This window comes from Streptomyces sp. Root1304 (assembly GCF_001426405.1).
In the GTDB taxonomy this organism is placed as follows: Bacteria; Actinomycetota; Actinomycetes; order Streptomycetales; family Streptomycetaceae; genus Streptomyces.
This window is the reverse complement of sequence record NZ_LMEP01000025.1, coordinates 512,015-568,872: the sequence shown is the minus strand read 5'-3', so window position 1 is coordinate 568,872 and position 56,858 is coordinate 512,015. Positions and strand designations below refer to the sequence as shown.

Below are 56,858 nucleotides of genomic sequence, written 5' to 3'. Positions count from 1 at the left end.
GGGTGAACGGCAGTTGAACGGAGCCGGTTCCGCCTCGGGCGGATGGCAGGCTGAGCTGCATGGACGGTCGTGGACTGGTGCGTTCGATCAAGGTGTTCGGTTCGGTGGGGGGCTTGCGCACGGTGCGGGTGGCGTGGCGGCAGCGCCGTACGGACGCGTGGGGGCTGCCGGCGAGGGGTCCGGAGCGGGCCCGGGTGCCGGGGCTCGCGACGGGGGCGGAGGCCGCTCCGGGCGGGGGGACCGTCAGCTTCGCGCGGTCCTCGCTGCGGGTGTCCGTGTCGGCGGGCGGGACCGTCTTCTGGGGGTGGGACGGTGCCGAGCCGCTTCCCTCGTACGCCTTGGCCGGCGAGGCGCCCGATCCGGACCCCCGGGCCTCCCTGGAGCCGGACACGGACGGCGGCTGGCGGATCGTGTCGGAGCGGGTGACGGTGGCGGTCTCCCGCCACGGCGCGGTGGAGATCCGGACGCCGGGCGGGGTGATGCTGCGCAGGGACCTGCCGCCCCGGTGGTGGGAGCCGGTGGCCGGGGAGCCCGCGGACGGGGCGCGCTGGGTGCAGCGCAGCGAGGTGCCGGCGGACGCGCGGTTCTTCGGGCTGGGCGGGCGGTCCGCCGGGCCGCGGCTGCGGGACGGCACGTACCGGCTGTGGAACACCGACCCGAAGGGGAGTTTCGGCCCCGGGGACGACCCGCTCTCCCTCACCATGCCGGTGCAGTTCGTCGTCTCGGACGCCGGGACGCATCTGGTCTTCCACGACAACTCCTGGGACGGCCGGGTCACCCTGGCCGAGGGGGAGGAGGGCGCGGGTTCCGGGCACGACCGGCCGGGGACCAGCGAGGTGCGGACGGACGGCGGGCCGCTGCGCTGCTGGGTGGTGGTGGGCACCCCCGCGCGCGTGCTCCACGGCTGGGCGGCGCTGACCGGGGCGCCCGCGCTGCCGCCGGACTGGGCGCTCGGGCCGCAGCACGCGCGCTGGGGCTTCGGCAGCGCCCGGGAGGTGCGGCGGGTGGTGGCCGGGTACCGGGAACGGGGTCTCGCGCTGTCCGCCGTGCACCTGGACATCGACCACTACGACGGGCACCGGGTGTTCACGGTCGACCGCGAGCGGTTCCCCGACCTGCCGGGTCTCGCGGCGGAGCTGGCGGAGCAGGGCGTGCGGCTGGTCTCGATCGTGGACCCGGCGGTCAAGGCCGAACCGGGGAACGCGGTCTACGACAGCGGGCGCGCGGCGGACGCCTTCGTGCGGGACGCCCGTGGCCGGGAGGTCCACGGGGTGGTGTGGCCGGGCGAGTGCGCCTACCCGGACTTCACCGATCCGGCCGTGCGGGAGTGGTGGGGCGGCCTGTACGAGGAGCGGCTCCGGCAGGGTTTCGCCGGGGTGTGGCACGACATGAACGAGCCGGTGTCCTTCGCCGCCTTCGGCGACACGACGCTGCCGCGTTCGGCGCGGCACGCGCTCGACGGGCGCGGCGGCGACCACCGCGAGGCACACAACGTGTACGGCCTCACGATGGCGCGCGCCGGGTACGAGGGGCTGCGCCGGCTGCGGCCCGACGAGCGGCCCTTCCTCTTCTCGCGGTCCGGCTGGGCCGGGATGCAGCGGTACGGCGGCACCTGGTCGGGCGACGTGTCCACGGGGTGGCCGGGGCTGCGGGCCTCGCTCGCCCTGGTCCTGGGGCTCGGGCTCTGCGGGGTGCCGTACTCGGGTCCCGATGTCGGCGGCTTCGACGGCAGCCCGACGCCGGAGCTGTTCCTGCGCTGGTACCAGCTGGGCGCGTGGCTGCCGCTGTTCCGGACCCACGCGGCGATCGACGCGGGGCGGCGCGAGCCCTGGGAGTTCGGGCCGGAGGTCCTGGAGCACGCGCGCGTGGCGCTGGCCGAGCGGGAGCGGCTGCGGCCGTACTTCACCACACTGGCCCGGCTCGCCCGGATGACCGGCGCGCCGTACGTCCGGCCGGTGTGGTGGGGGACGCCCGAGGACCGGGTGCTGCGGGACTGCGAGGACGCGTTCCTGCTGGGTGACGCGCTGCTGGTGGCACCGGTCCTGACCCGGGGCGCGGACCGGCGGGCGGTACGGCTGCCGCGCGGGCGCTGGTACGACACGGCTACGGGCCAGGCGTACGAGGGGCCCGGACAGGTGCTGCTCGACGCGCCGCTCTCCCGGGTGCCGGTCCTGGCACGGGCCGGGGCGGTGCTCCCGGTGCGGGGCGAGGACGGCGCGCCGGCCCTGGAGGTGTGGGCGCCCGCAGCCGGGCGGACGGGCGGCGGACTCGTCGTGCGGGACACGGGGGACGGCTGGGAGCCGGCCGAGATCGAGCGGTACCAGTCACGGCTCGTGGACGGCCGGGTGGTCGTGGAGCGGGTGACGGACGACGGGGTGTCGGAGGTGGAGCTGCCGGTGCGGGTGCGGGGGCTCTGAGGGGGCACACGCGCGCGTGGCCGGTGTTTACGGGCACGCGCGCGTGGCCGGTGTTTACGGGCGGCGCGCCCGCCCCGGCCGCGCGCCTCAGCCGTACTCCCCCGCGAACCACTTCCGTACCGCCTCCGTGTGGAGCGGGAAGGCCAGTTCCTCCGGCGCGTGGAGCACGTGGTGGCCGCTCGTCTCGTCCGTCGGGGTGGACGGCGGGAGTTCGGCCGCCGGGCGGGGCGGGAGGAGGCCGAAGAGGAGGAGGTGGCCGGCCGGGGAGCTCAGCGCGTCGGCGAGGCGGACCTCGTCGGCGGAGGCCCGGATGCCGGTCTCCTCGCGCAGTTCGCGGGCGACGGCGGCGCGCCAGTCCTCGCCGTGGTCGATGAAGCCGCCCGGCAGGGCCACCCCGCCCCGCGCGGGTTCGATGGTGCGGGTGATGACGACGAGGCCCGTTCCGGAACCGTCGCCCGTTCCCGTCCCGTCCCCCGTTCCCGTCCCGTCCGTGACGGGGAGCAGGGCCACGGCGACGGGCAGCGGGTTCCTGTAGGCGGTCGCGCCGCAGGCCCGGCAGATGCGGGGCCAGCCGGCGTCGGCCGGATACGCGGCGCCGCAGGACGAACAGTGGGAGTCGCGGGTGTCGCGGGTTTCCTTCACGGGCCGACCGTATGCGATCACCCTTTCCCGGCGCTGCCGGAACTGATAGACGGTGCGCATGACAGGACTTGCTTCCGCCTTCCGTACCCTCGCCATCACCGCCGCGGCCGGACTGCTCGCCGCCACGGGCACCCTCGCCGCCCCCGCTCCCCCGGCGTCGGCCGCACCCGAGCCGAAGGCGCCACGGGAGTTCGTGGCCCTGAGCGCGGTCGACCGGACGATCATCCAGGAGATGCGCTACACGACGGAGCACAACTTCGTGGGCGCACCGGTCGACGGCTACCGGCAGCCGCTCTGCATCCTGACCCGGCCCGCCGCCGAGGCGCTGCACCGCGCCCAGGTGCGGCTGCTCGCCCGGGGATACACGCTCAAGGTCTACGACTGCTACCGGCCGCAGCGCGCCGTGGACCACTTCGTGCGCTGGGCCGAGGACCTGGAGGACGAGCGGATGCGGGAGGAGTTCTATCCACTCGTCGACAAGTCGAGGCTGTTCGCGGACGGATACATCGCGGAGAAGTCGGGGCACAGCCGGGGATCGACGGTGGACCTGACCGTCGTACGGCTGCCGGCCGCCCCCACGCGCGCGTACGTGCCCGGTGAGCGTCTTGTGGAGTGCTACGCCCCGCAGGCGGAACGGTTCCCCGACAACTCCGTGGACATGGGGACCGGGTACGACTGCTTCGACACGCGCTCGCACACCGACGACCCGCGCATCCAGGGCGAGCAGCGGGCCAACCGGCAGCTGCTGAAGGGGGCGCTCGGGGAGCAGGGGTTCGTGAACCTGCCGGAGGAGTGGTGGCACTTCACGTTCAAGCCGGAGCCGTTCCCGAGCACGTTCTTCGACTTCCCGGTGGCCCGGCGGTCGGTGGCCGGTCACTGAGCCTTCCGCGTCCGGGGGCTCCCGTGGCACACTCCTGACGGTTCGTCAGTTCTTTGTGAGCGGTGGCACGGGAGGCCTCGATGGCACGGACGCGCAGACCGGTGGTGGCCGGCTGGTTCACCGACGACACCGTGCCGGAGGCGGAGTTCCGGCTGCTCGGCACCCGGTGCACGGCCTGCACGTCGGTGTTCTTCCCGCGCGAGGACAACGCCTGCCGCAATCCGCTCTGCGCGGGTGGCGGCGAACTCGCCGAGGTCCCGCTCTCCCCGCGCGGGCGGGTCTGGTCGTACACCGACGGGCGCTACCGGCCGCCCGCCCCCTACGTGTCCGACCCCGACGCGCCCTGGGAGCCGTACACCCTCGTCGCCGTCGAGCTGGCGGCGGAGGCGATGGTGGTGCTCGGGCAGGCCGCACCGGGCGTCACGACGGCCGAACTCGAGGTCGGGGCGGAGGTCGAGCTGGTGCCCGGCGTCCTGAACGAGGACGACCTGCACATCTGGACCACCTGGAACTGGCGACCGGTCCCGCGGCCGGAGCGGACCGACGCACAGCCGGAACGGACCGACGCACGGTCGGAGCGGGAGGAGCGGTCGTGAACGACATCGCCGTGCTCGGGGCGGGAATGCACCCCTGGGGCAAGTGGGGCCGCGGCTTCGTCACCTACGGGACGGCCGCCGCCCGCGCCGCGCTCGCCGACGCGGGGCTCGACTGGACCGACGTCGGGTCGGTCGTCGGCGCCGACACCATGCGGTGCGGCTACCCGGGATACGTCGCCGGGGCGACGTTCGCCCAGGCCCTGGGGTGGCAGGGGGCGCGGGTCACCAGCGTCTACGCGGCCTGCGCGTCGGGCGCCCAGGCGATCGGGACCGCGCGGGCCCAGATCCTGGCCGGCCTCGCGGACGTGGTCCTGGTGGTCGGTGCGGACTCCACCCCCAAGGGCTTCTTCGCACCGGCCGGCGGCGAGCGCCCCGACGACCCCGACTGGCTGCGGTTCCGGGTGCTCGGGGCCACCAACCCCGCGTACTTCGCCATGTACGCGCGCCGCAGGATGGCCCTGTACGGGGACACTCCCGAGGACTTCGCCCAGGTCAAGGTGAAGAACGCCGCGGCCGGGGCGCTCAATCCCCGGGCACGCTACCGGGCCCGGGTGACCGCCGAGGAGGTCGCGGCCTCCGCCGTCGTCGCCGATCCCCTGCGGCTGCTCGACATCTGCGCCACCTCGGACGGGGGCGCCGCCCTCGTCCTGTCCAGCATGGAGTTCGCACGCCGTCACGGACACCCCGACCCCGTCAGGGTCAGGGCCGTGTCGACGGTCTCCCCCACGTACCCCAAGGCCGTGCTCGACCTCCCCGACATCGCGACGGACTCGGCGGTGGCCGTCGCCCCCGCCGCGCACGGCTTCCGCTCCTCCATCGCGCGCGCCGCGTACGAGGAGGCCGGGATCGGGCCCGAGGACCTGTCGCTCGCGGAGGTGTACGACCTGTCCACGGCCCTGGAGCTGGAGTGGTACGAGGACATCGGCCTCTGCGCGGCGGGCGAGGGCGCGAAGCTGCTCAGGGACGGGGCCACGGCCCTCGGCGGGCGGCTGCCCGTCAACACCAGCGGTGGCCTCGCCTCGTTCGGGGAGGCGGTGCCCGCGCAGGCCATCGCGCAGGTCTGCGAGCTGACCTGGCAGCTGCGGGGCACGGCGGGCGACCGGCAGGTGCCGGGGGCGCGGGTCGGCATCACGGTGAACCAGGGCCTGTTCGGGCACGGGTCGGCGGTGGTGGCGGTCCGCTGAGAACCCCTAGGGGGCGGGTGGTATCCGCCGCTGAGAACCCGTACAGGGCGGGCGGGTGGTGGTCGCCCCCGGGATCCCCTACGGGCCGGGGGCATCGCACCCGGCCCGTACAGCGGGACGCCACGCCCTCGGCCTGCGGCCGTCGCGCCCCTCAGGTCACGCCGCTCAGGTCGCCGCCGCCGCGTGGCTCTTGTCCGCGAGGACGAGCGCGTGCTCGACGACCGCCACCAGGACGTTCTTCACGGACTCGCGGTCGCGCGCGTCGCACATCAGCAGCTCGACCTCCGGGTCCAGGTCGAGCGCCCCGCGCACGCTCTCGGCGGGGAACCGCCGGGCGCCCTCGAAGCAGTTGACGGCCACCGTGAAGGGGATGCCGCGCCGCTCGAAGTAGTCGATGGCCGCGAAGCTCTCCTCCAGGCGGCGGGTGTCCGCCAGGACGACCGCGCCGAGCGCGCCCTGCGCCAGCTCGTCCCACAGGAACCAGAAGCGGTCCTGGCCGGGGGTGCCGAACAGGTACAGGACGAGGTCCTCGCGGAGGGTGATCCGGCCGAAGTCCATGGCGACCGTGGTGGTCGTCTTGGCCTCGACCCCGTGCAGGTCGTCGACGGGCCGCCCCGCCTCGCTGAGGATCTCCTCGGTCCGCAGGGGCCGGATCTCGCTGACCGCGCCGACCATCGTCGTCTTGCCGACCCCGAACCCGCCCGCGACGAGGATCTTCAGGGTCACCGGCTCGACGTACGACTGCTTGCGGCTAGAGCGCCCGAAGGCCATTGATCACCTCGCGGAGAATGCTCACGTCCGGCAGCTCGGCCGGCGGAACGGGGCGGGTCACATGGACGAGTTCGTCCTCGACGAGATCACCGACGAGGACCCGGACCACCCCTACGGGGAGGTCGAGTCCGGCGGCGAGCTCGGCGATCGACTGGGGCTGCTCGGAGCAGCGTTCGACGATCTCCACGTGTTCCGGGGAGAGCGACTGGTCCCGGCCGGGGTCGTCCGCGGCGGGTTCGGGGACCACCACCGCGATCAGGTCGAGTCGGTGACGGGTGGCGGCGCTCGTCCGTCCGCGGGTCATCGCGTACGGACGGACCACCGGCCCGGCCTCGTCGTCGAACCAGTGGTGGTGGCCGGGGGTGTGGCCCTGGTTCAGCTGGTTCCGCTCGGCTGCGTCAGTCATACCGTCCCGCTCACCCTCCCGAGGGCAGACCGGACCGGGGGGCCGTCGTGAGGTGGGCCCCGACCCGCTTCACCATCAGCGTCATCTCGTAGGCGACCTGGCCGACGTCGGAGTCGGCGTCCGCGAGCACGGCCAGGCAGCTGCCGTCACCGGCCGCCGTCACGAACAGGAAGGCGTCCTCCAGCTCGACGACCGTCTGCCGCACCTTGCCGGCCTCGAAGTGGCGGCCGACGCCCTTGGCGAGGCTGTGGAAGCCGGAGGCCACGGCGGCCAGGTGCTCGCCGTCCTCGCGGGTCAGGTCCTGGGAGGCACCGGTGGGGAGGCCGTCGCTGGAGAGCACCAGGGCCTTCCGGATGGAGCCGACGCGCTGGACGAGCTCGTCCAGGAGCCAGTTCAGCTCGCCGTTCCCCTGTGCGTGGCCGGACGTGGTGCTGGGTGCTGCGGCGTTCGGTGCGGTCATCGACCGTCCCCCTCGGGTGTCGTTCCTGGTGCTGTCGGTTCGTCCGGAGCGGCGTTGTGCCGGCGGCCGCGCTGCCAGCCGCGCTGCATGGCGGCCATGCGCGCGCGTACCTCCTCGGCGTCGCGTTCGAAGGAGTCGGGGTCCGCGTCGCCGCTCGTACGGGCGTCGGCGCGGGTACCCGTACCGCCGTCGCCCGGGCCGTCGGAGGCGCGCAGCTGCGGTGCCAGGCTGGCCTGCCGGACGCGGCGGGGCAGCCCGCCGAACGGCTCGGGGCCCTCCGGGAGCACGGCGCTCCCGGACGTCGGCCGGACTTCCGGGGACCGCGGGGTCTCCGGCGGCAGCGAGGCCTCCGGCGGTACGGGCACCAGGGTGGGTCCGGTGCTCCTGGGGGTCACGGGCCCGTCGGTGAGCCGGCCCGGGGCGGGATGCGCCCGGCCGCCGGGGGGCTGGTCCCGGTCGGGGAGGTGGTGGTCGCGGTCCCGGTCCGGGAGGTGGTGGTCCCGGTCGGGAAGGTGGTGGTCGCGGTCCGGCTCGTCGACGCGACGGCCGTGGTCCACGACGAGCGTCGGGGTGCGGCGGCGCGGCAGCGGCACGGGACCGAGGACCCCGCCGTCGGCGGAGGTCTCGTCCTCGCCCGGGCCGTCCGTCCGCTCCCTGACCCGGTCCCGCTGCTCCTCGGCGGGCGCGAGTCCGGAACGGCGCCGGCTCCGGGGCCGGAAGAGGCCGCCGCGCTCGCTGTCGCTGTCGAGGAGGTCCGCGGAGCGGTCGAGGAGCACGTCGAAGTCCTCGGTGTCGACCGGCCCTTCGAGTTCGACGGGACCGTCGAGCGGACCGGGTGTCCGGGTGACGTCGGGGACCCGGGCGAGCGCGGGGCGCCGGCTGGGCAGCACACCGGTGTCGGCCGCGTCGTCACCGGCCGGGCCGGTGCGCTCCAGGGTCTTGCGGTCCAGGCGGAATCCGGCGCCCTGGGTCTCGGGCGCGTCGGTGAGCAGGGCGGCCGGGATGAAGACGACCGCGGTGGTCCCCCCGTACGGCGAGGTCTGGAGCGAGACCCGGACGTTCTGGCGCTGGGCGAGCCGGCTGACCACGAAGAGGCCGAGGCGGTCGGTGTCCGAGAGCTCGAACTCGGGTGTCTCGGCGAGCCGGAGGTTGGCGTCGAGCAGGGCGTCGGGGTTCATGCCGAGGCCGCGGTCGTGGATCTCCAGGGTGAAGCCGTTGGCGACCCGCTCGCCGAGGACCTGGACGGCGGTGTGCGGGGGCGAGAACACCGTGGCGTTCTCGAGGAGTTCCGCGATGAGGTGGGTGAGGTCCGCGACGGCGGGGCCGCCGACACCCAGGCGCGGGAGCCTGCGCACCTCGATCCGTTCGTAGTCCTCTACCTCGGCGACGGCGGCCCGGACCACGTCCATGAGCTGGACCGGCTTGCGCCACTGGCGGGACGGGGCGGCGCCGGAGAGGATGACGAGTCCCTCGGCGTGGCGGCGCATGCGGGTGGTGAGGTGGTCGAGCCGGAAGAGGTCGGCCAGCTCGTCGGTGTCCTCCGTGCGCCGTTCCATGGTGTCGAGCAGGGTGAGCTGGCGGTGGAGCAGGACCTGGTTGCGGCGGGCGAGGTTGACGAACACCTCGGAGACTCCGCGGCGCAGTTCGGACTGCTTGACGGCGGCCTCGACGGCGGCGCGCTGGAGGGTGTTGAGGGCCTGGCCGACCTGGCCGACCTCGTCCTCCCCGTACGCCAGGTGGGGCACCTCGGTGCCGACGTCGACCTGTTCGCCGGCGGCGAGCCTGCGCATCACGCTGGGCAGGCGGACGCCGGAGACCTCCTGGGCCTCCTTCTGGAGGCGCCGCAGGTCGCGGACGAGGACGCGGCCGATGCGCATGGAGATCACGATCGAGGCGAGCAGGGCGAGGAAGCCGAGGACGCCGGCGACGCCGACCTTCAGGAGGACGCTGTACGCGGCGGGCTGGACCCGGTCCTGGTAGCGGTCGCCCGCGGCGGTGTTCTCCCGGGCGAGGTCGTCGAGAACGGGCCCCGCCTGGTCCTGCCAGTAAGCGGCGGTGACGGCGTTCGGGCTGTCGGTGGGCCCCTCTTCGATGATCGCGCTCTCGGCGGTGCGCAGAGCCAGGGTGTCGGGGCTGCGCCAGTACTTCTCGAAGTGGTCGCGCTCGCTGGAGGGCAGGAGTTCGAGGTTGACCTCGTAGAACTGGGTGCGGTTGGCGACCAGGTCGGAGATCGCGCGGATCTCCTGACGGGTCACGCGGCCCGCGACGAGCGCGGAGAGGACGAGGGCGTCCTCCCGGGAGAGCAGCTCACGCGCGCGGGTGATGCCGACGAGGGCGCGGCCCTGCTTGTCCATCTCCACGTTCTCGAGGGCGTGGAGGGTGATGAGGAAGCTGTAGCAGGGGTCGACGAGACGGTTGTAGAAGTCGAGGGCCTGCATCCGGCCGATGTCGCGCTTCTCCACGGAGCGGCGCAGCGAGGCCAGGCCGTCGAGCGCTTCGAGGAGGGAGGCCAGTCGTTGGGCGGTGACGGGCCGCATCTCCTCGCGTACGCCGGGGTCGGTGGCGTTGGCGCGGATGCGGGCGATCTGCCGGTCGGTGGCCTCGCGGGTCTCGTGGAGGGAGTCCAGGGCCTCGGAACCCCGCGGGTCGGCGAGGTAGATGAGGGACTGGCGGCGTTCGAGCTGGATGACCCGGGCGGTGTCCTCCAGGGGGTAGCCGACCTTCTCGACGATGTAGCGGACGTCGAGGAGCTGGTCGGCCTCGCGGCCGGTGAGGACCGTGGCGAACCCCCACAGTCCGGTGAGGGAGACGAGCGGTACGAGCAGCAACGCCACGATCTTCCGGCGGATGGACTTCCCGCGAAAGCGCATGGCCTCCCCCAGCTCGGCCCCCGTGCGCCACGGGGGTCCTTCACGTTCGTGACGTCCGGCGTCAACACGCGGCGTCAACCTTGAGTTTCAACAAACGGCGGCGCGAGCCTACTACTGCATCAAGGCCATCTCGAAGGCGTGTCCGGGCTATTTTCAGCCTGTCGAGTGAGTCTTGATCATGAGATGTCCTGGTATTCGGGGAGTTGGGATCGGCCAGTGTGGCGCAGGACACCTGATGGTGTGCCATTTCTCCCACCTGGGCGAGATGGCTGGAACTATTTGTTCCGGTCGGCTCCGTACCCGTTCACCCGGGGGCGGGCGAAACCTTTTCCCTCCGTCGTGCGTCAATAAGTACGGGGAGGGCTCTGTCCGCGTATACGCGCTCAAGACGGGCAGCCACCCCTGGAGTCGTTCAGCGGTGGGGAGTGACAGGACAATGGAACACGAGGCGCGGTCCACCCGGCAGTTGTGGGTGGAGGACGAGCGGGGCACCCAGCGGATGCCCGACCCCGTGCGCAACGCCGCGGTGCGCGCGGTGATCATCACATCGGTGACGCTGATCCAGGCCGTGGTGGCCTTCTTCAGCAGTGTCGCCGGCTCCTGGCTGGCGTTCCCGATCACCGTCACGGCGGTCGCCTCGACCGTCGTGGCCACCTGGAGCGTCCTCGACGTGTGGATCACCCGTCAGGTGTGGCGTCAGCGCAACGGCGTCGTGTCCGAGCCGAGCAGCACCGCACGTCAGCCGCTGCGCGCCAAGCGCGGGGCGGACCGGACGGAGACGGCACCGCTGTCCGAGGCGGCCTGAGGCAGCGCCGGCCGAAACGGCGGTGGCGGCAGCGGGATCAGGAGCAAGAAGCAGCAAGGAAACAGCGAGCGGCCCGGCACCCTTCACGGGGGCCGGGCCGCTCGCCTTTGACAGCGCTCGCCGTCCCGCTAGCGGGAGTCCCCCGGCGCCTGCGCCGACACCGGCTCGTCGGACGCGTGGCGGCGGAACATCCGCGTCGCCGTGATCTCGCCGTGGATCGCCTCGCCCTCGCCGCCGGACTGCGGCAGACCCGGACGCAGGTGCTCCTCCACGCTGATGTACTTCAGGCCGGCCCGCAGGTCCGCGTCGTTCCGGAGCCGGATCACCAGCGGGAACTCGGCCAGCGCCGTCGTGTCGAACAGGCCGGTCGTGTACAGCAGCTGGACGCCCAGCGCGTCCGACACGGCCCGCTGGAGCTCCAGGAGGTACGTGGCGTTGGCGCGGCCGATCGGGTTGTCGAGGAACAACGTGCCCGCGTGCCGGTGCTTGTCGCGGCCCCGGTCGTTGGAGCGCAGCGCCGCCATCGTGCAGTACAGGGCGATGGCCGCGGTGAGCAGCTGGCCGCCGGAGAAGACGTCGCCCATCTGCCCGACGGGAACCCGCTCGGCGCGCAGCACCGCGTCCGGCTTGAGGATCTCCACGGAGACGCCCTTGGGTTCGAGCGCCGCCTGCACACCGCGCAGCAGCAGGGACATGCCGTCGCGGCGCAGGTCGGAGTTCTTCTTGACGGCCGCGCGGGTGGCCTCGTCGACGACCTCGCCGAGCCGCTCGGCGAGGGTGGCCTGATCGGGCTCCTCGAAGCGGATCCGCAGGAACTCCTGTCCGGACCACTCGCCGAGGCCCTCGGGGAGCCGGGAGAGCCGCTGGGCGGAGCGGAGCGTGGCGAGCGAGGACTCCACGAGACCGCGCAGCCGGTCCACGATCGAGTCCCGGTTGCGTTCCAGTTGTTCCAGCTCGTCGGTGAGGACCCGCAGCCGGGGTGCGAAGGCCTCGGCCCACTTGGCGGCGTTCTCGGGCAGCGCGGACGCCGGGAGTTCGCGGATCTGCTGGCGGGCCGGGGTGCGCACCTGCTCGTAGCGGGTGGAGTTGGCGTGCCGTACGAGGATGTCGCTGGCCTCGCGCACGGCGGCGTCGGCGGAGGACAGCTCGGCCGTGCAGCCGCGCAGTGTGCGGCGGGTCTCGGAGGCCGTCGTACGGGCCTCCTCCAGCGTCCCGGGGTAGGCCTCGGTCTCCTCCCGCTCCTCGTCCGTGTGGTCGCGGAGCAGGTCGCGCAGGAGGGCGGCCGTCTCGTCGAAGCCGCCGGCGGCGTCCTCGGCGGCCCGGTGGTCCCGCAGGAGTCCGGCGTGGGCGGCGCGGGCCGCCTCCAGGGCGTCGGTGCGGGCGGCGAGTGCGGTGGTGGCGGTACGGAGCAGGGCCTGCGCGCGCTCGGCGTCGGCGGGGACCTGGTCCTCGGGCAGTTCGGTGTGCGCCCCGCCGTCCTCGGGTGCGAGCCGTTCGGCCTCGCCGCGCAGCCGGCCGAGCTTCTCGCTCGCCTCGGACGCGCGGGTCTCCAGCATCTGGACCAGGGCCTCGGCGCGGGCCGCCGCCGCCTGCCGGGACGGGCCGTCGGCGCCGTCGGTGGACTCCAGGAGCTGTTCGGCGCGGGTGCGGACCTTGTTGGTGAGCCGGTCCAGCTCGGCCACGGCGGCGGACTCGTCGCTCTCGGCGCGGGCCTGCTCGGCGCGCAGGTCGGCGCCGACGCCGACCTTCTCGTACAGCTGGGACGCGGCCCGGTAGGCCTCGCGCAGGGTGGGGAGCGCGGCGCGCGGGGCTGCGGCGTCCTCCTCCGGGAGGGTGTCGGGGGCGCCGGCGATCTCGGCCCGCTCGGCCCGCAGGGCGCGGGCGGTGCGGTGGGCGTCGTCGGCGGAGCGCTGGGTCGCGCGGCGGTCCTCGTCGGCGGCACGCGCGCGTTCCAGACAGGTCTGGGCGCGGGCCTCGGCCTCGGTGGCGTCGTCCGCGAGTTCACGGAGCTTGGCCTGCCAGGCGGACCGCTCGCGCAGCCGGAACGCCAGGCCCGCGAGGGCGTCGGCGACCCGGCGGGCACGCTGGGCGGCCTCCTGGCGCTCGTCCCGTACCTGGGCGGCTTCGGCGGCGGCCTCGTCGGCCTCCGTACGTGCCGAGCGGGCTTCGTCCAGGGTCGCGGCGGCGGCCTCCGCGGTCTCGCGGGCGGTCGTGGCGACGGCGGCGAGCTCGGCGAGCATGCCCGGCGGGCAGTCGGCGCGCCAGGCGCCGATGCGGGAGGCGAGGGATCGGTCTCCGGCGAGCCGGGCGGCGAGGGAGCGGATCTCCTCGTCGCGGGCGGTGGCACGCGCGCGCAGGGCGTGGCGTTCCTCGTCGGCGGCGTGCTCGTCGTGCATGGCCGGGTTCGGCGGGACGAGGAAGACGCCGGTGTCGTCCGCCGGGTCCTGCGGGGGCACGGGCGCGAGGAGCGCGGCGGCGGTGCCGACGGCGACGGCGGAGCGGGGCAGCAGGGCGGCGCCGCCGAGGACCTCGCGGGCGCGCCCGTACGAGACGGGGTCGGTGATCACGACGCCGTCGACGAGCTCGGGGCGCGCGGCGAGGACGCGGGCGTGGTCGGCCGGGTCCACGGCCTGCGCGAGGTAGCGCCAGCCGGGGAGGGCCGGGATGCCGTGCTCGCCGAGGTACTCGACGGTGGCGAGGACGTCGGGGCCCGGCGGCAGCAGGCCGCCGTCGCCGAGGGCGCCGAGGATGCGGGAGTCGTCGGCGGCGGCCGTGCGCAGTTCGAAGAGCTGGCGCTCGGCGGAGGTGACGGCCTGGTCGAGCATGCCGCGCAGGTCGTCGGCGTACCGGTCGAACTCGGTGACGGTGAGCGGGCCCTGGGCGGCGGAGCCAGGCCCCGCGTCCTCCTCGGGCGCGTCCTCGGCGTCGGACTCGGCACCCGGGGCGGCGGCCGCGCGCTGCCCGGGGAGGGGCGAGCCGCCGGCCGGGAGGCTCAGGAGTTCGGCGAGCCGTTCCTCGCCGGCGAGGAACTCGGCGGCCCTGCGCTCCGCGTCGTAGGCGTTCCCCGCGGCCTCGGCCGCGTCCGCGGCGCGGGCGGCCGCGAGTTCGGCGCGGGACTCGGCGCCCGCGGCCTCACGCGCCCGGTCCGCGGCCGCTCGGGCGGCGTCGCGGGCGGTGTCCCAGGCGGCGACCGCGGTCTTCTCGGCGTCGCTCGCCGCGAGGGCGGCGCGGGCCGGGTCGGCGTCGGGCGCGGTGTCGTCGAGCCAGCCCGCCCGTACCGCCTCGGCGGTCTCCTGCTCGACCTCGGCGAGCCGCTGGCGCAGGTGCCCGGCCTCGCTGCGGGCCCGCTGGGCCTCGGTCGCGGCGGCCGTGGCGTCCCGGTGGGCGGTCTCGCCGACCTCCTGGAGGGCGGTGGAGCGCTCCTCCTCCTCGGCGGCGTGGCGCTCGCCCTCCTCGGCGGCCGCGGCCAGGGCCCGTACGAGATCGGCGGCGGCCTCGGCGCGGGCGGCGAGGGCCGGTGCGGCGTCCCGCTCGGCCTCGCGGATGGCGGCGGCCACGCGCGCGGAGCGGTCGCCGGCGGCGCGGTGCCGGAGCACGACCTCGGCGGCCTGCCAGGCGGAGTGCATCGTGCGGGCGTCGGTGAGTTCGCGGCGCTGGGAGGCGGCGCCCTTCTCGGCGACGGCCAGGGCCAGGGAGGCGTGCCGGTAGGCGAGTTCGGCGGCGATGAGGGCGCCGCGCCCGCGCGCGGTCTCGGCCTCGGCGACGGCGTGGGCGGCGGAGGTGACCTGCTGGGCGAGTTCGGCCCCGCGCGCCCGCTCCACGGCGGCGCGGGCGGAGAGCCGGCGAGCCAGGGTACGGGTGCGGCGCTCGGCCGCCGTGTGGATCTCGCGTGCCTGGGAGCGAGTCCCGGCCGCCTCGACGATCCGGTTGAGCAGGTCGACCGAACCGGCAGTGAACTCGCGCTCGGCGGTCAGCTCGGCGCGGCGGCCCAGCTTGTTGCCGAAGCCGCCGACGAGGTCGGCGAGGCCGTCGGTGTCCCGGGTGTCGGTGACCGCGCGCAGCAGCAGGTCGGTGAAGTCGGAGTCCTTCTTGACCGCGAAGAGGCCGGCGGCCTCGCCCTCGTCGGCGTTCATCTCGCGCTGGTAGCGGAAGAGTTCGGGGTCGAGGCCCAGCTCGCCGAGGTGCTCGTTCCAGCGGTCGTGGATCTCCTCCCAGTAGACCTCCAGGTGCGGGTACGCCTTGCCGGCCTCCGTGATCGCGTCACGGAAGCCCTTCATGGTGCGGCGTCGGCCGGTCGCCCCGGAGGCGCCCTCCACGGGCGGGCGTACGGAGGTCGCCTCGGCGACGGGGAGGTTGTCCAGGCTCAGTCCGGGGCCGGGGCGGAAGGAGTACCAGGCCTCGGCGAACTTCCGCGGGTCGGAGGAGACCTGCCGGCCGCGCCACTCGCTGGCCTTGCCGACGACGACGAGCTCGCCGGTGAGGGTGTGCTGCCACTCCAGGGCGACGTGTCCGCAGTCGTCCGCGAGGAGGAACTTGCGGAGCACGCCGGAGCTGGCGCCGCCGAGGGTGTTGCGGTGGCCGGGGAGCATGACCGAGAAGATCAGCTTGAGGAGAACGGACTTGCCGCCGCCGTTCTCCAGGAAGAGCACGCCCGCGGGGGCGGGGCGGCGCGGCGGGCCGACCGGCTCCTCCTCGAAGAACTCCGCCTGGGTGGGGGCGGGGTGGGGCACGGGCGCGCCGACCCCGCGCAGGTCCAGGACGGTGTCGGCGTAGCGCGCACCGGCGGGACCGATGGAGTAGAGGCGGACCCGGGACAGCTCGTACATGCGGCGGACTCTCGTCGTCTCGTTCGGGTGGTGCGCGGGTGTTACGGGTGGAAGGGCAGGCCGGCGTCGGCCGCGAGTTCCAGGTCGTCGCCCTCGGGCGGCGGAAGGAGGGTCGCGGAGCCGTCGCTGACGGGGACGACGCCGAGTTCGAGCAGTTCGGCCATGGCGGCGGAGCCGGCCATGTCACGGACCTGGAGCTGGTAGCGGGCGGTGGTGCGGTAGGAGCCGCCGCCCTCGTCGCCGGTGCGCTGGAGGAAGCCGGAGTCGGTGAGGAAGGCGGCCGCCTTGCCGACGATGCCGGTCGTCGACCCGGCGAGGCGGCGGGCGTCCTTGGTGGCGCCGGTCGCGCTGCGGCGGGCGTAGATCCGCCAGGCGGCCTCCAGGCCGGGGGCGTCGGAGGCGGGGTCGGTGTTCTCACCCTGCTCCTCCGCGCGCTGTTCGAGCCGCAGACAGGCCTGGCGTACGAACGCGTCGACGCCGTTGACGGTGAGGCGCCCGATGTACGCGTCGTCCGCGAGGTCCTCGGGGCGGGGGAACGCCATGGCCGCGACGGCCAGGTGGGCCAGGCCGTGCAGGAACCGGTCGGCGGAGTCGGTGGACGCACGGCGCGCGTAGTCGCCCATCCGGACGGCGAAGACGGAGTCCTCGCCCGCCGTCACGGCCATCCCCGCGCGCGGGGAGACCTCCAGGACCACCAGGCCGAGCCCGGTGGCGACGGCGTCGGCCAGGCGCGCGAAGGCGGGGTCCTCGCGGTAGCGGCGGAGCAGTTCGCCGTACTCGGCGTCGCGGGCCGGGAGCAGCTTGGGCTGGAGCCCGAAGGAGACGAGCCGGGCGGCGTCGGACGCGTCGGCGGGGGTCACGGCGGGCGCGGTGGAGGTGCCGCTCGGGGAGGCGGCCGGGGGCTCCGGCTCGCCCCACGCGTCGGTGTACTCGGCGTGGGTTTCGCTCACGGCTGGGGCTCCTCGGTACGGCTCTCGGTCGGTGACGGGGTCGGGGGTGACGCGGGTTTCGGGGGTGACGTGGGGGCCGGTACGGGGCCGTGGACGGGCAGCGGGACCGGGGTGACGGTCGTCGGCGCGGGGCGCTCGACGGGCTCCGCCGGTCCGTCCGTGAGACGCACGGCGCGGACGGACGGGAGGCCGCGCCGCCGGGCGGGCACCGCGCGGGCCGGCCCGGGCACGGCCACGACGCCGAACCGCGGCGGACCACCGGGCACGGCAGGCCGGGGCAGGACGTCGCCGGTGGCGGCCGGGGCGGGGGGGTCGACGAGGACCGGGTGGAGACGGGGGCCGGGGGTGGGGGCGGAGGTCTCGGCCCCGGACGTCGGTACCGGGGTGGGCGGGGGCGCCTGCGTCGGTACGGGGGTGGGCGCGGGCTCCTGTGCGAGCACGGGGGTCGCCTCGGGCCCGGCCTCCGGCGTCACCGGCGCTTCGGGGGTCGGTACGGGCGCGTGGTCCGACACTCGCTCGGGCTCGGGCTCGGGCTCGGGCTCGGGCTCGGGCTCGGGCTCGGGCTCGGGCATCGGTGCACGCGTGCGCGTGGGCCTGGGGACGGTCACGCGCTGCGGTTCGGGCGCGGGGCTCTCCTCGGCTGACGGCGTCTGCCCAGGTGCCGGGGGCTCCGCAGCGGACGGCGACGGTTCGGGGTGCGGGTCCGCCGTGGTGCGGGGGGCCGGGGCGGCCGTGGTCGCGCGTGGGCCGGCTTCCGTCGGGTCCGCCGCCACGGTCGTCGGGACGAGGGTCACGAGGCCTCCGTGCGGTCCGCGGCCATGCCCACCGCGTCGAGCAGGGCCGTACCGACGATGAGGTCGGCGCCGCCGAACTCGGGGTCGTCGAGCGGGGTGCCGTCGTCGACGGCGAACAGCAGGCGCTCCTCGCCCTGCCGGTAGGCCGTGCCGACCGGCGGGCTCGCCGCGTGGACGGCGAGCAGGGCGACGAGGTACGGCAGGTCGGCGTCGAGGCCGCGGGCCTCCGCGAGGAGTCCGGAGAGGCGGCGCGGGGCGTCGTGCTCCAGGTCGAGCAGGCGCAGGGCGCTCGCGAGCTGCTCCTCGCTGAAGCGGGAGTCGTCGGGGGTCGCGATGAGGTCGGGCTCGGGCATCTCGGCGCCGAGGTGCTCGCGCTCCACGGGCGGGGTGAGGAGCAGGTCGACGAGGTCGCCGAGGCGGACGGAGGCGGGGGTGCGCAGTCCGGTGCCCTTGGCGAAGAAGGCGTCGGTGACCCGGGCGGCCTGCTCCACGGGGAGCGGCAGGGTCGGCGCGACGAGCTGCCCGTACAGGTCGAGTCCCGTGTACGTGGTGGGCGCGGCGAACGCCTGCCGGTCCTGCTCGGCGCGGAACAGGGGTCCGGCGTCCAGCAGGCGGGACTGGAGCTGGGTGTGGCGCCGGATGCAGTCCTTCACTATGTCGACGAGCTCGGCGGCACGCCGCTTGTGCTCGGCCGTCTTCGCGTCGGACGCGGCCTCGGCCTCGTCACGGGCCCGGCGGATGTTGGTGAGGATGGCGTTCTCGTGCCGGTAGCGGTCGGCGACGTGGTCGAGCGCCTCGGCGATCATGTCGGGCACGGAGTTCAGCCAGTCCACCGCGCGCACGTTGCGCCGGGTGGCCTCCAGGGTCTTGCGGAGCGTCTCGGCGTACTGCACGGTCCGGTACCTGGCCTGCTCGGCGGCGAGCTGCGCGTCGGCGAGGCGGCCCCGGTTGATGAGGACCTCCAGCTTCACCTCGGCGGCGATCTGGGCGCTGGTCACGTCGGTGTCGAGGGCGCCGACGAGGACGTTGACCGCTTCGTCGGTCGTCCGGAGGTACACCCCGCCGCCGTACCCCGGGACCTCCTCGATGAGCTTGAAGTCGTAGTCCCTGCGGACGTACACGCCGTCGGTCCCGAAGGTGCCGTAGACGGCGCGGAAGCCCCGGTCGACGCTGCCGACGTTGATCAGGTTCTCCAGGACCCAGCGGGCCACGCGCTCGTGCTCGGCGGCGGGGCGGGTGGGGGCCTGGGCGGCGACGCGGGGCAGCAGGCGGGCGACGATCTGCTCGTGGTCGGCGCCGGTGTCGAAGTCCATGTTCAGCGTGATCAGGTCGATCGCGGAGAGGGCCACCTCGGCCATCGCGTAGACCGTGTACTCGCCGGCCAGGTTCGCCTTGCGGGCGTCGAGGTCGTGGAGCGGGGCGGTGCACGCGAGCGCGCGGAGGCGCCGCGCGAGCCCTTCGTCGGCGGCCGGACCCTGCGCGGGCCGCGGCCCCGCGCTGAGCTGGGGCGGAGCGAGGTCCGTCGAGGCAGGCGAAGTCACGGTGCACAGATTAGGTCCTCGAACTGACAACGGTCGAAACGGCGCAGATGCGACCGGACTCCAGGAGGGGGCACGGAGGGTGTCGGGAGCAGGTCCGGACGCGGTCCGGCACGGGTCCGGAGGGGCCCGACGGAGACCCGTCGGAGACCCCGGCGAGGTCCCCGGCCGTGACCCGGAGCGCTGCCCGAGGGCGACTCGGGCGAGGCCCTCCGGGTCAGCCCGCCCGGCCCGCCGGTTTGTCGACCGCCCCGGCGTACGCGGCGGCGACGCCGGTGCGGGAGTCGTCGAGGTAGCGGGCGAGGAGGCGTTCGGCGGTGGTCCGTTCGCCGGCGCGCAGCGCGTCCAGGATCTCGCGGTTGCGGGCGAGGTAGGGCTCGTGGAGCACGCGCGGGTCGCCGACGACGTGGAAGGCGAGGCGGAGCTCGGCGAGGACGCCCCGCATCAGTTCGTCGGTGCGGGCGCTGCCGGCGAGCGCGACGAGTTCGCGGTGGAAGTGGATGTTGGCCGTGGAAACCCTCCGCCACGCGCCCGCGTGGGCGGCGGTCTCGCCGGCCAGGACGGCGGCGGCGAGACGGTCGAGGGGGTACGGCGGCTGCCCGAGGCCGCGCACGACGGCGCACTCGACGAGCCTCCGCGTGCGGTAGATGTCGTCCACGTCGTCGGCGGTCAGGACCCGGACGAAGACCCCCCGGTTGAGTTCGTGGACGAGCAGCCGTTCATGGGTGAGGAGCCGGAACGCCTCGCGCAGGGTGTTGCGGGAGACGCCGAGGGCGCCGCCGATGCTGTCCTCGGAGAGCCGGGTGCCGGGCGGGAAGTACCCCTCCGCGACCCGGGTCCGCAGGATGTCCGCGACCCGCTCCGCGGTGCTGGTGCGTCCGAGCAGCGCACGGTCCTCGGCCAGGTCCCCGGCCTCGCTCGATGCCACGGCTCTCCCTCTCGTATTCGTCCCGCACGGCGCCCGTGACGGCGGCTCCCGTCCCCACGACGTGCGCGGCGAGTCAACCGCACGGCCCGGAGCCTGACAACCGCCGTCTTGTCGGATCGTTCAACGATCCTCTACGTTGACGGCACCGTACGGTCCCCGTGCCGCCCCGGCACTCCCTCCTCCCCCTGCGAGGTGCAGATGCTGCGCACGCCCCCCGCCGCGAGCCCGGACACCGTCGGGCAAGGGGTCCCGGTCGACCTCAACGCCGATCTCGGTGAGGGCTTCGGCCGTTGGACGCTCACCGACGACGAGCAGCTCCTGTCCGTCGTGACCAGCGCCAATGTGGCCTGCGGCTTCCACGCCGGGGACGCGGCCACCATGCGGCGCGTGTGCGAACTCGCGGCCGAGCGGGGGGTCCGCATCGGGGCCCAGGTCTCGTACCGCGACCTGGCGGGCTTCGGGCGGCGTTCCATGGACGTCCCGGCGGCGGAACTCGCGGCCGAGGTGGCGTACCAGATCGGCGCCCTGGAGGTGTTCGCCCGCGCGGCGGGCGCGCGCGTGGCGTACGTGAAGCCGCACGGCGCGCTCTACAACCGGGTGGTCCGCGACGAGGAGCAGGCCGCGGCCGTTGTCGAGGGCGTCCTGCTCGCGGACCGGACCCTGCCCGTCCTGGGGCTGCCGGGTTCGCGGCTGCACGAGGCGGCGACGGCCGCCGGGCTTCCGGTCGTGCCCGAGGCCTTCGGCGACCGGGCCTACCGCGCGGACGGCTCCCTGCTGCCGCGCGGGGAACCCGGCGCGGTCGTCAGCGACCCCGAGGCGGTCGTGGAGCGGTCGGTGGCCATGGCCCGGTTCGGGGTGGTCACGGCCCACTGCGGGAGCTCCGTCGCCGTCCGGGCCCGGTCGCTGTGCCTGCACGGCGACACCCCGGGAGCGGTGGACCTCGCCCGCCGGGTGCGGGAGCGCCTGGAGGCCTCCGGGGTACGGGTGGAGGCCTTCGCGTGACGGCCCCCGCCGTGCGCGTGCTGCGGGTGGGCGAGCGGGCGCTGCTGGTGGAGCTGAGCGGTGGCGAGGAGGCGGAGGCGTTCCACGCCGAGCTGCTGCGGCGCCGGGCCGACGGCACCCTGCCCGCCGTACGGGAGATCGTGCCGGCGGCGCGGACGGTCCTGCTCGACGGGGTGGCGGACCCGGAACGGCTCGCGGCGGAGATCGCCGGCTGGGAGCCGGGGCCGCCGCACGCGCGCGTGGGCGAGGCCGTCGGGATACCGGTCCGCTACGACGGCCCGGACCTGCCGGGGGTGGCCGCGCGGTGGGGGGTGTCCGTCGAGGCGGCGGTACGCATCCACACGGCGGCCGAGTTCCGCGTCGCCTTCTGTGGCTTCGCCCCGGGCTTCGGCTATCTGACGGGCCTCGACGCGCGGTACGAGGTGCCGCGCCGGGCCACTCCGCGCACCGCGGTCCCGGCCGGATCGGTCGCTCTGGCGGGGCCGTACACAGGCGTGTACCCGCGTTCCTCCCCCGGTGGCTGGCAGCTGATCGGCACCACGGACGCGGTGCTGTGGGACACCGGCCGGGAACCGGCCGCGCTCCTCTCCCCCGGCACCCGCGTCCGGTTCACGGACGCGGATCTCCCGGGGCGGGGGCGACCTGTCCCGGATTCCGGGGCGGAGGGCGGGCGATGAGCGACCGGGCCGTCGCCGTCGTGCGGGCCGGAGCGCTGACCACGGTCCAGGACCTGGGGCGCGGCGGGTACGCACACCTCGGCGTGCCCCGTTCCGGGGCCCTCGACCCGGCGGCCGTTCGGCTCGTCAACCGGCTGGTCGGCAATCCCGGGACGGCGGCCGTCCTGGAGACCACGGTCGACGGCTGTGCCCTGCGGCCGCGCTGTGCGGTGACGGTGGCGGTGGGCGGGGCGCCCTGTCCGGTCCGGGTCGACGGGCGCCCGGCCGCCTGGGGCGCCTCGGTCCGGGTGGGTGCCGGGTCGGTCCTGGACATCGGCGCGGCGGTACGCGGCCTGCGCGCGTACGTGGCGTTCGGCGGGGGGATCGACGTCGAGCCGGTGCTCGGCAGCCGTTCCACCGACCTGTTGTCCGGCCTGGGTCCGGCGCCGCTGGTGTCGGAGGCGGTGCTGCCGTTGGGGCCGGTTCCTGCCGGGCCGCCGCCGGTCGACGTGCCGCCCTGGCCGGGGCCGCCGGACGCGCTCGTCCTCCGGGTGCGGTTCGGGCCCCGTGACGACTGGTTCACCGGCGCGGCGCTCCGCACCTTCGCCACGCGCGCGTACCGGGTGTCCCCGGCGAGCAACCGCATCGGGCTGCGCCTTGAGGGACCCGCCCTCGAGCGGGCCGTTCCGGGAGAACTGGCGAGCGAGGGCATGGTCCTCGGCGCGGTCCAGGTGCCGCCGGACGGGCGCCCGCTGGTGTTCCTCGCGGACCATCCGACGACGGGCGGCTATCCGGTGATCGGGGTGGTGCGTGAATCCGATCTGGGGACGGTGGCGCAGGCGGTGCCGGGGACGCCGGTCCGGTTCACTCCGGTGCGCTGACGTCCTCCGGAGTCGGCGGGCCGTAGCCTCCGCCGCCGGGGGTGCGCAGGACGAGGACGTCGTCGGGGCCCACCTCGGTGGTGGCGGAGCCGCCGAGGTGTTCCACCGTGCCGTCGGCGCGTTCCACCAGGTTCTCGCCGAGGGCGCCGGGTTCGCCGCCCGCCATGCCGTACGGGGGGACCCTGCGGTGTCCGGTGAGGAGGGCCACGGTCATGGGTTCCAGGAAGCGGATGCGGCGCTCCACCCCGTGTCCGCCGTGCCAGCGCCCGTGCCCGCCGCCGTCCTCCCGTACCGCGAAGGAGTCGACCCGCACCGGGTGGCGCCATTCCAGGATCTCGGGGTCGGTGAGCCGGGAGTTGGTCATGTGGGTCTGGACGGCGTCGGCGCCGTCGAAGCCGTCCCCCGCGCCCGAGCCGCTGGCGACGGTCTCGTAGTACTGCACGCGCGCGTTGCCGAAGGTGACGTTGTTCATGGTGCCGGAGCCCTCGGCCTGGACGCCGAGGGCGGCGTAGAGGGCCCCGGTGACGGCCTGGGAGGTCTCGACGTTCCCGGCGACGGTGGCGGCGGGGTGCTCGGGCGCGAGCATGGAGCCGGGCGGGACGCGGATCTCCAGCGGTTCCAGGCAGCCGCTGTTGAGCGGGATGTCCTCGTCGACGAGGGTGCGGAAGACGTACAGGACGGCGGCCGTGACGACGGCCGTGGGCGCGTTGGCGTTGCCGGGGAGCTGGGGCGAGGTGCCGGTGAAGTCGAGGACGGCGGAGCGCCGTTCTCGGTCGACGCGGACGGCGACCCGGACGACCGCGCCGCCGTCGGTCTCGTAGCGGTAGGCGCCGTCGTCCAGGCGGGCGACGAGCCGGCGTACGGACTCCTCGGCGTTGGCGCGGACGTGCCGCATGTAGGCCCGGACGACGTCGAGCCCGAACTCGTCCACGGTCCGGCGCAGTTCCTCGATGCCCTTCTCGTTGGCGGCGATCTGGGCGCGCAGGTCGGCGAGGTTCGTGTCGGGGGCGCGGGAGGGGTGCCGGGCGCCGGTGAGCAGGGCGCGGGTCTCGGCCTCGCGCAGTCGGCCGTCCCGTACGAGGAGCCAGTTGTCGAAGAGGACGCCTTCCTCGTCGACGGTGCGGCTGAAGGCGGGCATGGAGCCGGGGGTGATCCCGCCGATCTCGGCGTGGTGGCCGCGTGAGGCGACCAGGAAGCGGAGTTCGTCCCCGGTGTCGTCGAACACCGGGGTCACGACGGTGACATCGGGCAGATGGGTGCCGCCGTGGTAGGGGTCGTTGATCGCGTAGACGTCGCCGGGACGCAGGTCGGCGCCGCGCCGGCGCAGTACCTCCTTGATGGATTCGCCCATGGAGCCGAGGTGGACGGGGATGTGGGGCGCGTTGGCGATGAGGTTGCCCTCGGCGTCGAAGAGCGCGCAGGAGAAGTCGAGGCGTTCCTTGATGTTGACGGACTGGGCGGTGTTCTCCAGGCGGACGCCCATCTGCTCGGCGATGGCCATGAAGAGGTTGTTGAAGACCTCAAGGAGGACCGGGTCCACGTCCGTTCCGGCCGCGACGCGCGCGGGGCGGGGGGTGACACGGCGCAGGAGGAGGTGTCCGGTGTCGCTGGCGGTGGCCCGCCAGCCGCTGTCGACGACGGTGGTGGCGTCGGCCTCGGTGAGGAGGGCGGGCCCGTCCACGGTGTCACCGGGCCGCAGGTCGTCCCGGCGGTGGAGGGGGGCGTCGTGGGGCGTGCCGGCACTGTGCATCCGGACGGTGGCGCGGGGCGGTCGTGGGCCGCGGGGCGGTCCTGAGCCGTAGGGCGGCCGTCCGTCCGGTGCCGTCGGCTCGATGTGGACGGGGCCGTGCGGGCCGGCGCGGCCGACGGCTTCCATGGTGACGGCCTCGACGACGAGCGGCCGGTCCAGGGTGAACGCGTACCGCGCACGATGTGCGGCTGTGAACTCGGTTTTCAGTTGTTTCGTGGGAGCGAGGTCGATCGGCAGGCTCGCGTCCGTTCCGGCGTAACGCAGGAGTACGCGCGCGTGCGTGGTGATCGCCCGGTCCGGCAGACCGTCGGCGCGCAGCTCCTCGCGTGTCCGCTCGGCGAGTTCCTCGCACAGGGCCGTCACGCGCGCGTGGGTGCCGGGCTCGTCGAGTTCGGCCTCGACGGACCGCTCCCGCATCGCGGTGGCGTCGGCGAGCCCGATGCCGTACGCGGAGAGGACACCGGCCAGCGGCGGTACGAGCACGGTGTCGACGCCCAGGGCGTCGGCCACGGCACAGGCGTGCTGCCCGCCGGCGCCGCCGAAGCTGGTGAGGGCGTACCGGGTGACGTCGTGTCCGCGCTGGACGGAGATCTTCCTGACAGCGTTGGCCATGTTGAGGACGGCGATCTCCAGGAACCCCGCGGCGACCTCCTCGGGGGTGCGGTCGCCCCCGACCTCCTCGGCGAGGGCCGTGAACCGTTCCCGTACGACGGCGGCGTCCAGGGGCAAGTCGCCGTCCTCGCCGAACACGGCGGGGAAATGGGCGGGCTGGACGCGGCCGAGCATGACGTTGGCGTCGGTGACGGTGAGCGGTCCGCTCCGGCGGTAACAGGCGGGCCCGGGAACGGCGCCCGCCGAGTCGGGGCCCACCCGGTAGCGGCGCCCGTCGTAGTGGAGGACCGATCCGCCGCCCGCCGCGACGGTGTGGATGCTCATCATCGGCGCCCGCATCCGCACCCCGGCGACCTGGGTGCCGAGTTCCCGCTCGAAGACCCCGGCGTAGTGCGACACGTCGGTCGAGGTGCCTCCCATGTCGAAGCCGATGACCCGGTCGTGCCCCGCCTGCGCGGAGGTGCGCACCATGCCCACGACACCGCCGGCCGGACCGGACAGGACGGCGTCCTTGCCCCGGAAGTGGGCGGCCTCCCGCAGTCCGCCGTTGGACTGCATGAACATGAGTCGGACCCCGGCGAGTTCGCGGGCCACCTCGTCGACGTAGCGGCGCAGGATCGGTGACAGATAGGCGTCGACGACGGTGGTGTCCCCGCGCGGGACGAGCTTGATGAGCGGGCTGACCTCGTGCGAGCTGCTGACCTGGGTGAAGCCCGCGGCGGCGGCGAGGGCCGCGACCCTGGCCTCGTGGTCCGGGTGGCGGTACCCGTGCAGGAGGACCACGGCCGCGGAGCGGAGCCCGTCGCGGTGGGCGGCGGCCAGCGCCTCGGCGACGGCGGGCTCGTCCAGGGGCCGGACGACCCGCCCGCGGGCGTCGACGCGCTCGGGTACCTCGGCCACGCGCGCGTAGACCGCTTCGGGGAGCACGATGTGCCGGTCGAAGAGCCGGGGACGGTTCTGGTAGGCGATGCGCAGGGCGTCCCGGAAGCCCTCGGTGACGAGGAGGAGGGTCGGCTCGCCGCGCCGCTCCAGGAGCGCGTTGGTGGCGACGGTGGTGCCCATCTTGACGACGGCGATCCGGTCGGCGGGGACGGGGGCGTCGGGCCCGAGGCCGAGGAGGAGACGGATTCCGGCGACGGCCGCGTCGGCGCGGCGGGACGGGTCGTGGGAGAGCAGTTTGCGGGTGACGAGCCGCCCGTCGGGCCGCCTTCCCACGATGTCGGTGAAGGTGCCGCCCCGGTCGATCCAGAACTCCCAGCGCCCGTTCATCTCCCCATTGTGGCCGCGAGCGCGGCGGCGAGGGCGTTCTCGGCGCGGGTGTCGAGCGGGACGGTGCCGGTGCCGTCCGCCCAGTGCCGCAGCTCGGCGGCGGCGAGCAGCAGGAGCTGCGGGAGCAGGTCGCGGCTGCGCCGGAGGATCCAGCCGGTGCCGGCGGTGGCGAGCCACAGCGCCGCCTCCGCGCGCGTCGGGGGCGGTTGGACGGGCTCGCGCTCGGGGGGTGCGCCGTGGGCGAGTCCCCGCTCCGCGAGGAGGCGGTGGAAGCCCTCGGCGACGGCCCGGTGGCCGCGCTCGCCGGGGTGGAGCCGGTCGGCGCTCCACAGGGCGCGGTCCCGGGTCCAGGCCTCGTCGGCGAGATGCAGGTGGACGGCCCCGTACCGGACGGAGAGGGCGTGCACGACGGCGTTCACGGAGCGCTGGCGCCGGGCGAGCGGGCGGGCCAGCGGCGGCGGCAGACCGAGCATCCGGCCGGGGTCGGGCAGGCACGCGGTGAGGAGGACGGCTCCGGCGGCGTCCAGGTCGGCGCAGACCCGGTTCAGGTGGCGGGCGACGGTCCCGATGTCGAAGCCGTGGCGCAGGGTGTCGTTGACGCCGACGACGACGGAGGCGAGGTGCGGGCCGAAGGCGAGGGCGCGGGGCGCCTGGCGTTCGGCGACGTCGCCGCAGAGGGCCCCGCTGACGGCGAGGTTCAGGAGGACCGTCTCCCGGCCGTCGGCGGCGAGCCCGTCGGCGAGGAGCGGTGCCCAGCCCCGCCAGGCCCCGTCCACCCGGTCCCCGACGCCCTCGCTGAGCGAGTCCCCGAGCACGGCGAACCGGAGGGGGCGGGCGGGAGCGGGTACGGCAGCGTGGGAAGCGCCGTCGTCGGGTCCGGGAACCTGCCGGGACGGAGGTACGCGCGCGGGCGGGGGCGCGAGAGCCGGCGAGGGGGAAGGTGCGGGCGGCGGCGCCACGGCGACCGCGGCGGGCCCCTGGTCCGGTGTCATCCGCGCACCCCCTCGGACAGGCGGGGCGCGGTCGCCGGGGCGGTGGCGTCGTGGGCGCGGAGGAAGGCGGCGACGGCACGGTCCCAGGTGAACACCTCGGCACGCGCGCGTGCCGCCTCGCGGCGGGTGCGCTCCGGGAGGGCGAGCAGCCCGCGCGCGGCGGAGGCGAAGGCGCCCGGGGTGTCCACGGCCGAGGCACCGGCTGTCCCGACGACCTCGGGGAGGGCGGAGGAGGCGCTGACGACGACGGGGGTCCCGCAGGCGAGGGCTTCGAGGGCGGACAGGCCGAACGTCTCCGCCGGTCCGGGGGCGAGGCACACGTCGGCCGCTGCCTGGAGGTCCGCCAGGGCCTCCCGGTCGGCGAGGTGCCCCAGGAAGCGCACCGGAAGCCGCCGTTCCCTCGCCCGTCGCTCCAGGGCGCCCCGCAGCGGCCCGTCGCCCGCGACCACCAGGGCCGCCGCCACGCCCGCCTCCCGCAGCTCCGCGAGGGCGTCCAGGGCCGTGCCGGGCCGCTTCTCGACGGAGAGGCGCGAGCAGAGCAACAGCAGCACCCGCTCCCCGTCCGCGTACCGGGCCCGGAGGACGGTGCTGCGACGGCCGGGCCGGCAGCGGTCCAGGTCCACGCCGAGCGGGGCCCGTACGACGTTGCGGGCCCCGATCCGCACGAACTCCCGTTCCGCCCATCCCGTCGTGCAGACGATCCGGGCGAACGCCCAGGCGGTACGCCGGTTGAGCCGGTCCGCGGCGCGGGCCGCGAGGGCCGGCGGGGCGCCCCAGGTGCGCAGCACCCCGTCCGCCGTCTCGTGGGAGACCATCACCGACGGCACACGCGCGCGTCGCGCCCACTCCCCCGTCCAGCGCAGGGTCGTACGGTCCGAGACCTCGATCCGGTCGGGCGCGAGGTCGTCCAGGAGCCGGCGGACCCGGCGCCGGTCCGCGAGCACCCGGTAGCCACCTGTACCGGGCAGCACCGGGCCGGGCAGGGTGATGACCCGCCCCTGCTCGGTACGGACGTCACTGGCGACGTCGCCGGGGACGACGAGGACGGGCTCGTGCCCGGCCGCCAGATAGCCGCGGCCGAGCTGGTCGAGGGCGGTCCGGAGGCCGCCGGAGGTGGGCGTCACGAAGTTCGCCAGCCGGACGATCCGCAGCCCGCCGCCGTGGCCGTCGGGCACGCCCTCGTGACCGTGCGAACCCCCGCCCCCGTTCACAGCACCGTCGCTGTTCACAGCGCCGCCCCCGTTCACAGCACCGTCGCTGTTCACACCGCAGTTACTGTTCACACGACCGCCACTGTTCACACCGACATCGCTGTTCACACCGCTGCCGCCGTTCACGCCGCCACCGCCGTCCGCTCGCGCAGGACCTCCAGGTAGTGGCCGATCAGCTCGTCGCCGAGCGCCTCCCAGGTGCGGCCCTCGACGGCCGCCCGCCCCGCGAGGCCGTACGCCGTGCGCAGTTCCGGCGAGGCGGCGAGGGAGGCGACCGCCGTACGCAGCGCGGTCGGGTCGCCCGGGGGCACGAGGAGTCCGGTGCGCCCGTGGTCGACGAGGTCCAGCGGCCCGCCGGCCGCCGGGGCGATCACCGGGATACCGCTCGCCATGGCCTCCTGGACGGTCTGGCAGAAGGTCTCGAAGGGACCCGTGTGGGCGAAGACGTCGAGCGAGGCGAAGATCCGGGCGAGGTCGTCGCCGGTCCGGCGGCCCAGGAACCGGGCGTCCGGCAGCGCGGCGCGCAGCGCCGGTCCGCTCGGGCCGTCCCCGACGACGACCAGCCGTGTCCCGGGAAGTGCTCCCGCTCCGGCGAGGAGGTCCACGCGCTTCTCGGGGGCGAGCCGGCCCACGTAGCCGACGAGGAGTTCCCCGTCGGGGGCGAGTTCCCGGCGCAGGGCGTGGTCGCGCAGCCCGGGCCGGAAGCGGGTCGTGTCGACCCCGCGCCCCCAGAGCCGTATGCGCCCTATGCCGTGCTCCTCCAGGTCGCGGACGGCCGCGGAGGACGGGGCGAGGGTCCGGTCGGCGGCGCCGTGCACGGCGCGGAGCCGGCGCCATGCGGCGCTCTCACCGGTTCCCACGTAGGTGCGGGCGTATCCGGCAAGGTCGGTCTGGTAGACGGCGACGGCGGGGATGCCGAGCCGTGCGGCGGCCGTCATCCCGCGCACCCCGAGGACGAACGGTCCCGCGAGGTGGACGAGGTCGGCACGGTGGGCGGCGATGGCCGCGGCGACCCGGCGGCTGGGCAGGGCGACCCGGACCTGCGGATAGCCGGGCAGGGGGAGGGAGGGCACCCGGACGACGGCGCACGGCGCTTCGGCGTCGGCCGCCTGGTCGGCGACGGCGGGGGCGATGACGAGCGGGGTGTGGCCCCGCCGGACGAGGTGGCGCGCGGTCTGCAGGGCGCAGTGCGCCACACCGTTGACGTCGGGAGGGAAGGATTCGGTGACGATGACGACACGCATAGGGGTGTTGTCGTCGCGTCCGGCGTGTCCCCGACAACGTCGATCTGGACGGGGAGGGAACGTCCCATGAGCGTTTCGCGCGCTGCCCGTCCGGGGCCGGAGAGGTGCGGCACCGGGGCGACGCGGCGGGGGCGGTTCCGGATACGGGCGAGGGCCCGGACCGCACGGTCCGGACCCTCGGGGTCCCGGGGACACCCCCGCCCGCCCCCTGCTCCGGGACGGGGCCCACGCTCGGCGGGTTCACCGCCGGGGGCCGCGCCGCCCCGGAGCGGGGTGACGGGAGTGACCGGGTCAGACCTGGAGGTCCGGCCCTATCCGGTTGCGCACCGCCGTCTGGACCTCGACTTCCTCGGCCGGGTCCGCGGCGAGGCGGCGCAATCGTTCGGCGACGCGTACGTCCCCGGTCTCGGCGTGCTGGGCCGCCACCTCGCGGGTGGTCTCCTCGCAGTCCCAGAGGCATTCGACGGCGAAGCCGGTCGCGAAGGTCGGGTCGGTGCTGGCGAGGGCGCGGGCCACGCGCCCGCGGAGCTGGGAGGAGGCCGTCTCGCGGTAGACGTGGCGCAGCACGGGCGCCGCGCAGGCGATGCCGAGGCGGCCCGCGCCGTCGACGAGACCGGCGAGGACGGGGGCGTCGGGCCCCTGGGAGCGGACGGTGTCGCGGAGGGCGCCGAGGACGGAGGGGGAGTCCTGGGCGGTCCCGCGGCAGGCGAGCACGTCGGCGGCGGCGGCGCCGAGGTCGTCGGTCCTGCGGACCCACGCGCGGGCGCGGGCCACCGCGTCCTGTCCGCACATCCGCCGGTACGCGGCGACGGCGGCTTCCGCGACCTCGCGGGAGTCCCCGTCGGCGGCGGCCTCGACCAGGTCGAGGACGGCGGGGTCCTGCGACTCGGCGAGATGGTGCAGGGCGGCGCCCCGGGCTCCCACCGCGCCGTGCCGGGCGGCGGCGAGGAGCTCGGGCCGGTCCTCGGGTCCCGCGACGGCGGTGAGGCAGCGGGCGGCGGGGCCGTACAGCACGGCTCCGCGTTCGTACCCCTCCTGCGCCCAGTCGAGGACGGCGCGGACGCTCCAGCCCGGGCGGGGCCCGGCCGGGCGCATCTGGCGCTGCCAGCGGTCGAAGGAGCCCTGTTCACGGGCGGCCCTGACCCGGGCGCCGACGGCGTCGCGCCGGTCGTCGGCCCACAGGCGCCAGGGGCGGGGTTCGTAGGCGTCGCGCACCACGCCGGCCAGTTCGGCGTCGCCCTCGGCGTCGGCCGGGAAGCGGGCCAGTACGGGCAGGGCGAGCGCGCGGAGTCCGGCGTCGTCGTCGCGGAGCGCCAGCTCGTCGAGGGCCCAGGCCCAGTTCGTGCCGGTCGCCGCGTAGCGACGGAGCAAAAGCAGGGCGTCCTGGCGGCCGTAGGACGCGAGGTGCCCGAGGACGGAGAGCGCGAGCCCGGTCCGGGACTCCTCGGTGTCGAGGTGGTCCTCGGCACCGAACAGGTGCGCCTCGATCTCGTCGAGACCGCCGTGGAGGTCCAGGTAGAGACGGGCGTAGTACAGGGAGCGGTTCTCGACCTGCCAGTCGTGGCGGGGGTCGTCGAGAACGCAGTGGTTCAGGGCCGCGAGGGCCTCGGCGCGTGGCGCGGCGAGTGCGTGCAGGGTGCCGTCGCCGCGGCCCCGCTGCAGCAGGCCGAGCAGGGTGCCGCTCGGCGCTATGACTGGATCGAACATGGGAAGACGCCTCACATCAAGCTGTCGACACGACCGGGGGAAACCGGGATGACCCGGGTCGGGCGGTACATCGCCCGTACGCCTAGGCCGTGCGGCAACATGTCGGGCCGCTCGTCGTGCTTCGCCTGCCAGTGACCATCTTCCTCAGCCTCTCGTCGGTGGCCCGTTTTGCCGGGCCCGACGTCATGATGACCCACCCATTTCGCCACCGCGACCACATTTACGACGCCGCTCTCACCTGGGGTTCAGTGTCCGTTCACCGGACTCCGAAGAGCTCCAGGAGTTCGGTCTTGCCGAACATCCGGGCGGTGTCCACGGCGGACGGAGTCCCGGCTTCCGGATTTGCGCCTCCCGCGAGGAGAGCGCGGACGACGGCGTCCTCGCCCTTGAAGACGGCGCCGGCGAGCGGGGTCTGCCCGCGGTCGTTGGCGCGGTCGGCGTCGGCGCCGCGCGCGAGGAGGGCGGAGACCGCGGCGGCGTGGCCGTGGTAGGCGGCGAGCATGACGAGGGAGTCGCCCTTGTCGTTGGTGAGGTTCGCGGGCACGCCCGCGTCGACGTAGGCGGCGAGCGCGTCGGCGTCCCCGGTGCGGGCGAGGTCGAACACCTTGGACGCCAGCTCGATGACCTCGGGGTCCGGAGTCTCGCTCATCGGATGGGACCGCCTCTCCTACTGTGTCGGGCCGCGCACGGCGAGCGCCGCCGTACGAGTGAATCGACAGGGTACTGCCCGTTCGGTGACATGACCTCGCCCGACCGAGGCAAAGATCACGGCAGTCCGCCCCCGGAACCCTCCTCTAACGCACGCCGGGCATTTCGCCACTCGGCGGTCTGTTCGATGTCCGCCGGTCAAGTGAAATCGGCCGTTTTTCACTCTAATGAACCTTTAGTCACATAGATACTTGCGGTGAACTTGGAAGGACTCATGGTGACTGTCCCCTCAACCAGGAGAACCCCCAATGATCCTGTCCATCTCAGGCGTGGTCCTGCTCGGCATCATCTGCTTCCTGTTCTTCAAGAAGGACGGGATGAAGGCCTCGCACGCCCTCGTCAGCGCGCTGTTCGGCTTCTACCTCGCGGGTACCGCCATCGCCCCGAGCATCACGGCGGGCGGCCAGAGCCTCGCCGGCCTGCTGGGCGGGATCAAGTTCTGACGCCCTTCCGTCCCTTCCACCCCTTCAGGAGTACTTCGTGGCCCGGCGACCACTCCCCCGCATTCTGAGCAGCGGCAGCGCACAGATCGCTCGCAGTCGAGAGATCGCGCGTACGGCCGCCGACAGCGCCACCGACGTGCTCCATCCGCTGATCACGGTCTCCCGCGGTCTGCGGAAGCTGGCCGCGACCGCGCGCGCCAAGTGGGCCGCGACCCCCAAGGAGCGGCGTGGTCCCACGCTGCTCCTGGTCGCGGCCTGCGTCCTGGTCATCGCCCTCGTGCCGTACGGGCCGCTCCTCGCGCTCGTCACGCTCATGGGCGCGGCGGCGTGGAAGGGACGCGAGCGCCCGGTCGTGAAGACCGGGCCCGACGACGCGGAGATCGCCCGGCTCAAGGGCCTCTACGAGGCTCTCGTCCCGTACTTCTCCGTGGCGGAGGACCCCACCCCGCTCTTCGCCCACGGCGGCGACTGGAGCGGTGCCTTCGGCGAGTACGCCTTCGACGAGGACGGACGGCTCACCCAGCTGAGGATCGCGTACCCCCCGTACTTCACCGACGGCGAGCCCGCCGCACGCGCGCGCATCGAGCAGCTGCTCCACGCGAAGTCGGGGCGCGGCCGCGAGTACCGCTTCGACTGGGACGAGGAGGGCAACCGGCTCGTCATGAGCGTGCTGCCCGCCCTGCCCACCACGATCGCCGCCCAGCGCTTCGTGACCGTGCCGGGCGAGACGGTGCTCGGCTTCACCGACGCGGACGCCGTGCAGCGGACCGTGCCCGTGGTCGCGGCGGACGGCACGGAGGACGCGCCGGCCGTGGTCTGGCGCACCGGTCCCCGCTCCACCGAGCCGCATCTGCTCGCCGTCGGACAGCCGGGCAGCGGCACCACCTCCCTGCTGCGGTCGATCGCGCTCCAGGCTCTCCCCCACGGCGACGTCCTGATCGTCGAGGGCGGCGGCACGGGCGAGTACGCCTGCCTCACCGGCCGGGACGGCGTCCTGGCCGTCGAGTGCGGCCTCTCCGGCGCCCTGACCACCCTGGAATGGGCGGCGCACGAGACCGAGCGCCGGCTGATCGCCGCCAACCGCGCCCGGCAGGCCGGCCACCCGGTGCCCGAGGACACCCGGCGCCCGCTGTGGATCCTCCTCGATCGTCCGGGCGTCCTGGGGCACCTGGCCGCCGCCGACGGCCGCCCCGACCCGCAGGAGCTGCTCCAGGTGCCGCTGCGGCACGGGCGCGCCGCGCAGGTCACCGTGGTGGTCGCCGAGCAGTTCGACAGCGCGGACACGCTGAGCGAGGCGGTACGCGCCCACACCAGGGCCCGGATCGTGCTCGGTCCGGCCGCGCCGGAGCAGATCGCGGCGGTCCTGGGCGCCGGGCCGCACACCACCCCGACGCCCGAGGTCCCGCCGGGCCGCGGGTACGCGCGCCTGGGCAACGGCCCGGTCCTGCGGCTCCAGGTGCCGGCCACGCCCGACCCGTACGACGACGCGACCAGCGAGTGCCACCGCAGGGCCGTGCTCGCACTGCTCCCGGAGCGGCGCGGGGCCACCACCGCGGTGGTCGAGACCGTCCCCGTCTCGGCCGCCGAACCGGCACCGGCGCCGCGCACCGAGCCGGAGCCGGCGGGCCCGGCGCCCCTCCACACGCCGGTCCCGGCGGAGGGCTGAGCCCCGGAGAACCCCAAGAGGCCGGTACGGACCCCAGGTCCGTACCGGCCTCTTCGCGTGCGGACCGCTCCACGCGCACGCGTGGAGGCGCCTGCGCGGCCCCGCCTGGGCCAACGCCTACGCCACGAACGACCTGGGCGGTTCGGTCCCGCCCCCCGCGCCCGACTCGACCAGCCGGGCCGCGGCCGCGAGTCGGGCGGCGGCCTCGTCGGCGACCGGGCCACCGACCGTGAAGGGCAGCCGGACGAAGCCCTCGAAGGCTCCGTCGACGCCGAAGCGCGGGCCCGAGGGGACGCGGACGCCGACCCGCTCCCCCGCTTCGGCCAGCCGGGAGCCGGAGAGGCCGCCGGTACGGACCCACAGGGTGAGACCGCCGCGCGGCACCGCGAACTCCCACTCGGGCAGCTCCCTGCGCACCGCCGCGACAAGCGCGTCCCGGTTCTCCCTCGCCTGGTCGCGGCGGAGGGCCACCGCCTCCTCCCAGCCGCCCGTCCGCATGAGCCAGTTCACGCCGAGCTGTTCCAGGACGGGGGTGCCGAGGTCCGCGTACGCGCGCGCGGCCACCAGGGAACGGATCACGTCGGGCGCCGCCCGGACCCAGCCGATGCGCATGCCGGCCCAGAAGGCCTTGCTGGCCGAGCCGACCGTCAGGACCGTGGAGCCCGCCGGGTCGAAGGCGCAGACCGGGCGGGGCATCTCCAGGTCGTCGTCGAGGTGCAGCTCGGTCATGGTCTCGTCGACGACGAGGACCGTCCCGGCCGAGCGGGCCGCCTCCACCAGCTGCCGCCGCTGGTCCTCGTCCGCGAGCGCGCCCGTCGGGTTGTGGAAGTCGGCCACCACGTACGCGAGGCGGGGTGCCGCGTCCCGCAGCACCTGGCGCCAGCGGCCCAGGTCCCAGCTCCCGAGGCCCTCGGACATGGCGACGGGGACGAGCCGGGCCCCGGCCTCCCGCATCAGCTGGAGGATGTTGGCGTACGAGGGGGACTCGACGGCGATCCGCTCGCCGCGCCCGGCGAAGAGGTGGCAGATGGCGTCCATGGCACCCATCGCCCCGGTCGTGACCATGATCTGCTCGGGCATGGTGGGGATGCCGCGCGCCGTGTAGCGGTCGGCGAGCATCTGCCGGAGCGCGGGCAGTCCCGCCGGGTAGTCCCCGTGCGTGTGGGCGTAGGGCGGCAGCTCCTCCAGGGCGCCCTGGACACCCCGGGTGAGCCAGGGCTCGGGCGCGGGCAGGGCGGCGCAGCCCAGGTCGATCATCGAACCGAGCGCCTCCGGGGGCAGCGGTTCGAGTCCGCGCGCGGGGAGCGGGTTCCCGGCCGGTACGGCGGTCCAGCTTCCGGCGCCCCGCCGTGACTCCAGGAAGCCTTCGGCGCGGAGCGCCTCGTAGGCGGCGGCCACCGTCGTACGGCTGACGGTGAGGGCGACGGCGAGTTCCCGCTCGGCGGGGAGCCGGGCGGCGACCGGGACCCGGCCCTCCAGGACGAGCAGCCGGATGCCGTCGGCGAGGGCCCGGTAGGCGGGGGGCTTGCGGGCGCCGGGGCCGGCGGGCCTGGGCTGCTGCGCCTGAAGCTGCCGGGCGAGCTGAGCCGGCCCCACCGCCGAAGTCCACTGGGCCATCGAAATCAGTCCACCTTCCGCGAATTGGCCATGGTTGGCACCCGTTCCCCCGCCACAGAGTGTCATGAGCCAGTCCACCGACACCACCCTGGGGGAAAGTCCCTTGTCCATCGCCTCCGGCCTCCACGGCCGGCACCTCGGCCGCCGGCTCGTCCAGCTCTACGTCGGACTGACGCTGTACGGGGCCAGTGCGGCGCTGCTCGTGCGCAGCGGTCTCGGTCTCTCGCCCTGGAGCGTCCTCGACCAGGGTCTCGCCGAGAAGACCGGGCTGACGATCGGCGTGGTGTCGATCATCGTCGGCGCGGTGGTGCTGCTCCTGTGGATCCCGATCCGGCAGCGGCCCGGTCTCGGCACCGTCTCCAACGTGTTCGTGATCGGCCTGGCGATCGACGGCACCCTGGCCCTGGTGCCGGACGTCCACGGCCTGCTCGGGCAGGTGCCGCTGCTCGTCACCGGGATCGTCCTGAACGGGGTGGCGACCGGCCTGTACATCGCGGCCCGCTTCGGCCCAGGGCCGCGCGACGGTCTCATGACCGGGCTGCACCGGCTCACCGGCCGGTCCATCCGTCTGGTGCGGACGGCGATCGAGGTGGTGGTGGTCGCCACCGGCTTCCTGCTCGGCGGTTCCGTCGGCGTCGGCACGGTGCTGTACGCCCTGGCCATCGGGCCGCTCGCCCAGTTCTTCCTGCGCTGGTTCGCCGTGCCCGAGCCGGACTCCGGCAGCACCACCGTCGCCCCCGGGACACCGGAACAGGCCATACTGCGGCCGTGACTCGCGTACGCCACCCCTATCTCGACCATCCCTCACCCCTCCCGTTCGCCCACCGCGGCGGCACGGCGAACGGCCTGGAGAACACCGCGGCCGCCTTCCGCCGGGCCGCCGCCGCGGGCTACCGCTACTTCGAGACCGATGTGCACACGACCTCGGACGGGGCGCTCGTGGCCTTCCACGACGCGACCCTGGACCGGGTGACGGACGCCTCGGGCCGGATCCGCGACCTGCCCTGGGCGGCGGTACGGGAGGCCCGCGTGGCGGGCCAGGAACCGCTGCCGCTCTTCGCGGACCTCCTGGAGGAGTTCCCCGAGGCCCGCTGGAACGTGGACCTCAAGGCCGAGTCGGCCCTGCTCCCGCTGATCGACCTGATCCGGAGGGCCGGCGCCTGGGACCGGGTCTGCGTGGGCTCCTTCACCGAGGCCCGGGTGGCCCGGGCGCAGCGCCTCGCCGGCCCCCGCCTCGCCACCTCGTACGGGGTGCGCGGGGTGATCGGGCTGCGGCTGCGTTCGCTCGGCGTACCCACGGCGCTGCGGGCCGGAGCGGTGGCGGCGCAGGTGCCCGAGCGCCAGGGCGGGATCCCGGTCGTCGACCGGCGGTTCGTCCGGGAGGCGCACGCGCGCGGGCTCCAGGTCCACGTGTGGACGGTGAACGATCCGGCCCGTATGCACTCTCTCCTCGACCTGGGCGTGGATGGCATCATGACCGATCAACTGGAGACGCTGCGCTCGGTGCTGACCGAGCGGGGTGTGTGGGTCTGAGCGCGCGTGCCGGTGACACCGTTCCGGGATCACCGGACCGGTCCACGGGGATGAACGAGGGGGCGCGGCCTTGACCGCAGAGACCACAGAACCGGAGGAGTACGCCGTCGGGCCCGCCGAGCGCCGGCGGGAGCAGCGGGGCTGGTACTTCTACGACTTCGCGTGCTCGGTGTACTCGACGAGCGTGCTCACGGTGTTCCTGGGGCCGTATCTGACCTCGGTGGCGCGGGCCGCGTCCGACGCCGAGGGCTTCGTGCACCCGCTGGGGATCCCGGTGCGGGCGGGCTCGCTCTTCGCCTACGCCGTGTCGGCCTCGATCGTGGTCGCCGTGCTCGTGATGCCGCTGGCGGGCGCGGTGGCCGACCGTACGGGACGGAAGAAGCCGTTGCTGGCGGCGTCGGCGTACCTGGGTGCGACGGCCACGGCGGGGATGTTCTTCCTGGACGGCGACCGCTATCTGCTCGGCGCCTTCCTGCTCATCGTGGCGAACGCCTCGCTGTCGGTCTCGATGGTGCTCTACAACGCCTATCTGCCGCAGATCTCCGAGCCGGACGAGCGGGACGCGGTCTCCTCGCGCGGCTGGGCCTTCGGCTACACGTCGGGCGCCCTCGTCCTCGTCCTGGACCTGGTGCTCTACTCGGGCCACGACTCCTTCGGCCTCACGGAGGGCGAGGCGGTCCGGATCTGTCTGGCCTCGGCCGGTGTGTGGTGGGGCGCCTTCACCCTGGTGCCGCTGCGGCGGCTGCGTGACCGGCGGATCGGCCCCGAGGGACGCGAACGGCCCGGCGGGGGTTCCGTCGGCAGCGGCTGGCGTCAGCTGCGGGAGACCCTGAAGGACATGCGCCGGCATCCGCTGACGCTCTCGTTCCTGCTCGCCTATCTGGTCTACAACGACGGCGTGCAGACGGTGATCTCGCAGGCGTCGGTGTTCGGCTCGGAGGAGCTGGGGCTCGACCAGACGACGCTCATCACGGCGGTCCTGCTCGTCCAGGTGCTCGCGGTGGCGGGGGCGCTCGGGATGGGGCGACTCGCCCGGTCGTACGGCGCCAAGCGGACGATTCTGGGATCGCTCGCGGTCTGGACGCTGATCCTGCTGGCGGGGTACTTCCTGCCGACCGACGCGCCGGTGTTCTTCTACTGTCTGGCGGCCGCGATCGGCCTGGTGCTGGGCGGGAGCCAGGCGTTGTCGCGTTCGCTGTTCTCGCATCTGGTGCCGCGCGGCAAGGAGGCGGAGTACTTCTCGGCGTACGAGATGAGCGATCGGGGGCTCAGCTGGCTGGGTCCGCTCGTGTTCGGTCTCGCGTATCAGCTGACCGGAAGCTACCGGGATGCCATCATCTCCCTGGTGATCTTCTTCGTGGTCGGCTTCGCACTGCTCGCCCGGGTCCCGGTGCGGCGCGCGGTGGAGGCCGCGGGGAACCCGGTTCCGGACCGTGTTTAGACGTGGCACCGAAAGGGCGGTAGTGTACGCGTTTGACCTGCCAGGCGGACCGTTACTGCGTGCTGCTTTGGTGAAGACACCGGGTCACTTCTGCCGTCAGATGTGACAAAACGGGCACTGGTGGGTACAACAAGGGGCGGCACGACGGGCGACGCATGACCCGGCACGGGAATCTTTACCGCCGACCGGACGTTGACCGGATAACGACGACAGCGACACCTGTCCTGTGGGCGACAAGCCCGGGAGGCACGATTCATGAGTGAGCGAGCTCTTCGCGGCACGCGCCTCGTGGTGACGAGCTACGAGACCGACCGCGGCATCGATCTGGCCCCGCGCCAGGCCGTGGAGTACGCATGCGAGAAGGGCCATCGTTTTGAGATGCCCTTCTCGGTGGAAGCGGAAATTCCGCCGGAGTGGGAATGCAAGGTCTGCGGAATCCAGGCACTCCTGGTGGACGGGGACGGACCTGAGGAGAAGAAGGGCAAGCCTGCGCGTACGCACTGGGACATGCTCATGGAGCGACGCACCCGCGAGGAACTGGAGGAGGTCCTCGCCGAGAGGCTGGCCGTCCTGCGTTCCGGCGCCATGAACATCGCCGTGCATCCGCGAGACAGCCGCAAGTCCGCCTAGCGGACCCGGCACGAACGACGCCGCGGGGCCCGGTACACGATCTGTGTACCGGGCCCCGCGGCGTTCGTGTGCCCTGCCGGCACGACGGCCCGCGCCACCCCCAGCCCACAGAGCCCCGTGCCCCGCAAAGCCTCGTGCCCCCGCTCCGAGGAGGGAGCGAGGGCACGAGGAAGGGTTCGGGCTGCGTCAGGGCATCAGCGGCGGGCGGGGCTCGTCGGCCCGGCGGGGCCCCTGGGCGCCGTCCTCGCGCACGACCTCACCCTGCACGACCTTCCCGTCGGGCCGGTGGATACGGGCCTGCTGGAAGGCGTCCTGGAGGCTGCCGGGCGGCGCGGCGCTCATCCGGCGCTCGACGGCCCTCTCGGCGTACCGCCCCAGGAAGGAGCGGACCGGCGGGACGAGCAGCAGCAGACCGGCCACGTCCGAGACCAGGCCGGGGATCATCAGCAGCAGACCGCCGAGCATCAGGAAGCCGTTGCGGTCCTCGGCGCCGGTCCGCTCCGGCGCGCCGGGCACCGCGCCCGCCTGCGCCGCGGCCTGGGCCTGCTGGAAGGTCGAGGTGAGGTTGGCGAAGGCACGCCGGCCGGCCCGCTTGACGACGGCGGCACCGAGGACGGCGCCGCCGACGAGCAGGGCGAGGACGGTGAGCCCGCCCGCCGCGTTCGCCACCACCGTGAGCAGCCAGATCTCCAGGACCAGCCAGGCGGCGATGCCGAGCGGAAGGTACGTACGCGCGCGTGAGCGCTTGGGGGCGAGGGGAGGCGGTGCGCCGGTCGTCATGCTGCCCAGTGTGCCTGGCGCCCCGCCGGAACGTCGTAAAGGGAAGATCAGGAGGAGCTCAGGAGGACTTGCGGCCGAGCAGCTTGCCGATCTTCTCCGCGCGCGCCGTCACGCCCCAGCCGGTGACCCGCCACAGCGCCTCGACGACGATGTTCCGGCTCATCTTCGAGTCGCCGATCTCGCGCTCCACGAAGGTGATCGGGACCTCGACGACGTGGAAGCCGGCGGCGACCGCGCGGCGGGCCAGGTCGACCTGGAAGCAGTAGCCGGCCGAGGCCACGTCCTCCAGACCCAGGCCCTCCAGGGTCTCCTTGCGGAAGGCCCGGTAGCCGCCGGTGACGTCGCGGATCGGCACGTCGAGCATCACGCGCGAGTAGAGGCTGCCGCCGCGCGAGATGAACTCGCGGGACTTCGGCCAGTTCACGATCCGGCCGCCCGGCACCCAGCGGGAGCCGAGGACGAGGTCCGCGCCCTTGAGGGCGGTCAGCAGCCGCGGGAGCTCCTCGGGCTGGTGGGAGCCGTCGGCGTCCATCTCGACGAGCACGCCGTAGCCGTGCTCGATGCCCCAGCGGAAGCCCGCGAGGTAGGCGGCGCCGAGCCCCTCCTTGCCCTTGCGGTGCAGGACGTGCACGTGGTCGTCCTCGGACGCGATCTCGTCCGCGAACTTGCCCGTGCCGTCGGGGCTGTTGTCGTCGGCGACGAGAACGTGCGCCTCGGGTACGGATTCCCGCACCCGCGCGACGATCGGCTTGATGTTCTCCGCCTCGTTGTAGGTCGGAATGATCACCAAGGCCTTGCCGAGCGGGCCGTAACGCCTCTGGCCACCGTCGTTCACTACTGCCCCTTCGGATACATACACAGGCCCCCACCATAGCGAGGTCCTCGGCCTGCTCCGGCGCGGCGGGTCGGGTGGACGGGTGACACGGTGGGGCGGAAGGGACCACCGGGACAGATCGCGTGCGGTGCGGGGCCCGTCGTCCTTCGGTCCGACCTGGGATCCGCTGGCTGCGGGTCGACCGAGAGCCGTTGTCTACTGAACGTCCGGGCCCCACCCGGGTCGCACCTTCCGCCGGAGAAACCTTCCCTCGGGCCGAGGCGCGGGCGGCGTACGGCGGCTGTGCGGGGAGTGCGGTCCGGTCGGACGTCCTGTGGTGGACGCGGAGAACCTACCCGCCCCTGACGGGCGACTGTCAACACCCGCTTGACCTGCGGATACACATCAAAGCCGCAGGCCGGAGGGGAAGATCCGCAGGTCGGGGACAAGCGTACGGAACCGCCGTCACGGGTGGGACATATCCCTACATCACTCGTTCGGCCGTACGAACACCGTCTGCCCGTGCACGACCGTGCGGAGGCAGACCGGGAGATCGGCGCCGGGCGACAGATCGGGCAGACCGGGCGTACCGGAGCGGGGATCGGTGGACCAGCGGGCCACCCGGTCGTCGGGTGCCTGGACGACGAGTTCCTCGGTGCGCCAGAGCGCGTAGTCGGCGGGGGCGCCGGGGACCAGTGTCCCGGCGTCGTCCCGGCCGACCGCCCGCCAGCCGCCCCTGGTGTGGGCGGTGAAGGCGGCCCGGACGGAGATCCGGTGCTCGGGGGTGCGGTGGAAGGCGGCGGCCCGGACGGTGCCCCAGGGGTCGAGCGGGGTCACCGGGCTGTCGGAGCCGAAGGCCAGCGGCACACCGGCGCGCAGCAGGGCCGCGTACGGGTTGAGGGTGCGTGCCCGCTCGACGCCGAGCCGGTCGGCGTACATGCCCTCGTCGCCGCCCCAGAACGCGTCGAACGCGGGCTGCACCGAGGCGGTGAGGCCCAGCTCGGCGAAGGCGGCGATCGTCTCCGGGGTGAGCATCTCGACGTGCTCGACGCGGTGCCGGGCGGCGCGGATCCTGGCCAGGCCGAGCTTCTCCGCGGCGGCCCTGACGCCCTCGACGACGGCGGTCACGGCGGCGTCGCCGATGGCGTGGAAGCCGGCCTGGAGACCGGCCTCGGTGCAGGCCACGACATGGAGGGCGACGGCCGTCGCGTCCAGATGGGCGGCGCCGGTGTGGGTGGTGTCGGCGTACGGCTCGTGGAGGCAGGCCGTGTGGGAGCCGAGGGAGCCGTCGGCGAACAGGTCCCCGGCGGCGCCAAGGGCCCCGAGGGCGCGCGCCCGCTCGACGTCGAGGTCGGCCCAGTAGCCGACGACGCGGGGCCCGGCCTCTTCTCGGGCCAGGTCCAGGAGGCCGGTGAAGTCCTCCTCGGAGGAGATCTGCGGGCCGCCGCACTCGTGCAGGGTGCCGATGCCCAGCGAGGCGGCCCGGCTCCGGGCGGCGCGCTGGGCCTCGGTGCGCTGGCGGGCGGAGACGGCGCCGAAGGCCGCGGCGCGCACGGCGTGGTGGGCGTCCCCGGTGAGCGGCCGCTCACCGTCGTGGAAGCCGTCCAGGTCGCGGACACCGGGAACCAGGTCCAGGAGGGCGGTGGTGACGACGGCCGAGTGGACGTCGATGCGGGTGAGGTAGAGCGGGCGGCCGCCGGCGAGCTCGTCGAGTTCGGTACGGGTGAGGGGCCGGCGCTCGGGCCACCGGGAGGCGTCCCAGCCGTGGCCGACGAGGATGCGGTCCTCGGGGCGGGCGGCGGCGTGCGCGCGGATCATCTCCGCCGCGTCGGCGAGCGAGACGGCGGAGGACAGGTCGAGCCCGGTGAGGGCGAAACCGGTGGCGGTGGTGTGCACGTGCGCGTCGACGAAGGCCGGGGTGACGAGCGCGCCCTCCAGGTCGACCACCTCGTCCACGCCGGAGGCGAAGGCGTCGGCCGCGCCCTCCGAGCCCACCCAGGCGACGTGCCCGCGCTCCACGACCATGGCGGTGGCGAAGGGGTCGGCGGGGCTGTGGACTTCCCCGCCGCGCAGCAGCACGGTGCGGTGTTCGGCGGGAGACGCGGCAGGCATGGACTCACTCATGCGACCAGGCTAGGACCTGCCGGGACCCGGTTTGTCCGGCAGGTCCCCCTCGACGGGGCGGGCCTCGTCACACGCCGGGCCCGGCCGGGCCGCGGCACCGGGCCCCGCCGGGTCGCGTGAAGGGCTTCGCCGGGTCGCGTGAAGGGCCTCGCCGGGTCACACGCGGGGCGGCCTGGCCTCGTACGGGGTGGACAGGACGACGGTGGTGCGGCTGGAGACGCCGGCCTGCGAGCGGATGCGGCTGAGCAGGTGCTCCAGTTCCAGCGGCGTGGCGACGCGGACCTTGAGGATGTAGTTCTCGTCACCGGCGACGCTGTGGCAAGCCTCGATCTCCGGGATGTCGGCGAGCCGGTCCGGGGTGTCGTCCGGGGCGCTGGGGTCGAAGGGTTTGACCGAGATGAAGGCGGTCAGGGGCAGCCCCACGGCCTCCGGGTCGACCACTGCGGCGTAGCCGCGGATGACTCCGCGCTGCTCGAGACGGCGGACGCGCTGATGCACCGCCGACGTGGACAGGCCGGTGGCCTTGCCCAGGTCGGTGTAGCTCATGCGCCCGTCCTTGACGAGCAACTCGACGATCTGACGATCCAGCTCCTCCATGCGGTGACCCTATTGCTCCCGGACGCGCGCGGCAGCGACGGGGTCGACCACTATCAGCGGGTATGGCCCGCCACGGGGCACCTGCGACAAGCATGTGACGAACGCCACAGGTTTGCGTCTGCCCTGGGGTACTGCCACACGGTTATGCGGACGACCGCATGGGAAGTGCTTGCTGTGGTCGAGGCCGCACAGATCCGGCCGACCCACCCGAGGGGGAGATTCTCCATGCAGGAGCCTGTTGATTCGGTCGACACGTCCGACGAGCTCGACGCGTACGACACCTTTGAGATGTTCCGGGTGGTCTGCCCGGAGTGCGTGCAGCCCATCGCGCTGCTCGCGGACGAGGACGTCCTGCCGGAGCACGCGCTCTGCCCGACGCCGTGGAACCCCTTCGTCCTGACGGTCTGCCCGGGTACGGGGCTGTCGGCGTCCGGGGCCCGTCCGGCCGACGACACCCTGGAGGTCCAGGAGCAGGACACGGCGCTGCTCCTGACGCTCCCCCAGGGTCTCGACTGGCGCACGCAGCCGTTCTCGCACGTCGGCGGCCCGGGCTCCCGGCCGATCCGGGTGCCTCAGATGCGGCGCGCGGCCTGAGCCGCCCCGCTCACCAGTAGCTTCCCCGCACCATCGCCGCGAGCGTCGCGTGGTGCAGGATCAGGCCGTCGGGGTCCGCGGGCACCTCGACCTCACCGAAGTGGGCCTGCCGGTACGCGATCCGCAGCATCACGATCGCGTGCCGCAGCGCCGCGTAGAGGGTGTGGAACTCCATGGCGCGCGGGGTGTGCCCGGTCAGCTCGGCGTAGCGGCGCTCGATCGCGTCGCGCCGCAGGAAGTCCGGCAGGCCCGGCTGCCCGAAGCTCACGGTCAGGTCCTGGAAGAAGCGGTGGAGGTAGACCGTCCACCCGAGGTCGACCTCGCGCGGGACGCAGGCCGCCATCTCCCAGTCGAGGACGGCGGCCGGGGTGAATCCGTCGTAGACGATGTTGCCGATGCGCGCGTCGCCCCAGCCGAGGACGGCCGGCCCTTCGTCGGCGGGCCAGTGCGCCTCCAGCCAGTCGAAGGCCGCCTCGATGAGCGGCGAGGGGGCGAGTCCGTCCACCACCCAGGCGTAGTAGGCGCGTTGGGCGTCGACGTGGCGGCGCAGCGGTGTTCCGGCGCCGTCCGGCAGCAGGAACTCCGCCTCCTTCGCCGGGAACTGGTCGTGCAGCCGGGCGAGTACGGAGACGGACTCAGCCTCCAGGAGGGCGCGTTCGGCGTCGGTGGCGGCGTGCAGCCAGTTCCCCTCGTACGTGTAGGGCATGACGTCCGGCGGTACGCGGCCCTCGGCGCGGGTCATCACGAAGAACGGGGCACCGAGCGGCCCCGGGTCCTCCTCCAGCCACAGCACCCGGGGCACGGGGACGTCGGTGTGGGCGCCGACCAGTTCCATGACCCGGTACTGGCGCGCCATGTCGTAGACGGGGAAGACGGTGTACGCGTCGGGGTCGGCGGCGAGCCGCAGGGCGCAGCCGCGGACCGGGGCGTCCGGGTGGTCGAGGTCGAACAGCAGGGTCTCGCTCGACATGCCGTTGGAGCCGGGGACGGCGAGACCGGTGACGCGGGCCCCGGGCAGGTGCCGGTCCAGCCAGACGGTGAGCCGGCGGCCGAGCTCCTCGGGGTCGCGGGTGCTGGTGCGGGGGCGGGGCGCGGTGGCCAAGGGGGCCTCCTCAGAGGGCCGTTGACGTGTGGTCGGCGAAGCCGCTGGGGTCGTGGCGGCCGAAGGAGCCGTGCTCGAAGATGCCGTAGCCGGTGTGGCCGTCGAGGGTGAAGCGGGCGGCGTGGTCGGTCACGCCGTAGGCGGCCATCGGATGGGCTGCCGGGTCGGAGAGGTCGTAGACCCGTCGGTCGGTCCAGTCGCGGCCCTGCCAGGTGCCGTGCTGCCAGTCGGTGGCGGGCGGGTATCCGGCGCCGACGGCCAGCGGGGAGGAGGCGAGGATCTCGACCCCGACCTCCAGGGGCTTCCCGGTCGGGTCGGTGAGATGGACGACGGCCCGTTCGGGGTGGCGGGTACCCGGGCGGTACGTGATCTCGGTGCGGGGCCAGCCGAGCTGGGCGTCGCGGTGGCCGTTCCGTACGAGCAGGGCCTCGTTGAGGGTGCGGTAGCCGTCGGCGTCCTCCTGGGCGATGACCATGAGGAAGCGGTCCTCGAAGCGCATCGGGATCCAGAGCCAGTGGAAGCCCTCGGGGCGGAACTCCGCGGCCCGGCCGGCCTCCTCGCCGGGGATGGGGCGCACTCCCCAGCTGCGGTCGCGGGTGCCGGTCCACTCCCCCGGGGTGACGGTGAACTCCTCGCCGCCGGCCCTGATCGTGCCCGCGCAGTGTCCGGCCTGGACGAAGCGGCGGCCTTCCAGGGTGAGCCGGCCGCCGTGGCGCTGGGTGTGGTGGGGTTCCCAGACGGCGGGGAAGTCGCCGGTCCAGCTGAGGTCGCAGGAGAGGCCTTCGGGGTCGTCGGGGTCGGCCGCGCAGCGCAGGGTGAGGCGCTTGAGGGGTTCGTCGACGGTGAGGGTGAACGGGCCGACGGAGAGGTTCATCCGATCGTCGCCGAGGGCGTCGGAGGCCCGCACCGCGTGCAGGCGGTCGCCGGCACGGAGGGTGGCGTAGGCGTCGATGACCCCGGTGTTGGGGTAGACGCCGAGGCCGACGATGAGCAGGGCGCGGCCGGTGTGGTCGAAGACGTGGAAGATGCACCGGTCGTAGGCGTTCCGGTCGCCGCTGACGTGGTGCTTCATGGAGAGCGGCGCCTGGTGCACGGGGTATTCGTCGAGGGCGACGGGCCGGTCGTCGTGCCGGTGCACGGACATGGCTGACCTCCTGGTCGGCGAGCGCTTCCGCGCGGGAAGCTGACGGTACGTCAGGTCGACGCCGAGGGGCCAGAGTCGTGCAGCGGGTACCGGGCGAACTGCCGCTCGATTCCGTTCGGGGGTGACCCCGGCCGCCGGGGCGCGTTGGTCCGGGCATGACCACGCTGTACACCACCCCCAGCGGAGTCGGCCGGCACCGGCAGACGGAACCGCGCGTTGAAGAATCGGTTCATCACCCGGCGCCGGGGCAGTCTCCGGCGGGGTCGGAGGCGGAGGCGCGGGCGCAGTCCCCCGGGGCGGCGCCGGTACCGCTGCCGGCGCAGGCGCCGGGCCCGGTGCCGGTGCCGATGGCGGCCCCCGTGCCGGGGAGCGCGCCGACGGCTACGCCCGCGCCCACGGCGAGGACGACCTCGACGACCGCCTCGGTGTCGGTGTCGGCGCCCATGCCCGTGTCGGTGCCCCCGCCGGTACCCGTACCCGTACCCACGACCGTCTCCGCGCCGATGCCGGTGCCCGTGCCGACGGCCGTCTCCGCGCCGCTGCCCGTGCCCAAGGCCGTCTCCGCACCGATGCCCGTGCCTACGACCGTCTCCGCGCCGGTGCCCGTACCCGTTTCGGCGAAGGCGCCCGGCCAGCCGCAGCCGCCGAGCCTCCCCCACCCGCACCTGCCCGCCGACCCGCCCATCTACAAGGCCGTGCTCTCCCTCTGGGCGAGCCAGGGCCGCGCGCTCCCGGGCCACCGCGACCAGGAGTGGGCCAGGCTGGCCGCGGGCATCGTCTGGGCGGACCGGACCGTCCGGGTCAGCGGGACTCTGGTCCGACCAGGTGACGGGCGATGACCACGCGCTGGATCTGGTTGGTCCCCTCGACGATCTGCAGCATCTTGGCCTCGCGCAGATACCGCTCGACGGGGAAGTCCGCCGTGTAGCCGTAGCCGCCGAGCACCTGCACCGCGTCCGTGGTGACCTGCATGGCGGCGTCCGTGCAGAAGAGCTTGGCCATCGCCGCGCACCGGCCGAACGCCCGCCCCTCGTCCCGGAGCCGCGCCGCCTCCAGGTACAGCGCCCTGCCTGCCTCGATCCGGGTCGCCATGTCCGCGAGGAGGAAGCGGAGCCCCTGGAAGTCGGCGATCGGCCTGCCGAACTGCCGCCGCTCCCTGGCGTAGGACACGGCCACGTCCAGGGCCGCCTGGGCGAGGCCCACCGCGCAGGCGGCGATGCCCAGGCGCCCCGAGTCCAGGGCGTCGAGCGCGATGGCGAAGCCCTGCCCCTCGGCGCCGAGCCGGCGCGCGTCGGGGACCCGTACCCCGTCGAAGTGGAGCTGCGCCGTCGGTGAGCCCTTCATCCCCATCTTCCGCTCGGGAGGGGCCGCCGTCAGTCCGGGCGCGTCACCGGGGACGAGGAAGGCGGTGATGCCGCGGGCGCCGGGGCCGCCGGTACGGGCCAGCACCGTGCAGAAGTCCGCGATGCCGCCGTGGGTGATCCACGCCTTGGTGCCGTCGATGACCCAATCCCCGCCGCCTTCGCCCGCGCCTTCCGACGCCTCGCGGACGGCGCGGGTGCGCAGCGCCGCGGCGTCCGATCCGGCGGAGGGCTCGGAGAGGCAGTACGCGCCGAGGAGCCCGCCGCCGAGCATCGCGGGCAGGTGGGCGGCCCGCTGCTCCTCGGTCCCGTAGCGGGCGAGCGCGTGGCAGGAGAGGCTGTGGACGCTCACCCCGAGCCCCACGGTGAGCCGGGCGGCGGCGAGTTCCTCCAGGACCTGGAGGTACACCTCGTACGGCTGGCCGCCCCCGCCGTACTCGGGGTCGTAGGGCAGCCCGAGCAGCCCGGAGCGCGAGAGCAGGGCGAACAGCTCGCGGGGGAAGGTTCCGGCGGCCTCCTCCTCGGCGGCGCCGGGAGCGATCTCCCGCCGGACGATGTCCCGCGTCAGGGCGAGCAGCTCATGTGCCTCGTCGGTGGGCAGCCGGCGTTCCACGCCGTCCGCGATGCTCTCGTCCATGGCGGAACGCTCCTCCCTGCCGGGCGCGGACGTGCCGCGCGCGGATCGCGGGGAGTATGCCCGTTCGGGTACGGGGCATCACGCGGGCGCCGGGCGCTCACGCGAACGCCGGGAAGGCACCGGGCAGCGGCGGCCCGGTGCTCACATGAGGCCCGCCCGGGTGACGAGCACGGCGAGGAGGACGACGAGCGTCCAGCCGAGGACGTTCTCCAGGAGCTTGGGGCCCCGCTCGTCCCCGGGGCCGCCCGTCCGGGCGCGGAACAGGAGGCGGGTGTGGGTGGTGGAGGTCATGGCGCCCACCTTGAGGCACGGGGGCGGCCCCGGGGTAGAGACGTCGGTCACGCCCCCGCCGCCGAGGCCACCCGCCGAACGAGGCCGAGAAGGACGAGCCCCTTGCGCCGGAAGGGCAGAAGCGCCCCGGGCGACCGGGAACCTCCGCACCCCCTGTGCCGGACGCCACTTCGGTCGGGCCCGGCCCACCGGGACGGCAGCGCCGTCCGGCTGTCGAACCGGCCGCGCCGTCCCGGCTCACACCAGGCCGAGCGACCTCAGCGCGTCGTGCTGGCCCGGGGTCGGTTCCGTGGGCCAGTAGACGTAGCAGACACCGCCCGTACCGCCTCTGACCTTGCCGTTCGCGTCGTAGCGCTTCGTGCGGAGCCAGATGTTCTCCAAATGGGAGGGCGCCGTTTACCACGCGGCACCCTCCTACACAAACATGCAGGTCAGAGGCGTGGACCGCGCAAGGTAAATCGATCGCGGATGCGCTGGTGCTGACCTGGTGCTGACTTCCACTGACGTCCGTTCCGGCCCGTTCGGGTGCGTCGTGCTGGATCGGTGCTGACTCCGGGGCCCTCGTCGCCCGGCAGACCTCCACCCGCTCGGTGCGGCCGCCATCGTCAAGGCGCTTGCCGCCTGTCCCGGGAAGCCAATTTCTTGGGTGTACGACAACCACCCAAAGAAGGAACTGCCCGAGCTTTCGCGTAGGCCAACAGCTTCCGTTCTCACCGGCGGAGGTCGGGAAACGACTGGAAGAGCGATGGTCCGGTAACGGTTCTCGGTGCTCGGTAATTCCTATGCGAGGCCGCTGCGTTCCGCCTCCTCGCATTTCACGTTCACTCGACCGCTCGGCACGAAGAAGCTACCTGCCGACGCCAGTGAACCATGGCAGGTGATGTCGGCGGCACGGGGTCGCCCCTGCGGCTGCAAGTGCAGGGAGGGGCTGGGTTTTCCGCGCCAGGAGATGCGTAATGCGTCGTGGGCTCGGGTGGTGGCGACGAACAGCTGGATACGGTTCTTTTCGAGCTCGCGTTCGTACGGGGTGGGGTCGGCCTTCTCGTACTGCTCGACGAGGGCGGCGCCCGGAAGGACCCGTCACTCGCGCCGATGATCGCGAGCTTCTGGTGGCGGCCGGCCATTTCGCCCTCGGCAAGGCAGACGGCCATGGTGCCACTCGGGTCGCGTACGGTGTCGTCCGCGGCGGGCTGGGTGAAGTCCGCGCGCCACTGCTTGAGGGCCTCGGCGAGTCGGACGATCCCGTCGTTCCGGTCGGCGCAGGCGACGTACTCGGGGGCCGGGCCGTGCAGCGGGGAGTGGTGGCCGTCGAGCGTGTCGGCGCCGCCGTCGAGGTCGTCGTTGGTCGCCCCGCTGCTTCCGACCAAAAGAGCCGCCCCGGGCAGCATCGTCCCGTCGTGCCCGGTGAATCGAGGCCGACGCTCGAAGAACCGGGTGGCGATCCCGGGGTCGGGGGCGGGCAGGGCGGACAGCCCCCGATTGGCCGGCCCGACCCCGATGTCCATCCGGAAGGGAACCATCACCCGGGGCCGACTCCGGACAGCGCCTTGTCACGCCAGCGGGTGAAGAGCCGTTCGTGAGCGCCTGCCGGACGTCGCAATACGCGTACTACCAGTCGGCGCAGAGGCTGCCGGGGGCGCGAAGGGCTGCGCTGAGGGGCCAGTTGTCGGGGTGGGCGGTGCGGGGGTCGGTGAGGGCCAGGTGCGGGCAGGCTTCGGCGAGGGTGGTCAGGGCGTGGTGGGCGAGGTGGCGGGTGTATGAGGCGCCGGGGCAGTAGTGGATGCCCGCGCCGAAGGCGATCAGCGGCGGCTGCGGGGTGCGTCGGGCGTTGTACGTGTCGGGGTCGGTGAGCCGGTGGTGTTCGTCGCGGCCGGCGGAGGCGAGGAGGAGGAACAGGCGGGCTCCGGCCGGGATCGATGTGCCGGACAGGCGGACGTCGCGGGTGGTGTTGCGCAGCCAGCCGGCCAGGGGCGGGTCATGGCGCAGGGTCTCCTCGACGGCTTCGGGCAGCCGGCCGGTCAGGTGGGCCTGGCCGAAGGTGTGAGTGGTCAGGAGTCGGTAGAGGGTGTTGGCCAGCAAGCGCGGGGTGATCTCCGCGTTGGTGATGAGTACTTCCATCAGGGTGGAGGCGACCTCGCGGGTGGTGAAGGGATCTCCGCCTGGGTCCCGGTGGGTGAGCCAGTTGGAGACGAGGTCGTTCCCGGGGGTGCGGGAGCGTTGCTCGGTCAGGGTGAGGCAGTAGGTGAAGAGATCGTCCAGCGCGTGCGCGGCGGCGACCTGTGCGGCGTCGTCGAGGTGCCCCCAGACGAGGTGGGAGAGGGCGGCGGCCCGGTTCAGGACGGCGGACTGGTCCTGGACAGGGATGCCGGTGAGGCGGCCGAGGACGGCGGTGGCGAGGGGGCGGGCCCAGACCTCCACGAGGTCTGCGGTGCGGTCGGGGCGAGCGGCCAGTGCGCCTGCCGCGCGGGCGGTCTCCTCTCTCAGCAGGTTGTTCAGGTGCTTCACGCGTCGGTCGGTGGTGGGGAAGACGGCGGTCATCTGGCGACGGAACCGGGCATGCTGCGGCGGGTCCAGGGAGGACAGGACCGGCAGCGCGCCGCTGCGCCCCAGGACTGCCTGTGCCGCGGGGCAGAGCTGTTGGAGGGGGAGGTAGCCGAGGGCGGTGGAGAAGGTGCCGCTCGCGTCACGCAGGACGGTGTCGATGTCGCGGTGCCGGGCGACGACCCACACGTCGAGTTCCGGGTCGTGGTAGACGGGGTGCTCGCGGCGCAGGTGCGCGTAGAGGCTGCCGGGCTCGCCGGCCCCGTGTGCGCTGATCGCGCCGGGGGTGGTGGCCGGGCAGCGCGGCAGCCCGGTACAGGTGCGAGAGGTCGTGGGCTCGGTCAGGGCCACGGCAGCGGATCCTTCCGGTACTTACGATCGTGCGCGGCGCGCCGGGTCGTCAGCGCGTTCGGCGGGGGCGTGCGGTGAGCAGGACGGCGTCGTCGTTGAAGCGGTCGGTGCCGGTGGCGAAGTGGGTCCGGAGGGCCGGCAGCAGCGCCTGCCGCAGCTCGGAGAGCCGGGGGTGTCCGGTGTTCCAGAATTCGGCGAGCACCTGGGCGGCGGCCTGGGCTTTCGCTTCCGAGCTCTCCTCGGGGAAGACGACGTCGACCCGGGCGCGGGTGAAGGCGATGTCGGTGAAGCCGTGCCTGGCCAGTCCGTGGGCAGCACGGGTCAGGAGCGCCCCCTGGTGGTCGTGGGGTTCATCGGTCAGCGCAGCGCAGGTCCGGTTCCACAGTGCGATGAGCTGATTGTCCGGGGCGCCCTGCACCAGGATGATCTTTGCTTCGGGGTGAGTGGGGTCGACGGCCCGGGCGATCTCCGCGACGGCCGCGTCGGGGTCGTCGGTGTAGTGCAGCACCCAGGTCGCGACGGCCGCGTCGAAGGCGCCCTCCCGGACAGGGAGCTGCTCGGCGCAGCCGGGCAGGACCGTGACGCCGTGGGCGGCCAGGGGACGCAGGCTCTCCGCCCGTGCGGCGTGGGGTTCCACAGTGGTCACGTGGCAGGCGCGGGCCGCGAGGGCGCGTACGACGGCGCCGCTGCCGCCGCCGACGTCCAGGATCCGGGTGTTGCCGGCGAGCGCGTCGAGGACGGGGGCGATGTCGTGCCGCTCGAAGCGGGCCTCCATGCCGAGCCAGCCCTGCTCGCTCAACATGTGCGGGCCCCGGTAGGCGGCGGGCAGCGGGTAGGGGCCGGTCAGCGCGTGCGCCGGTGCGGCGGGGCCGCCGGGCTTGACCGCGTACAGGAACAGGTGTTCCTCGGGCCCCATGCCGGGGAAGTCGGGGTGGAAGACGCTGAGTCCCTCGTGGACGATCTCCAGCCCGGCCTGACGCAGCAGGCGGGCGTAGGTCTCGGCGGGGTAGCTGGTGGCGCGGATGGTCTGGCCCATCCACTGGATCTCCTCGTCCTCGGCGTCGAAGGGGACCGTGGCGAAGACGAACAGTCCGCCGGGAGCGAGCCAGTCCGCGATTCGGGCGAGCGTGGCGTCCAGGTCCGCGCGGGGCATCTGCAGGAGCGGGAAGAACGCCGTGATCGCGTCCCACGAGCCGGGAGTATCGGGCAGGGTGCGGACGTCGGCCAGTTCGAACCGCGCGGTGGGCACTTGGGCACGGGCCAGCTCCACCATGGTGGTGGACACGTCGTAGCCGCTCACGTCGTGGCCTGCGGCGGCCAGGCGGTCCGCCGTCGGCCGGCCGGTGCCGGAGCCGATGTCCATGACCTTTGCCGCTGCGGGCAGGCGCGCCAGCAGCCAGTCGATCGCCTGCTGTTGTTCGGGCAGATGCGCGTACGTGTCTTCGTACGTCTTGCCGAGGACGTCGAACGGACGGGCCGCGGCCTCCGGTGCCCCGTGCGCCCGCGCGGAGGACGTGGGTTCTGCGGACAAGGGCGTGGAGACGGTCTCAACGGCCATGGATGCAGGGCCCCTTCACGATTTGCGGAATTGATCACTCCGCAGACTACACTCCGCACACATCCTTTCACTCCCCGTGTGCGCCGGAGTGCGCTGCTTTCACCGTTCGGAGAACCGCTTCCTCGTGAACATCCACCAGTCGCATCACGCTGCCTACTTCGCCTTCCGCGACCAGCTCCTCGGCCCCTTGCGCACCACCGTCCTGACGTCCCAGCAGCTGCGTGAGGCCGGCCGGCTGATCTACGGCCGCGCGGACGGCCTGTCGCTCTACGGAATCCCCGCCACCGACATGGCGGCCAAGGGCATCACCCTGCTCGGGCGCACTGTCATCGAGTGCTCCATCGACGCCTACACCGCCCCGGTCGCCGACGCCCTCGCCGTACTCCAGGCAGCAACCCCGCCTCAGGGGCCCGACGCCGGCAACCCGCTGATCGCGGACCTGTTCTGCGGCTCCGGGAACTTCGGCTACCACCTGGGCCGGCGCCTCACTCGCCCTGTCCACGCCTCCGAGCTCGACCCCGCCGTCTTCGGCACGGCCCGCAACAACCTCGACCGCATCGGCTCCGCGATCACCCTGGCCCTGACGGACTACCGCGACCTGCTGCGCGAACTCCCCGCCCGCAGCACACACGACACATACGTCGTCGAACCGCCCTGGGGCCCCGCCTTCACCGCCGACGGCCTCGACCTGACCCGCACCTCGCCCCCCGTGCCGGAGATCCTCGACGACATCCGCCGCTCCCGGGGCGGCCTGCCCTGCCACGTCGCGATCAAGACCAACGACCAGATCGCCCACGACTCCCTGGCCCGCTCCTTCGCAGGCGCCCGCCACCTGGCAACCATCACGCCCGACCCCTGTCTTCCGCACGGCGCGAACATGGACTTCCACCTCTACGAACTCCAGGACTGACCCGGCCGTCCGCAGGGGGAACGCAGTCATGACGCGACCGGGCCGCACCCCACGCGGTGACACCTGTGGGCCCAACGGGTGACCCAGAGCCGCCCCGGCCGGCGCCACCTCAGCGATCCTGGCCCGTCTGACCGCCGATAACGATCACCATCAAGGAGTCGATGTGAGCGACAGATCCACCATCGCCCGCAAGTACGACCGAGCCTTCCGCCCGTTCGACGTAGACGGCAACGGAGTCATCGAGAAGAAGGACTTCGACCTGCTGGCAGACGCCGTCCTGCGTGTGGGCGGTATCAAGGCCGGTACCGCCAAGGAGCCCGAGCTGCACAGGACCTTCCACGCCTGATGGGAGGCCGTCTCGGCCTTCGACGACGGCGACGGACATATCACCCGCGAAGAGTTCTCGTCCGACCGCGATCCGGACGCGCGTGTACTCGTGTCGGCGGGTGAGAAGACGTCACCGCCGACACCCGACCGCTCGCGGACGCGGCCCGGATCCGCTACATCGGCCGCGACGGGCTGTTCCTGGACAGCATTCCTTCCCGGAGGCATTGCTTCGGCACCGACCCCTTCCCCAACCTCAAGTCGGCACGGGAGGCGGGCCGTCTCCGTTCGGGTGGTCTCTGCGTCATGACAGTCTTGGGGCTCGGCTCGACCTTCAGTGCGCCCGCGCTTCGCCATTGAGGCCCACAGGCCGAGGCCGGCGCTGGCGGAGCGGAGGTGGCACGGCCCTCCAGCGGCGCGAATCCACACCGCGCGTACGAGCTCGACCTGCCACGGCGGTTCAGAGGGGCGTGCGACGGTTCAGTAGACGAGCGACTGACACTCGATAACAGGACCACAAGAACGTCTGCACGTTCAGTGCGGGTTTACTGAACTGACTTCACCATCTCATCTCGCCGCGATCAAAGCGCCCTTCACGCTTGACATGGATCCAGCCACGGGTGCCTCATGGTGACACCCCCGACGTGCAGGCCAGCGGCTCGGCCATAGGACTCTGACAACGTTGTCTAGCATCGGAGTTCTGCGCGGACGGGCTCCTTCCTTCCCCCATTTCTCACGAGGAGAGGCATGACCCAGTCACCGCGCAGGACGTGGCTCACGGCCGCCGGCAGCGCCCTCGCCGGCGTCGCCGGGCTGCTGCTGCCCGTCTTCGGCACCGCCGGAGCCGCCCAGGCCGCCGACAGCGGCATCCACGTCAGCAACGGCCGCGTGTACGAGGCCAACGGCAGCGAGTTCGTGATGCGCGGGGTCAACCACGCGCTCGCCTGGTACCCGACCGAGACCGGGGCCGTCGCGGACATCGCCGCCAAGGGCGCCAACACCGTCCGCGTCGTCCTGTCCAGCGGCGACCGCTGGACGAAGACGAGCACCTCGCAGGTGTCGTCGATCATCGACGACTGCAAGACGAACAAGGTCATCTGCGTCCTGGAGGTGCACGACACCACCGGGTACGGCGAGGACGGCGCCGCCGCCACCCTCGACCAGGCCGCCGACTACTGGGTGGGCGTCAAGAGCGCCCTCCAGGGTCAGGAGGACTACGTCGTCGTCAACATCGGCAACGAGCCGTACGGCAACAGCGGTTACGCCGCGTGGACCGGCGCCACCAAGAACGCCGTCGTGAAGCTCCGGAATGCCGGCATCACCAACGCGCTCATGGTGGACGCCCCCAACTGGGGCCAGGACTGGTCGAACACGATGCGCGACAACGCCGCGTCGGTCTTCGCCTCCGACCCTCGCCGCAACACGATCTTCTCGATCCACATGTACGGCGTGTACGACACGGCCGCCGAGGTCCAGAGCTACCTCAACCACTTCGTGAACAACAGACTGCCGATCATCGTCGGGGAGTTCGGCGACAACCACAGCGACGGCAACCCCGACGAGAACGCCATCATGGCCACCGCCCGCTCCCTCCGCGTCGGCTACCTGGGCTGGTCCTGGAGCGGCAACGGCAGCGGCGTCGAGTACCTCGACATGGTCACCGGCTTCGACCCGAACGCGCTCACCGCCTGGGGCAACCGCTTCTTCAACGGCACCGACGGCATCTCCACCACCTCCACCCGCGCCACGATCTACGGCGGCGGATCCAACGGCGGCGGCACAGGCGGTACGGCCCCGAACGGCTACCCGTACTGCGTGAACGGCAGCTCCTCCGACCCCGACGGCGACGGCTGGGGCTGGGAGAACAACCGCTCCTGCGTCGTCCGCGGCAGCACCGCCGACACCGGGTCAAGCGGCGGTACGGCCCCGAACGGCTACCCCTACTGCGTGAACGGCAGCTCCTCCGACCCCGACGGCGACGGCTGGGGCTGGGAGAACAACCGCTCCTGCGTCGTCCGCGGCAGCACCGCCGACCGCTGAGGCACCGGGGTGCCCTCCCGTCCTCGGCGACGGGAGGGCACCCCGCGTCGTACGGCGGGTCAGGCCGGCTGAGTGGCCTGCAGACGGGCGTAAGCAGAGTCGCGGGCGAGCAGCTCCCGGTGGCTCCCGGACTCCACCAGTCGCCCCCGCTCCAGCACCACGATCCGGTCCGCCCGCCTGATCATGGAGAGCCGGTGAGCCATGACGAAGACGGTCCCACCGGCGACGAGGCGGGCGAGGGCCTCCTGGACCTGGGCCTCG

General features: G+C 73.9%; 47 protein-coding genes and 2 pseudogenes (1 of these 49 cut by a window edge). 19 read left to right on the top strand and 30 right to left on the bottom strand.

Annotated elements, in window-relative coordinates; translation table 11 throughout:
* The first annotated feature begins 59 nt into the window (after positions 1-59).
* Complete coding sequence (locus ASD33_RS29195) at positions 60-2,417, top strand: TIM-barrel domain-containing protein (protein ID WP_056567058.1); 2,358 nt, start codon at positions 60-62, stop codon at positions 2,415-2,417.
* 87 nt (positions 2,418-2,504) lie between these two features.
* Here ASD33_RS29195 and ASD33_RS29190 read toward each other — a convergent pair whose 3' ends face one another.
* On the bottom strand, positions 2,505-3,119 hold the full coding sequence (locus tag ASD33_RS29190) for an NUDIX domain-containing protein (RefSeq protein ID WP_079045080.1): 615 nt from the start codon (positions 3,117-3,119) through the stop codon (positions 2,505-2,507).
* Between ASD33_RS29190 and ASD33_RS29185 the strand changes: the two genes are divergently transcribed.
* From ASD33_RS29185 to ASD33_RS29175, 3 genes are all read left to right on the top strand, one after another.
* On the top strand, positions 3,118-3,939 hold the full coding sequence (locus tag ASD33_RS29185) for a M15 family metallopeptidase (protein WP_056567199.1): 822 nt from the start codon (positions 3,118-3,120) through the stop codon (positions 3,937-3,939). The two genes, ASD33_RS29190 and ASD33_RS29185, sit on opposite strands and share 2 nt — an antisense overlap.
* Positions 3,940-4,019: 80 nt before the next feature.
* Positions 4,020-4,535, top strand: a complete 516-nt coding sequence (locus ASD33_RS29180; RefSeq protein WP_079045079.1) for a zinc ribbon domain-containing protein — start codon at positions 4,020-4,022, stop codon at positions 4,533-4,535.
* A 26-nt stretch (positions 4,536-4,561) separates the two neighbouring features.
* Positions 4,562-5,719: a lipid-transfer protein gene (locus ASD33_RS29175; protein ID WP_056567196.1), complete on the top strand. Its 1,158-nt coding sequence runs from the start codon at positions 4,562-4,564 to the stop codon at positions 5,717-5,719.
* Positions 5,720-5,884: 165 nt separating this feature from the next.
* Here ASD33_RS29175 and ASD33_RS29170 read toward each other — a convergent pair whose 3' ends face one another.
* The 4 genes from ASD33_RS29170 to ASD33_RS29155 are packed head-to-tail and all read right to left on the bottom strand — an operon-like array spanning position 5,885 to position 10,226.
* Complete coding sequence (locus tag ASD33_RS29170; protein WP_056567056.1) at positions 5,885-6,490, bottom strand: ATP/GTP-binding protein; 606 nt, start codon at positions 6,488-6,490, stop codon at positions 5,885-5,887.
* Positions 6,471-6,896: a DUF742 domain-containing protein gene (locus ASD33_RS29165; RefSeq protein WP_056567055.1), complete on the bottom strand. Its 426-nt coding sequence runs from the start codon at positions 6,894-6,896 to the stop codon at positions 6,471-6,473. Before ASD33_RS29165 ends, ASD33_RS29170 begins: the two co-directional genes overlap by 20 nt.
* Before the next feature lie 10 nt (positions 6,897-6,906).
* On the bottom strand, positions 6,907-7,356 hold the full coding sequence (locus ASD33_RS29160) for a roadblock/LC7 domain-containing protein (protein WP_056567054.1): 450 nt from the start codon (positions 7,354-7,356) through the stop codon (positions 6,907-6,909).
* Entirely contained in the window at positions 7,353-10,226 is a 2,874-nt protein-coding gene (locus tag ASD33_RS29155) for a nitrate- and nitrite sensing domain-containing protein (protein WP_056567051.1), read from the bottom strand. Before ASD33_RS29155 ends, ASD33_RS29160 begins: the two co-directional genes overlap by 4 nt.
* 436 nt (positions 10,227-10,662) lie before the next feature.
* Here ASD33_RS29155 and ASD33_RS29150 point away from each other — a divergent pair, with 436 nt between their 5' ends.
* Entirely contained in the window at positions 10,663-11,031 is a 369-nt protein-coding gene (locus tag ASD33_RS29150; RefSeq protein ID WP_056567048.1) for a hypothetical protein, read from the top strand.
* A 128-nt stretch (positions 11,032-11,159) separates the two neighbouring features.
* Here the strand turns inward: ASD33_RS29150 and ASD33_RS29145 are convergent, their stop codons facing one another.
* From ASD33_RS29145 to ASD33_RS29125, 5 genes are all read right to left on the bottom strand, one after another.
* The gene (locus ASD33_RS29145) at positions 11,160-15,857 is read right to left on the bottom strand and encodes a hypothetical protein (RefSeq protein WP_056567044.1); all 4,698 of its coding nucleotides are present in this window, start codon (positions 15,855-15,857) and stop codon (positions 11,160-11,162) included.
* Between the two features lie 41 nt (positions 15,858-15,898).
* Positions 15,899-16,807, bottom strand: a complete 909-nt coding sequence (locus ASD33_RS29140; RefSeq protein ID WP_056567041.1) for a hypothetical protein — start codon at positions 16,805-16,807, stop codon at positions 15,899-15,901.
* Entirely contained in the window at positions 16,804-17,379 is a 576-nt protein-coding gene (locus ASD33_RS29135; RefSeq protein ID WP_056567037.1) for a hypothetical protein, read from the bottom strand. Before ASD33_RS29135 ends, ASD33_RS29140 begins: the two co-directional genes overlap by 4 nt.
* 218 nt (positions 17,380-17,597) lie before the next feature.
* Positions 17,598-19,142 (bottom strand): hypothetical protein, encoded by a 1,545-nt coding sequence (locus ASD33_RS29130; RefSeq protein ID WP_056567033.1) that lies wholly within the window; start codon positions 19,140-19,142, stop codon positions 17,598-17,600.
* Positions 19,143-19,356: 214 nt separating this feature from the next.
* Positions 19,357-20,067, bottom strand: a complete 711-nt coding sequence (locus ASD33_RS29125) for a GntR family transcriptional regulator (RefSeq protein ID WP_056567031.1) — start codon at positions 20,065-20,067, stop codon at positions 19,357-19,359.
* Between the two features lie 198 nt (positions 20,068-20,265).
* Here ASD33_RS29125 and ASD33_RS29120 point away from each other — a divergent pair, with 198 nt between their 5' ends.
* From ASD33_RS29120 to ASD33_RS29110, 3 genes are read left to right on the top strand one after another with little or no spacing between them, the layout of a single operon-like run.
* A complete protein-coding gene (locus ASD33_RS29120) occupies positions 20,266-21,069 on the top strand; it encodes a 5-oxoprolinase subunit PxpA (protein WP_056567028.1) in 804 nt (267 codons plus the stop codon).
* An 11-nt stretch (positions 21,070-21,080) separates the two neighbouring features.
* A complete protein-coding gene (locus tag ASD33_RS29115; RefSeq protein ID WP_056567188.1) occupies positions 21,081-21,746 on the top strand; it encodes an allophanate hydrolase subunit 1 in 666 nt (221 codons plus the stop codon).
* A complete protein-coding gene (locus ASD33_RS29110) occupies positions 21,743-22,606 on the top strand; it encodes a biotin-dependent carboxyltransferase family protein (RefSeq protein WP_056567025.1) in 864 nt (287 codons plus the stop codon). Before ASD33_RS29115 ends, ASD33_RS29110 begins: the two co-directional genes overlap by 4 nt.
* On the opposite strand, the gene ASD33_RS29105 is transcribed toward ASD33_RS29110, so the two are convergent.
* From ASD33_RS29105 to ASD33_RS29080, 6 genes are all read right to left on the bottom strand, one after another.
* Positions 22,590-26,237 (bottom strand): hydantoinase B/oxoprolinase family protein, encoded by a 3,648-nt coding sequence (locus ASD33_RS29105; protein ID WP_056567021.1) that lies wholly within the window; start codon positions 26,235-26,237, stop codon positions 22,590-22,592. The genes ASD33_RS29110 and ASD33_RS29105 overlap by 17 nt on opposite strands.
* Positions 26,234-27,229 (bottom strand): SGNH/GDSL hydrolase family protein, encoded by a 996-nt coding sequence (locus tag ASD33_RS29100; protein WP_079045076.1) that lies wholly within the window; start codon positions 27,227-27,229, stop codon positions 26,234-26,236. The genes ASD33_RS29105 and ASD33_RS29100 overlap by 4 nt, the downstream gene beginning before the upstream one ends.
* On the bottom strand, positions 27,226-28,404 hold the full coding sequence (locus ASD33_RS29095; protein WP_107103786.1) for a glycosyltransferase: 1,179 nt from the start codon (positions 28,402-28,404) through the stop codon (positions 27,226-27,228). The genes ASD33_RS29100 and ASD33_RS29095 overlap by 4 nt, the downstream gene beginning before the upstream one ends.
* 158 nt (positions 28,405-28,562) lie before the next feature.
* Complete coding sequence (locus ASD33_RS29090; protein WP_056567012.1) at positions 28,563-29,684, bottom strand: glycosyltransferase family 1 protein; 1,122 nt, start codon at positions 29,682-29,684, stop codon at positions 28,563-28,565.
* A gap of 291 nt (positions 29,685-29,975) precedes the next feature.
* A complete protein-coding gene (locus ASD33_RS29085) occupies positions 29,976-31,391 on the bottom strand; it encodes a hypothetical protein (protein ID WP_056567010.1) in 1,416 nt (471 codons plus the stop codon).
* 256 nt (positions 31,392-31,647) lie between these two features.
* Complete coding sequence (locus ASD33_RS29080; RefSeq protein WP_056567007.1) at positions 31,648-32,040, bottom strand: ankyrin repeat domain-containing protein; 393 nt, start codon at positions 32,038-32,040, stop codon at positions 31,648-31,650.
* 307 nt (positions 32,041-32,347) lie between these two features.
* Here ASD33_RS29080 and ASD33_RS29075 point away from each other — a divergent pair, with 307 nt between their 5' ends.
* On the top strand, positions 32,348-32,542 hold the full coding sequence (locus ASD33_RS29075) for a hypothetical protein (RefSeq protein ID WP_015032212.1): 195 nt from the start codon (positions 32,348-32,350) through the stop codon (positions 32,540-32,542).
* 37 nt (positions 32,543-32,579) lie between these two features.
* Positions 32,580-34,208 carry a hypothetical protein gene (locus ASD33_RS29070; RefSeq protein WP_107103785.1) on the top strand — a complete coding sequence of 543 codons (1,629 nt, stop codon included), beginning with the start codon at positions 32,580-32,582 and terminating at the stop codon, positions 34,206-34,208.
* Positions 34,209-34,325: 117 nt separating this feature from the next.
* Here ASD33_RS29070 and ASD33_RS29065 read toward each other — a convergent pair whose 3' ends face one another.
* Positions 34,326-35,825, bottom strand: coding sequence for a PLP-dependent aminotransferase family protein (locus ASD33_RS29065; protein WP_056567004.1), 1,500 nt, complete (start codon positions 35,823-35,825; stop codon positions 34,326-34,328).
* A gap of 103 nt (positions 35,826-35,928) precedes the next feature.
* On the opposite strand from ASD33_RS29065, the gene ASD33_RS29060 reads away from it, so the two are divergent.
* The 4 genes from ASD33_RS29060 to ASD33_RS29045 all read left to right on the top strand — a co-directional run bounded on the left by ASD33_RS29060 (position 35,929) and on the right by ASD33_RS29045 (position 39,429).
* Positions 35,929-36,597, top strand: coding sequence for a membrane protein (locus tag ASD33_RS29060; RefSeq protein WP_056567001.1), 669 nt, complete (start codon positions 35,929-35,931; stop codon positions 36,595-36,597).
* Positions 36,594-37,358: a glycerophosphodiester phosphodiesterase gene (locus ASD33_RS29055; RefSeq protein WP_056566998.1), complete on the top strand. Its 765-nt coding sequence runs from the start codon at positions 36,594-36,596 to the stop codon at positions 37,356-37,358. The genes ASD33_RS29060 and ASD33_RS29055 overlap by 4 nt, the downstream gene beginning before the upstream one ends.
* Positions 37,359-37,428: 70 nt before the next feature.
* Positions 37,429-38,799 (top strand): MFS transporter, encoded by a 1,371-nt coding sequence (locus ASD33_RS29050; RefSeq protein ID WP_056566995.1) that lies wholly within the window; start codon positions 37,429-37,431, stop codon positions 38,797-38,799.
* 255 nt (positions 38,800-39,054) lie between these two features.
* Positions 39,055-39,429, top strand: coding sequence for an RNA polymerase-binding protein RbpA (locus ASD33_RS29045; protein WP_015032218.1), 375 nt, complete (start codon positions 39,055-39,057; stop codon positions 39,427-39,429).
* Positions 39,430-39,615: 186 nt separating this feature from the next.
* Here ASD33_RS29045 and fxsA read toward each other — a convergent pair whose 3' ends face one another.
* From fxsA to ASD33_RS29025, 4 genes are all read right to left on the bottom strand, one after another.
* Positions 39,616-40,209 (bottom strand): FxsA family membrane protein, encoded by a 594-nt coding sequence (gene fxsA, locus ASD33_RS29040; RefSeq protein WP_056566991.1) that lies wholly within the window; start codon positions 40,207-40,209, stop codon positions 39,616-39,618.
* A 58-nt stretch (positions 40,210-40,267) separates the two neighbouring features.
* The gene (locus ASD33_RS29035) at positions 40,268-41,044 is read right to left on the bottom strand and encodes a polyprenol monophosphomannose synthase (protein WP_056566989.1); all 777 of its coding nucleotides are present in this window, start codon (positions 41,042-41,044) and stop codon (positions 40,268-40,270) included.
* A gap of 468 nt (positions 41,045-41,512) precedes the next feature.
* Positions 41,513-43,147, bottom strand: a complete 1,635-nt coding sequence (locus tag ASD33_RS29030) for an amidohydrolase (RefSeq protein WP_056566986.1) — start codon at positions 43,145-43,147, stop codon at positions 41,513-41,515.
* 156 nt (positions 43,148-43,303) lie between these two features.
* Positions 43,304-43,744, bottom strand: coding sequence for an Lrp/AsnC family transcriptional regulator (locus tag ASD33_RS29025; protein WP_015032222.1), 441 nt, complete (start codon positions 43,742-43,744; stop codon positions 43,304-43,306).
* Between the two features lie 225 nt (positions 43,745-43,969).
* On the opposite strand from ASD33_RS29025, the gene ASD33_RS29020 reads away from it, so the two are divergent.
* Positions 43,970-44,338, top strand: a complete 369-nt coding sequence (locus ASD33_RS29020) for a hypothetical protein (RefSeq protein WP_056567183.1) — start codon at positions 43,970-43,972, stop codon at positions 44,336-44,338.
* A 10-nt stretch (positions 44,339-44,348) separates the two neighbouring features.
* On the opposite strand, the gene ASD33_RS29015 is transcribed toward ASD33_RS29020, so the two are convergent.
* The 3 genes from ASD33_RS29015 to ASD33_RS29005 all read right to left on the bottom strand — a co-directional run bounded on the left by ASD33_RS29015 (position 44,349) and on the right by ASD33_RS29005 (position 47,137).
* A complete protein-coding gene (locus ASD33_RS29015) occupies positions 44,349-45,440 on the bottom strand; it encodes a phosphotransferase family protein (protein WP_056566984.1) in 1,092 nt (363 codons plus the stop codon).
* Between the two features lie 10 nt (positions 45,441-45,450).
* The gene (locus ASD33_RS29010) at positions 45,451-46,584 is read right to left on the bottom strand and encodes a hypothetical protein (RefSeq protein ID WP_056566981.1); all 1,134 of its coding nucleotides are present in this window, start codon (positions 46,582-46,584) and stop codon (positions 45,451-45,453) included.
* Between the two features lie 232 nt (positions 46,585-46,816).
* Positions 46,817-47,137, bottom strand: coding sequence for a hypothetical protein (locus ASD33_RS29005; protein ID WP_157870091.1), 321 nt, complete (start codon positions 47,135-47,137; stop codon positions 46,817-46,819).
* 46 nt (positions 47,138-47,183) lie between these two features.
* On the opposite strand from ASD33_RS29005, the gene ASD33_RS35600 reads away from it, so the two are divergent.
* The gene (locus ASD33_RS35600) at positions 47,184-47,423 is read left to right on the top strand and encodes a hypothetical protein (protein ID WP_157870090.1); all 240 of its coding nucleotides are present in this window, start codon (positions 47,184-47,186) and stop codon (positions 47,421-47,423) included.
* Here the strand turns inward: ASD33_RS35600 and ASD33_RS29000 are convergent.
* The 5 genes and pseudogenes from ASD33_RS29000 to ASD33_RS36980 all read right to left on the bottom strand — a co-directional run bounded on the left by ASD33_RS29000 (position 47,386) and on the right by ASD33_RS36980 (position 53,323).
* Positions 47,386-48,582 (bottom strand): acyl-CoA dehydrogenase family protein, encoded by a 1,197-nt coding sequence (locus tag ASD33_RS29000; RefSeq protein WP_056566975.1) that lies wholly within the window; start codon positions 48,580-48,582, stop codon positions 47,386-47,388. The genes ASD33_RS35600 and ASD33_RS29000 overlap by 38 nt on opposite strands.
* Before the next feature lie 141 nt (positions 48,583-48,723).
* Positions 48,724-48,873 carry an SCO1431 family membrane protein gene (locus tag ASD33_RS35245; protein ID WP_107103784.1) on the bottom strand — a complete coding sequence of 50 codons (150 nt, stop codon included), beginning with the start codon at positions 48,871-48,873 and terminating at the stop codon, positions 48,724-48,726.
* A 237-nt stretch (positions 48,874-49,110) separates the two neighbouring features.
* Positions 49,111-49,251: pseudogene (locus tag ASD33_RS35595) on the bottom strand (peptidase C39 family protein); the annotation flags it as partial.
* Between the two features lie 1,230 nt (positions 49,252-50,481).
* Complete coding sequence (locus ASD33_RS28990) at positions 50,482-51,765, bottom strand: cytochrome P450 (protein WP_056566967.1); 1,284 nt, start codon at positions 51,763-51,765, stop codon at positions 50,482-50,484.
* Between the two features lie 49 nt (positions 51,766-51,814).
* A complete protein-coding gene (locus tag ASD33_RS36980; RefSeq protein ID WP_063991999.1) occupies positions 51,815-53,323 on the bottom strand; it encodes a methyltransferase domain-containing protein in 1,509 nt (502 codons plus the stop codon).
* Between the two features lie 124 nt (positions 53,324-53,447).
* On the opposite strand from ASD33_RS36980, the gene ASD33_RS28980 reads away from it, so the two are divergent.
* The 3 genes from ASD33_RS28980 to ASD33_RS28970 all read left to right on the top strand — a co-directional run bounded on the left by ASD33_RS28980 (position 53,448) and on the right by ASD33_RS28970 (position 56,597).
* On the top strand, positions 53,448-54,233 hold the full coding sequence (locus tag ASD33_RS28980) for a hypothetical protein (protein WP_057574011.1): 786 nt from the start codon (positions 53,448-53,450) through the stop codon (positions 54,231-54,233).
* A gap of 163 nt (positions 54,234-54,396) precedes the next feature.
* The gene (locus ASD33_RS28975) at positions 54,397-54,579 is read left to right on the top strand and encodes a hypothetical protein (RefSeq protein ID WP_056566961.1); all 183 of its coding nucleotides are present in this window, start codon (positions 54,397-54,399) and stop codon (positions 54,577-54,579) included.
* A 725-nt stretch (positions 54,580-55,304) separates the two neighbouring features.
* Entirely contained in the window at positions 55,305-56,597 is a 1,293-nt protein-coding gene (locus ASD33_RS28970; RefSeq protein ID WP_056566958.1) for a cellulase family glycosylhydrolase, read from the top strand.
* 59 nt (positions 56,598-56,656) lie between these two features.
* Here the strand turns inward: ASD33_RS28970 and ASD33_RS34625 are convergent.
* Positions 56,657-56,858: pseudogene (locus ASD33_RS34625) on the bottom strand (ATP-binding cassette domain-containing protein) (its annotated part continues 345 nt past the right edge of the window); the annotation flags it as partial.

Bases quoted from the DNA above. Each gene is read 5' to 3' on its own strand.
- ASD33_RS29090 (WP_056567012.1), bottom strand. From the start codon at position 29,684: ATGCGTGTCGTCATCGTCACCGAATCCTTCCCTCCCGACGTCAACGGT.
- ASD33_RS29010 (WP_056566981.1), bottom strand. From the start codon at position 46,584: ATGTCCGTGCACCGGCACGACGACCGGCCCGTCGCCCTCGACGAATAC.
- fxsA (WP_056566991.1), bottom strand. From the start codon at position 40,209: ATGACGACCGGCGCACCGCCTCCCCTCGCCCCCAAGCGCTCACGCGCG.
- ASD33_RS29190 (WP_079045080.1), bottom strand. From the start codon at position 3,119: ATGCGCACCGTCTATCAGTTCCGGCAGCGCCGGGAAAGGGTGATCGCA.
- ASD33_RS29030 (WP_056566986.1), bottom strand. From the start codon at position 43,147: ATGAGTGAGTCCATGCCTGCCGCGTCTCCCGCCGAACACCGCACCGTG.
- ASD33_RS29145 (WP_056567044.1), bottom strand. From the start codon at position 15,857: ATGTACGAGCTGTCCCGGGTCCGCCTCTACTCCATCGGTCCCGCCGGT.
- ASD33_RS29160 (WP_056567054.1), bottom strand. From the start codon at position 7,356: ATGACCGCACCGAACGCCGCAGCACCCAGCACCACGTCCGGCCACGCA.
- ASD33_RS29075 (WP_015032212.1), top strand. From the start codon at position 32,348: ATGATCCTGTCCATCTCAGGCGTGGTCCTGCTCGGCATCATCTGCTTC.
- ASD33_RS29025 (WP_015032222.1), bottom strand. From the start codon at position 43,744: ATGGAGGAGCTGGATCGTCAGATCGTCGAGTTGCTCGTCAAGGACGGG.
- ASD33_RS29180 (WP_079045079.1), top strand. From the start codon at position 4,020: ATGGCACGGACGCGCAGACCGGTGGTGGCCGGCTGGTTCACCGACGAC.
- ASD33_RS29105 (WP_056567021.1), bottom strand. From the start codon at position 26,237: ATGAACGGGCGCTGGGAGTTCTGGATCGACCGGGGCGGCACCTTCACC.
- ASD33_RS29170 (WP_056567056.1), bottom strand. From the start codon at position 6,490: ATGGCCTTCGGGCGCTCTAGCCGCAAGCAGTCGTACGTCGAGCCGGTG.
- ASD33_RS29120 (WP_056567028.1), top strand. From the start codon at position 20,266: ATGCTGCGCACGCCCCCCGCCGCGAGCCCGGACACCGTCGGGCAAGGG.
- ASD33_RS29000 (WP_056566975.1), bottom strand. From the start codon at position 48,582: ATGGACGAGAGCATCGCGGACGGCGTGGAACGCCGGCTGCCCACCGAC.
- ASD33_RS29175 (WP_056567196.1), top strand. From the start codon at position 4,562: ATGCACCCCTGGGGCAAGTGGGGCCGCGGCTTCGTCACCTACGGGACG.
- ASD33_RS29085 (WP_056567010.1), bottom strand. From the start codon at position 31,391: ATGTTCGATCCAGTCATAGCGCCGAGCGGCACCCTGCTCGGCCTGCTG.
- ASD33_RS29165 (WP_056567055.1), bottom strand. From the start codon at position 6,896: ATGACTGACGCAGCCGAGCGGAACCAGCTGAACCAGGGCCACACCCCC.
- ASD33_RS29080 (WP_056567007.1), bottom strand. From the start codon at position 32,040: ATGAGCGAGACTCCGGACCCCGAGGTCATCGAGCTGGCGTCCAAGGTG.
- ASD33_RS29135 (WP_056567037.1), bottom strand. From the start codon at position 17,379: ATGCCCGAGCCCGAGCCCGAGCCCGAGCCCGAGCCCGAGCCCGAGCCC.
- ASD33_RS29155 (WP_056567051.1), bottom strand. From the start codon at position 10,226: ATGCGCTTTCGCGGGAAGTCCATCCGCCGGAAGATCGTGGCGTTGCTG.
- ASD33_RS29045 (WP_015032218.1), top strand. From the start codon at position 39,055: ATGAGTGAGCGAGCTCTTCGCGGCACGCGCCTCGTGGTGACGAGCTAC.
- ASD33_RS36980 (WP_063991999.1), bottom strand. From the start codon at position 53,323: ATGGCCGTTGAGACCGTCTCCACGCCCTTGTCCGCAGAACCCACGTCC.
- ASD33_RS29185 (WP_056567199.1), top strand. From the start codon at position 3,118: ATGACAGGACTTGCTTCCGCCTTCCGTACCCTCGCCATCACCGCCGCG.
- ASD33_RS35245 (WP_107103784.1), bottom strand. From the start codon at position 48,873: ATGACCTCCACCACCCACACCCGCCTCCTGTTCCGCGCCCGGACGGGC.
- ASD33_RS29150 (WP_056567048.1), top strand. From the start codon at position 10,663: ATGGAACACGAGGCGCGGTCCACCCGGCAGTTGTGGGTGGAGGACGAG.
- ASD33_RS29065 (WP_056567004.1), bottom strand. From the start codon at position 35,825: ATGGCCCAGTGGACTTCGGCGGTGGGGCCGGCTCAGCTCGCCCGGCAG.
- ASD33_RS29020 (WP_056567183.1), top strand. From the start codon at position 43,970: ATGCAGGAGCCTGTTGATTCGGTCGACACGTCCGACGAGCTCGACGCG.
- ASD33_RS29110 (WP_056567025.1), top strand. From the start codon at position 21,743: ATGAGCGACCGGGCCGTCGCCGTCGTGCGGGCCGGAGCGCTGACCACG.
- ASD33_RS29195 (WP_056567058.1), top strand. From the start codon at position 60: ATGGACGGTCGTGGACTGGTGCGTTCGATCAAGGTGTTCGGTTCGGTG.
- ASD33_RS29100 (WP_079045076.1), bottom strand. From the start codon at position 27,229: ATGACACCGGACCAGGGGCCCGCCGCGGTCGCCGTGGCGCCGCCGCCC.
- ASD33_RS28970 (WP_056566958.1), top strand. From the start codon at position 55,305: ATGACCCAGTCACCGCGCAGGACGTGGCTCACGGCCGCCGGCAGCGCC.